Here is a 57265-nt window from a genome sequence, read left to right on the forward strand (position 1 = left end):
CACGACGTTTTCGTTCATCCAGCAGCAGTTCGATTTCCTGTGCTCGGATCTGTCCACCTATCCGGTGGCCAACGCGGTGATGGCGTCGGCCGCCGTACCGGGGCCGTTTGCGCCGATCGCCCTGCGCAATTACCCCGATTGCCCGCAACGCCACCAGTCATGGGTGGCCCAGTCACTGGCGCATGACGACATGCTGGACCGCCGCTACGCCGTAGCCCGCGCGCTTTCGCGCTACGACGATCCGCAGCAGATGCCGATCCTGCGCCTCGTCGATGGCGGCGTGACCGACAACCTCGGCGTGCGTGGTTCGATGATGAGCCCCGTCGCGCAATATGGCGATGTGCCGAACATGGCAGGTGCGTTCACGCCGGAACAGCTGCGCCGCGTGCGGCACGTCCTGGTCATCGTCGCCAACGCGCAGGTCTATGCGCCCTATGCATGGTCGATGGAAGGCCACACACCGGGCCTGGCCGATACGCTGCGCGCCTCATTCGATGCGTCACTGGGCATTCTCAACACCGAAACCGTCTCCCTCGCCAAGAATGGCTTCCTGATGTGGGCCCGGCACGTCAGTGCCATGCGCCCACCGGGCGAGCCCGGGGTCAAGGTCGATTTCGCCGTACTGACGTTCAACCAGATCGCCGACCCCGCCGAGCGGCAGCGCTTCAATGCAATGCCGACCGCCTTTCATCTGCGCTCCGCCCAGGTGGATGCCCTGCGCGTCCTGGCGGGGCAGTTGCTCGGAGAGTCACCGGAATTCCAGTCGTTCCTGCGGGATATGCGGCGCGATGAGCATTGACGTTCGTTCGAGGTTTGAATCTTTTCGTCGCAAGGCTGCCTCTCTCCTTCGAGACCAAAAAGTCTCTGCCTTGTTCCGACACCTCAACCTGGAGATTCCAATGAAAAATTCCTTGAAGCTGGCTTCGCTGGTCGCCCTGACCGCCGCCATCGTCGCCCTTCCTGTTGCGGCGACCAGCATGGGCGGCGCCCAGGAAACCTGCCATCCCGCGTCTGGCATGGCCGCTTGCGGCGCGAAGTGCGCAGGCAAGTGTGTTCCGAACAAGCGCCACGCCATGAAGAAGCATGCCTCCATGCACGCGAAGTGCGGTGCCCAAAAATGTGCGCCGAAGTGCGGTGCCCAAAAGTGTGCGCCAAAGTGCGCGGCCCAGCACTGATGGCCTCCGCGCCTGGCCGGCGATCGCCGAACCCGGCCGCGCGCCGGACGGGGTTCGCCGGCCAGCGCTTGCTCGACACGTACGCGGTACTCGCGACGCGCGGCGAACACCTGCTGCACGATCTGCTCGGGGGCCAGGCGCCTCGCCAGTGGCAGCATTATCCCGAGGATGATTCGATCGACCCGGACGGCGGCTACCAGTGGTTCTACCACTCGCATTCGCCGGAGGATCGGCCGGAGGCTGCCGAGCACGGCCATTTCCACCTGTTCGCCCGCCGCCCACTCTGGTCCCGGCGCATGCAGTCAAAGGCGGAGCGGGCCTTTGCGGCCTTGACAGGCAACCCCGGCAGGCAGGTGACCACGCGGCACTTGCTGGCCATCGGGATGGATGCCAAGGGGCTTCCGGTCAGCCTGTTCACGGTCAATAGCTGGGTCACCGGCGACCTGATGCTCAGCGCATCCGGCACCGCGCGGATCCTCGCCGACATGCGCCTGCGCACCGGCCATGATGCGATCGACACCGTGCTGGAGTGCGTCGTCGCGCTCTGCATGGACGAGATCCGCATGATCCTCGGAGCGCGTGACACGATGCTGTCCGCCTGGAAAGGGCGCGCGGTACTCGAGGACACCCGGCTGGAAATCCTCTCTCACCAGGCCATCGCGCTTGACGCGAAGCTCAACGCGTAGCGCCGTCGGACCAGGGCGACGAGGGCGGGTCGCCGCGGGCGGCGGAATCGCTTCGATCGTTTGCGGCGTCCGCGGAGACCGTCGCGATGGACCCCCATGGGTCGACTTGCGGCTCCCGCAAAGTGCGCGGCATTCGGACCGATGCACCCGATTCGCGAATGCGTGGCGAACCGGGTTCCGGGCGAATGAATCCTTTCGCCTGATCAGGTGCTCTATGGGTTGCCGGAAAGATCCGGTTCACTCTACGGAGATGCGCATCATGAACAGCCAGAACCTGCTGAAAACGGCCCTGGTCGGCGCCCTGACGCTCGGCGTCGCCGCGATGGCCACTGCTGCGCCGGCACCTGCCGGTGCCGGCGGCGCGAAAGCCGGCGACATGGGCATGACCAAGTGCTACGGCATCAATGCGGCCCACAAGAACGACTGCAAGTCGCCGGGGCATTCCTGCGCCGGCCAGGATAGCAAGGCGCGCGACCCGAACGCGTTCGTCGCGGTACCGGCCGGTCTGTGCGAGAAGATCGACGGCGGCTCGACCAGTCCGGCCGACAAGGGCTGAGCAACGCGATGAACCCTTTGCTGTCCTTCGTGCAGCGACCGATCCCGGCGGCTGCCGGGATCGGGTTGCGCGCCCCGCACATTGAACGCGTGCTGGCCGAGCGACCGCCCGTACCCTGGTTCGAGGTGCACAGCGAGAACTATTTCGGCGCAGGTGGCGCCATGCACGCCGCGTTGGAGCGCATTCGTGCCGACTATCCGCTGAGCCTGCACGGCGTCGGCTTGTCATTGGGCTCGGCCGATGCCCTCGACCAGGCGCATCTCGCCACCTTGCGCAGACTGGTTGATCGCTACGAACCGGCGCTGGTTTCCGACCATATTTGCTGGGGGGCGTTTGGCGGCGCGCACATGAACGAATTGCTGCCATTGCCCTTCACCGAGGAAGCGCTGGCGCTGATGGTTTCGCGGGTGTCGCAGGTACAGGAGGCGCTGGGGCGCGAGTTCCTGGTAGAGAACGTGTCGAGCTATCTGGGCTTTCGCGACGCGGACATGCCGGAGTCCGCGTTTGTGGCGGAATTGGTTCGTCGCAGCGGTTGCGGGCTGCTGCTGGACGTGAACAACATCTACGTCAACAGTATCAACCACGGGTTCGACCCGCACGACTACCTGCGTGCCATGCCGCATGCATCAGTGCGTGAAATGCACCTGGCCGGTTTCATCCGGAAGGGACATCTGCCCGTTCCCTTGCTGATCGACAGCCATAGCCGGCCGGTGGCCGACGAAGTCTGGGCCCTCTATGGCGAGGCGCTGGAGCTGTGCGGTGCGCAGCCTACGTTGATCGAATGGGATCAGGACATTCCCGAGCTGGAAGTTCTGCTGGCCGAAGCCGGCCGAGCCGAGGAGAGGCTGCATGCCTGCCGCACCGCGATTGCATGAGCTGCAGCGAGGTTTCGTCGACGCCCTGCTGGGGCGAGGCGACGCCGCGGCAACGTGGGTCGATGGTGCCGGACTCGAGCCTTCGGCGCGATTGCGTATCTACCGGCACGCGGTGGCCGGAACCCTGACGGCGGCCTTGCGCGACAGCTATCCCACCGTGCAGGCCCTGGTCGGCGAGGCGTTTTTCGAGGTCATGGCAGAGCGCTATCGACTGCAGCACCCTTCGACCTGCGGCAACCTGCAGCACTTCGGCGGCTCGCTGGCCGGGTTCATCGCCACCATGCCGGAGGTGCGGGCGCTGGGCTATCTGGCGGATGTGGCGCGCCTGGACTGGTTGCGCCAGGTCGCTGCCCTGGCACCCGATGCCGTGCCCGTCAGTCCCGCCATGGGTGCCGACGCGGCCGCGGTGGCGCCGGGCCGGCTGCGCGTCCGCCTGCATCCGAGCCTGCAGAGGCTGTGCAGCGATCACGCCGTACTGACGATCTGGCACTGGTGCCGGATGCCGGATGGACCAGCACTGAAACTCGAGGGCGACCGCGAACATGTGCTGCTATGGCGCGACGGCGGCGACGTGGCGATGACGACCGTCGATCCGGCCACCTTCCGCTGCATCGAGGCGCTGGCCGATGGGCGTGATATGGCGTCGGCTTGTCGGGTGGCATCCGAGGTGGACGACGGCTTCGATCCGGAATCCTGCCTGCGGGATCTGCTTGCGCAGGGGTTGATCGTGGCATTTATCGGCGAGGAGAGCGGGACATGAACAAGTTTCTTGCCTGGACAGGGGATCGCTATGAGCGACTCGTCCGCGTGTTTTCGGGGCTGGGGCCGCTCGCCCTGCTGCTGTTCCGGGTCTGGGTGGCGTTGGCGTTCTGGCGGGCCGGTGTGGCGAAGTTCGAAGATCCCTCCGGAACGTCCTACCTGTTCAACAACGAGTATCACGTGCCGCTGCTGTCCGGCGACGCTGCGGCGTTCCTCGGCACCTGGATCGAGTTGATCCTGCCCTGGTTCCTCCTGTTGGGGCTGGGCGGGCGGCTCACCGCCGCGTTTTTGTTCATCTACAACATCATGGCGGTGACTTCCTATCCCGATCTGTGGCCGCACGGTTTCTGGACCGGGCTGATAGGTAGCGATTTCAACGACCACAAGATATGGGCCCTGATGCTGCTAGCCCTCGTGGCATGGGGGCCGGGCACCCTGTCGCTCGACCGGTGGCTGGTGAGGTTCTGGCCCATCGATCGCCGCCCGGCCCTTTAGGCCAGGCCCGGATGCGTTTCACCGCGGCGTGGTGCCCCGACGTCGATTTTGAATCCTTTCGGGCGTTGGTTCCCTCTATTAGGGTGAATGTGGTAGGACCATTCCCGCACCACATCATCGAGCTGCCATCGCGAGGTGCCCCATGCAACATGACCCCATACTGCTGGAATCCGCACGTCAGGGCGACCTCGCTGCCGTGGAGAAGCTGTTGATTTTGTGCCGTCCCGGCCTGCGCCGTATCGCCCAGTCGCAATGCGCGAGCAGCGTGGATCCGGACGATGCGGTGCAGGAATCACTGCTGTTGATCTACCGACGCATTGGCGCGTTGCGCACGATCGCTGCGTTCCCCGCGTGGACGTTTTCGATCGTACGACGGGAATGCCAACGGTTGCTGCGTTCAATGCGCGGGCAGGTCGAGCTGCCGGAGTCGGATCACCCCATTTTCACTTACACCGACCACTTCGATCTGCGCCGCGATCTGGCGGCCGCCATCCAGTCGCTGCCGGACAAGTATCGCGAGGCGATCATCCTGCGCGATTTCGAGGAATTTTCGATTACCGAGATCGCCGACCGGCTGCTGCTGACGCGCCAGGCAGTGAAGAGCCGCATTCACCGCGGTCGCCAGATGGTCCAGGAGTATCTGAAGGATTGAGTTGCCCTGCGCCGCCCCAGCGCATGGCGGAGAACTCCATGAGCGCCGGTCGGTCGTGTTGATGCCATTCGGTTTCCCTCGGTCACTCGACGCATGAAAAACAAGACCACGCTCATCCGGTCACTGATTCTCGTCGGGCTGCTTGGCGTGGTAGTCGCCTTCTTCGCGCTGGGCCTGCAGCATCAGTTCAGTCTGGAGGCGCTGAAGGGCCTGCAGCACGCGCTGGACGGCTATCGCCAGGCCCATCCGGTGTCCCTCGCGGCGGCCTTCTTTCTTGTGTATGTGGCGTTTGCGGCCTTTTCGCTCCCCGCTGCGACGTTGCTGACGCTCGCGGGCGGCGCCTTGTTCGGGCTGCTGGAGGGCACGTTGCTCGTATCTTTTGCCTCCAGCATCGGGGCGACACTGGCGTTTCTGGCCAGCCGCCTCGTATTCCGCGATGCCGTGCAGCAGCACTTCGGCAAACGCCTGCATGCGATCAACGAAGGCATCCGGCGCGAAGGCGTGTTGTACCTGTTCGCGCTGCGGCTGGTTCCGGTGATTCCTTTCTTCGCGGTCAACCTGCTGATGGGGCTGACCATGCTGCCAACGCGCACGTTCTACCTGGCCAGTCAGGTCGGCATGCTGGCGGCGACGGTGGTCTTCGTCAATGCAGGTACGCAGTTGGCCGCGCTGCAATCCATATCGGGTGTCCTGTCGCCCCGGATGCTCGGATCGCTTGCGCTGCTTGGCGTATTTCCGCTGCTGTCACGATGGATCGTCGCCCGCATGAAAGCCTGCCGGGCCTATGGGCGCTGGCCGAAACCGAAGCGGTTCGACCGCAACCTGGTAGTGATCGGCGCGGGTTCGGCGGGGCTGGTCAGTGCCTACATTGCCGCGACGGTGCGCGCGAAGGTCACGCTGGTCGAAGAGCAGGCGATGGGGGGCGATTGCCTCAACACCGGCTGCGTGCCGTCCAAAGCGTTGATCCATGCCGCCCGGATGGCGGCGCAGGCACGTGATGCCGCGCGGGCCGGTGTGGAGACGGGCCAGGTGCGGATCGATTTCCCGGCGGTCATGGAGCGCGTGCGGAAGGCGGTGGCCACGGTGGCGCCGCACGATTCGATCGAGCGGTACCGTGCACTGGGTGTCGACGTGCGGCGCGGCCACGCGCGCATCGTGTCGCCCTGGGTGGTGGAAATCGACGGCGAGCCGATCAGCACGCGCGCCATCGTGATCGCTTCCGGTGCCGAGCCGCTGGTGCCTCCGATTCCAGGCCTGGCCACTTCGGGCTATCTGACCTCGGAGACGCTGTGGCAGTTGCGCGAGCTGCCCCGGCATCTGCTGGTACTCGGTGGCGGGCCCATCGGTTGCGAGCTGGCACAGGCCTTTGCGCGGCTGGGTTCGGCCGTGATCCAGGTCGAGGCCTTCGACCGTCTGCTGCTGCGCGAGGACGACGAAGTCTCCGCCTTCGTGCAGGCCCGACTGAACGCTGATGGGGTGGACGTGCGCATCGGCCACAAGGCCGTAGCCGTCGAGCCCCTCGGCGATGGGCATGTGCTGGTGTGTGAGGCCGGAGACCAGCGCGCACAACTGTATTTCGACACGTTGCTGGTGGCGGTGGGTCGCAAACCACGCACGGCTGGCCTCGGCCTGGAGGCACTGGGCATCGCTGCCGCGCCCACGGTGCCGACTGACGCGTACCTGGCCACGCTGTATCCCAACATCTATGCCTGCGGCGATGTCGCCGGCCCGTACCAGTTCACGCACACCGCCGCGCATCAGGCCTGGTATGCCACCGTCAACGCGCTATTTGGCCAGTTTCGCCGCTTCCGCGCCGACTACTCGGTCATTCCGGCCGTCACCTTCGTCGATCCCGAGGTGGCGCGCGTCGGCATCAACGAGCGCGAGGCGCGGGAACAGGCGACCGCTTACGAAGTCACCCGCTACGAACTGGACGAGCTGGATCGCGCCATTACCGAGGATCAGGCGCACGGCTTCGTGAAAATCCTGACCCCGCCCGGCAAGGACCGCATCCTCGGCGCGACCATCGTCGGCCAGCATGCCGGCGAGATGCTGGCCGAGTTCGTGCTGGCCATGCGCCACGGGCTCGGCCTGAACAAGATCCTGGGCACCATCCACGCCTATCCGACCTGGGCGGAGGCGAACAAGTACGCCGCCGGCAACTGGAAGAAGGCGCATGCGCCCGAGCGGGTACTGGGCTGGCTGGCGCGCTATCACGCCTGGCGGCTGAAGTGAGCCTGCCGTGATGTGTCGAAGGGTCCACCTCCACATGTTCGCCGTTCCGATGCTGCCCGGCGTAGTGGCGGTGACTGAGCCGATGCCGTCGAGCGCGTCGACATCGTTGCTCCAGCGTCTTGTGGCGGCGTCGACGCGACTCGTGCAGGACACCATCGACCCGGATCGTTGGCGAATGGCCCAAGCATACTCAGTGAGGCATATCTAACGTGAACGCTGTTCTTGCTTTGTCACTGCCATCGTTTGCCCGCACCCTGCGGGAGCATGGGCTGGCGTTGCCGCGCCTGTCGCTGGAAATCCTGCAGGTCAACGTCGGCAAGCTGTGCGACCTGGCCTGCCAGCACTGCCACGTCGAGGCAGGCCCCAAACGCACTGAAATCATGCAGGCGGCAACCGTTGATCGCATCCTCGAACTGCTGGCTCATGCGCCCGCGGTGCACACGCTGGATCTGACTGGCGGCGCACCCGAGCTCAACCCGCATTTCCGCACCCTGGTGCGCGAGGCGCGCGCGCTGAGCAGGGCCGTGATCGACCGCTGCAACCTGACCGTGCTGTTCCGGCCGGGACAGGAGGGCACCGCGGAATTCCTGGCCGCGCAGGGCGTCAAGGTGGTCGCTTCGCTGCCGTGCTACAGCAAGGCCAACGTTGAAAAGCAGCGCGGTCAGCATGTGTTCGATCCCAGCCTGCGCGCCCTGCGCCAGCTCAATGCGCTCGGCTACGGCCACGCCGGCTCCGGGCTGGAACTGGATCTGGTCTACAACCCGTTGGGCGCCACCCTGCCCCCGGCGCAGGCGGCACTGGAGACAACCTACCGGCGCGAGCTGGCCGAGCACTTCGGCATCGTGTTCAACCGCCTGTTCACCATCACCAATATGCCGATCAAGCGTTTCCTGCATCTGCTGGAACGCGAGGGTCGTTACGAAACCTACATGCACACCCTGCTCGATGCGTTCAACCCGCAGGCCGCGCCGGGCGTGATGTGCCGCAACCTGCTGTCGGTGAGCTGGGACGGCCAGTTGTACGACTGCGATTTCAACCAGGCGCTGGACCTGCCGCAGGGTGGCCGGCGGCGCAGCATCTGGGACATCGCGGGGCTGACGGACATAGAACGCGAGCCGATCGCTTTTGCCAATCACTGTTATGGCTGCACCGCAGGTGCGGGCAGCTCCTGTGGAGGATCGTTGACATGAACATGGACCTGGAACACGAAATCGGCGGCGCTGCCGAAGAGCAGCAATCGGCGGTGCGCCGCTATTACGGCGAAACCCTGCAGTCCAGCAACGACTTGCGCACCACGGCGTGCTGCAGCATCGATGCGATACCCGTACACCTGCGCGCGATCCTGGCCCAGTTGCACCCGGAAGTGCGCGACCGTTTCTACGGTTGCGGCTCGCCACTGCCGCCGGCGCTGGACGGCATGGCGGTGCTGGATCTGGGCTGCGGCAGTGGCCGCGATGCTTACCTGATGTCGAAGCTGGTCGGCGAGCGGGGTCATGTCATCGGCGTCGACATGACGGCGCAGCAGCTGGCCGTCGCCGAACGGCATCGCGACTTTCACGCGCAGGCCTTTGGACATGCCCGTTCCAATGTCACGTTTCGTCTGGGCGATCTGGCCGACCTCGCGGCAATCGGCGTTGCTGACGCGTCGGTCGATGTGGTGGTATCCAATTGCGTGCTGAACCTGGTGCCGGACAAGCGCCGCGCATTTGCCGAGATCCTGCGTGTGCTCAAACCCGGCGGCGAGCTATATTTCTCCGACGTCTACAGCGACCGCCGGCTGCCGCGCGAGCTGCTGGCCGATCCGGTATTGCTCGGTGAATGCCTGGCCGGCGCGCTGTACGTGGAGGATTTTCGCCGCCTGCTGGGCGAACTCGGCGTGGCCGACGCACGGGTGTGCGTGCGCAGCCCGATCACACTGACCGACGAGGCGATCGAGCAAAAGATCGGTTTTGCCCATTTCGAGTCGGTCACCTGGCGGGCTTTCAAGCTGCCGCTGGAGGATCGCTGCGAGGACTACGGCCAGTCTGCGACCTACCTCGGCACAATACCGGCGCATCCGCACCGGTTCGCGCTGGACGACCATCACCTGTTCGAAAGCGGCAAGCCGTTGCGGGTCTGCGGCAACAGTGCCGACATGCTGGCCGGCAGTCGTTACGCGGCCCATTTCCGCATGGACGGCAACAAGCGCCGGCACTTCGGCCTGTTCGACTGCGCACCGGCCGCGTCAGCGCGCACATCGACCTGCTGCTGACGCGATGCCGATGAACACTCGTCATCGGGGTGATCGACGCTCGCTGTCGGTGGTGGTGCCGTTGGCCCCCGGGGAGACCGAGTGGCAGGGCCTGCAGCAGCAGCTGGTGGCCTTGCCGGCCGGCAGCGAAGTGATCGTGGTGTGCGCCGACGACGAATCCCGGCCGCCGCCGAAAAGTTGGCCTGCACGGCTACGCTATCGCGAGTGTCGTACCGCACCGGGCCGCGCGCGGCAGCAGAATCTGGGCGCGTGCCTGGCCAGTGGCTACTGGTTATGGTTCCTGCATGCCGATTCTCGCCTGCGCCCCGACACGCTATGCGAACTGCAACGGTTCATGGCCGAGGATGCCGACGCGCTGGGCTGGTTCAAGTTGGCCTTTCGCCGCGATGGCCCACGGTGGACCGTATTGAACGCCATCGGCGCGAATTGTCGTGCCCGCTGGCTCGGACTCCCGTTCGGCGACCAGGGGCTGGTATTGCCCCGGCATCGGTTTCAGGCCCTGCATGGGTTCGATGAGCTGGCCCGCTATGGCGAAGATCACCTGCTGGTATGGGCAGCACGCCATGCTGCCATCCCGTTGCGCCGGATTCCCGCCTCACTGGAAACCAGCGCGCGCAAATACGCCCGGCAAGGTTGGCTGTCCACCACCCTCAGGCACTGGCGGCTGACTGCGGCCCAGGCATGGCCGGCATGGCGCGAGCTGCGCAGAAGGCGGGCATGACACCGGCGCTGGCCATTTTCGTCAAGACGCCTGGGTTCTCGCCGGTGAAGACGCGCCTGGCCGCCACGATCGGCGCGGCGCAAGCCACGCGTTTTCATCGGCTGGCTGCTGCAGCCACGGCTGCCGTGGCGCGCAGTTGCCGGCCGGCGCTGGTTCCGTATTGGGCGGTTGCCGAAATCGAACCGGCGGCGCACCGGATGTGGTCGGGTTTTGCGCATGTCTGGCAGGGAGAGGGCGGCCTTGGCGAACGCCTGCACCATGTCTATAGCGAGCTCCAGGCTCGCCACGGGCGCGTACTGCTGATTGGCGCCGATGCGCCGCAGCTGACGCCGGCCTTGCTCGGGCGTGCGCTGGCCGTACTGAATGCCGGGGACAGTCCGTTCGTGCTGGGCGATGCCGCTGACGGCGGTTTCTGGCTATTCGGCGGCCGCGAACCAGTCGACCGCAACGCCTGGCTCAGCGTGCTCTATTCACGGCCGGATACCGCCATGCAGTTGCGCGATGCATTGGCGGCGCGCGGCCATCCCGGCACTTTGCCCATGCTCGCGGATACCGACGACGCAGCGGATTTGCCCGTACTGATCCAGGCACTGGCGGCGCTGCCCGACCTGCTGCCGGCACAGCGCACGCTGCACGCCTGGCTGCTCACCATCACAGATGAAACTTCGTTGGCGGGAGTCCATGCATGACCGTTGCCCTGTTCATTACCGTACTGCTGCTGGCTGCGACCAACGGCGCCAACGACAACTTCAAGGGCGTAGCCACCTTGTATGGCAGCCGCACCGTGGGTTACTGGGCCAGTCTTGGTTGGGCCAGTATCACCACGCTGGCTGGCTCGTTGGGTTCGCTCTATCTCGCCCAGACGCTGCTCAAGACATTTACGGGTGTCGGCTTGGTATCCCCCGACATCGCCGCGCAAACCGGCTTCGCCTTCGCGGTGGCAGGCGGTGCCGGCCTGACCATCACACTGGCATCCTGGCGCGGACTGCCCATCTCGACCACGCATGCGTTGATCGGTGCGATGAGCGGTGCCGGCCTGGTCGCCGCCGGGATGGACGTGCATTTCGCCTCGTTGGGCAAGAGTTTCCTGCTCCCGTTGCTGGCCAGTCCGCTGATCGCGATCGTTCCCGCGTTCCTCATCGCTCCGCTGACGCGCTGGCTGGCGGCACACGCGGCGAAGAAACGTGTCGATTGCCTGTGCGTCGAGCAGGGCGCGATCACCACACCCGAAGGCGTGATGGTGCGGGACACAGTCGTTCTGCGTGCCGGAAGCACGACGGAATGCGTCAACGACGGCGCGCGCGTCTTCGTGCGCTTCGATGCCACCGGGGTGGTCAACGCGCTGCATTTCCTTCTCGCGGGCGCCGTAGGCTTTGCTCGCGGGCTCAACGACACACCGAAGATTGCCGCCCTGTTGCTGCCCATCGCATTGCTCGACAGCCACACGGCAGTGTTTGCCGTGGCGATCGCGATGCTGTTCGGGGGCCTGCTCGGCGCACGCAGGGTGGCTCGTACCATGAGCGACAAGATCACCCATCTGGACCTTGGCGCTTCGCTCGCGGCGAGCATGACGACCAGCCTGCTGGTCAGCACGGCGAGCTTCAATGGCCTGCCGGTATCAACCACGCATGTCGCCGTTGGTGCATTGGCCGGCGCGGGGGCCAGCGGGCCGAGCGGGGTGAATCGCAAGGTGGTTGCCGGTATCGCGCTCGCATGGGTGGTCACCTTGCCGAGTGGAGCCCTGTTCGGCGCGCTCCTCTATATGTGGGTGCGATAAACGCACTCGGCGCGTCGGTCGCGGGAGACGCTTTCAGCGTTGCCATGAAGCGGCTGTCGCTCGGCTCCGACTGCGCGTGGGGACACACAGCCGGAACCGGGACATGCGCCCTACTTCATATCTTGGCCTTGAGGCCGATGAAGTACGTGCGTCCCACGACATCGTAGGTCGCTGCATCCGTCAGCAGTGGTGCGCCCGCGATCCGCGGCGGGGCCTTGTCGGTCAGGTTTGTAACGCCCGCTGTGAGCATGATGTTGTGCGTCGCCTGCCAGTGAGCATCCAGGTCGAAGTAGTTGTAGGCCGGCACGCCCGGATAGCCGCTACCTGCACCGCCCATCAGGTCGGCCATCCCAGAGATGTAGCGCCAGTGCAGCGCCGCCGATACCGGCCCAATGGAGTAACCGAACGTCGTGTTCGCCTTCCACCTCGGATGCGACAGATCGGAGATGCTCGAGCCATCGGCGGCCAACGCCGTACTGGTATCGGCGATCGAGCCCGCGTAGTTGCTGGCCGCAACGCCGGGCACGCCGGAGATCGTCAGCGAGTGCACGTACGAGAGGAACGTCTGCAGCTTCACCCGGCCACCGAGGGGTAGCCCCAGATCATGCAGCGGGAATCCCCAGTGAGCCTCCATGTCCACGCCTGTCGTGACATACGAACCGATGTTCTCCGAGGACTCCCGGCCAAGCGTGATAGCTCCGGTGTTCGGATCACGCGTGATCCGCTGGCAGAAGGCGTTGCTCTCCGAGTAGTTCGGATTGGAGTTGTTTGCGTTGTAGCAGTTCTGCAGGACCGTATCGAGGGTCACGCCCGCGATCGCGCCCTTGATCGAGGTGTGGTAGTAGTCAAGGGACATGCCGATGTCACGCGCCATCGGCGCCTCGAAGTGCGGCGTCAGCACCCAGCCCAACGTGTAGGTATCGGACTTCTCCGGCTGCAGGCCCGTGTTGCCGGTGATGATGCCGTTCGCCGAATTGAGACCGTAGGTGAACGACGGATACACCGACGCGGGCACGCCCTGCGCCTGGCACAGTGCCGCCACCCGGCTGGCGTTCGGACCGCTGCGCTGCAGACTGCCGACTTCGCATGGATCGCCATTGATGCTGTCTTGCGCCTGCACGGTCGGGTTGTACAGCTCCTGCAGGCTCGGCGCGCGAATCGCGCGGTTGAACCCTCCACGAAACATCAACGCATCGTCAACCTGCCAGCGCAGACTCGCCTTCCAGGTGTTCTCGCCGCCGAACAGATCGTAATGCGAATAACGTTCGCCGAGGTCGAGCGAAAGGTTCTTCACGAACGGCTTTTCGCTCAGCAGCGGCACACTCAGCTCGCCGAACACCTCGCCCACATTCATCGAGCCACTCGTCGAACCGATCAGGTCGTATGACGGGGAAATGATGTCCGGAGGGATCGGCGAAGGCATCACGTTGAACGCCGGATTCAGAGCCGAATCGGCCTGGTAGTTGAACCGGTCAGCGCGGTAATCGACGCCGAATGCGGCCTCAACAGTCCCTGCCCACAGGTCCCCGAGGTCCCCGCTGACGGTGCCCTGGAAGTAATCCTGCGTGAGCACCATGTTGTTATGCGCGGTGCCCGTGACGTACGCCAGACAGCCGGGACTCAGCTGGTGGTTACCGAGTGGATTCCAGGCGTAACCGACGCAGTTGTTGCCATTGGAACCAACGTAGTTCGCCGTGCCGTACAAGACATTCTCGAGCGCCGGCAGATTGACGTTGTTCTGCTGATCGTTGTTGAAGTTGGTCTGGCCGTACGACGCGAATGCGTTCCACTTCCAGCTCGACCAGCCGAACCAGCCATTAAGTCCGGCGGTCAGCTGGTAGTTGTTGTAACGGAAGCTCTCGATGCGCGGCCCGAGCCCGGTCAACCAGGCTTCCATCTCGAGCGGCCCGGTGCTCGGGGAGCTGCCAGCGGTCGTCGCAGTGCGGGCATTGAGCAGGGACATCAGCGCCGCATTGCCCGTCACGAATGGATTGTTCTGCGGCACGTAGACGAACTTGCCAGGACCGGCGAACGCGGGGCCGTTGTTATCCGTGGCAGTCGATCTCATGAAGTTTATCTGCGCATAGGCCTCAAGGCCTTCGTTGATTTTGTAGGTGACCTTCGAGAACAGATTGAGGCGATGCGACGGGACCTGCACGAAGAAGTATTTCCCGAGGTAGTTCTTGATCGTCGTGCAGTTCGGGGAAATCGCGAGCCCCGGGATCTTGCCCACCGGCCCTTGGTAGTTCTGCACGCAGTTGCCCGGGGCGCGCGTGGTGAACAGGGTGCCGTTACTATTCAGACCGATGTAGCCACCGTAGTTGCCGGTGCCGGCGATCGGCGTCGTGCCCGGGTAGCCGGCCAGGATGGCGTTGACCGCGGAAACCGGAATATTTCCACCAAGCTCGCCGGCGCTGAAGATACCTTCCGGCGCGCGCGGCACGGCACGATTGAAATTCAAGGGGTCGGAAAAGAAGGTGCGGTCCGCACCGGTGATCGCATCGCGCTGGTTGTACTCGAGGTCGATGACCGCGTTGCCCTTGTTGTCCGCGAACTTGCTGCCCATGAGGACGCTGGCGCTGTTTTCCTGGCCACCGCCTTTGGTGCTCCCCCCAGTCTGGGCGGAGAGCTGGATGCCCTGGAAGTCCTGACGCAGGCGGAAGTTGACGACACCTGCTACGGCGTCCGAGCCGTACGTGGCCGAGGCGCCGCCGGTGATCACGTCGACGTTCTCGAGCAGCGCCATCGGAATCAAGTTCAGGTCGACGGCGCCGTTCGGGTTGGTCGGCACCAGGCGCTGCCCGTCGAGCAGTACCAAGGTGCGCTCGGCGCCGAGGCCGCGCAGGTCGGCGTAGGACTGGCCGCCCTGAAAGCCGGTGGCACCCTGTACGTCGCCGACCTCGCTCTGGCCCTGTGCGGCTGCGAACTGCGGCATCCGGCCGATCGCCGAATCGAGCGAGACCTGGCCGGCGGCGGCGATCTGGTCGATGCCGATCGTCGCCAGCGGGCTGGAAGATTCTTCGCTGCGGCTGTGGACCTGGATCAGGCTACCGGTGACCGTGACGGCTTCTAGCCGCTTGACTTTTGGCTGCTCGACGGGCGGCGCGACCGAGCCCGCCGCAGCGGGCGGCTGCGCGGCATCGGCAGCCTGAGGGACCGTCCCGCCCGCGGCCGCGGCGGCCAGGGAATCGCTGGTGAGGTCCGCGGCGTGCGCAGCGGCGGCGGTGGCCATGAGCCCCGCCACGATCATGAATATGGCGCGCGCGAGCGGCCGTTGTAGGAATGGTCGGGTGTGGGTACCCATACCCGATAGCGACTCTGGATCATCCACGAACTTAGGCACCGAGACAGACCGTGACGAAAATGCCGTCACAACCGGCAGCATCGCAGATGCGACGGTATGCTTGCTTTTCATGATTTAACCCCTTCCACGGTATGTCCGAATGGTTCCAGACGGGACACTACGATCAAAGATTCCGGTCGCCCGACAACGACAATCCGCTCCCCCGGTAACTTCGACTACACGAAACCAGTCGCCACCTAATAGCCGCTCGACCTAAAAGCAACCTGAAAATAAAATGAATTTTCGTTAAGGGAATTCGCCGGCATCCCATTTCGGGGCGTCTTGATTTTTGTGCAATTTGTAGCGACCTAGGAGCCTGGGCTTAGACGCCATGTGAGCGTTTTCGCAGAAATCTCGGCCATCCCTCTAGAAGCGCTCGTTGCCGACGAGGTTGGCGAACTGGCTCCTGGTCAAGGGGCCCCCGCGGCACGTCCAGAGAAAGGCATCCACCGCATCGGGTCTGATCGCAGAGCCACTATTTTGCCGCCCTACACGGGAAAATGGGCCCCCAAGCAGACTCTCGCGACCAGCTGAAAAGGGTCGGTTTGCGACGGTTGCGGACGGCCGAGGGAGCTTGGCCGGTCCAATTGGCAGCTGCTAGGTGCGGCTTGCGGCGGAATGCTGATCCCGGCGCCCATCATCAGGTTAGGACGGCCCTGAGGTAACTCGGTCCTGGCCCAAACTCCATAGTTTGTAGGCAGCTCGTTCTCCATAGTTTGTGTTCGGCCTACAAACTATAGAGTTCTGTCCACGGCATGTTCTGAACCCCAAAGTCTGTACTGATTTGTGAGCCATGGTTTGTGCGCCTGCGTATCCATGGGCACACACTTTGGCTCGGATACGTGCTGCTACGAGGACGCGCGTTGGCAACCGTCCCAGGGGTCAACTCGGGCGTTGCCGGATCCGGCGTCCTGCAAAGGCTTTATCAAAGCTATATCGCACAGCTAATTGCTTAGACGCTATCCAGATCGACCAGGCTTATCGCCTTGAGGCAGCCGCGATGGCCAAAGCGCCAAAATTTGGCCGCTCCAATCTGCTAGACGTCTATGCCGCCCATCACCAGCTGTTGCAGAAAACCGCCGCGGCCGAGGAAGCGGTCAGGTATCACGAAGCAACCACCTGGCACGACGTGGACGCGTAACACCAAAGTTCGTACTTCATGTACAGACATTGGTGTTGTGAACGCGAATGTCGTTTGCTCCTGCCGGATTTACCGTCTATTTGCACCAAGAAGAAACATTGTCCATTATGGTGCAATGAACGACCTGGCGTGGCGGACGTGGGCGGAGCAGATGGCGACCGGGCTGGCCCTGGTCGACGCGGATCTGCGCCTGCGCTGGCTCAACCCCGCCCTGGTCGAGTGTCTGGAGCTGGGCTTCCGCAACGCGGTGGGGCAGCCGCTCGGCTTGCTGCTGGACGATGCCGACGAGGGCATGGCGCAGGCAGCGAAGGTGCTGGCGGAGCAGCGGCCCGCGCAATGGCGCGGGGTGGCGCTGGCCGCGGCCGATGATCGAGAGATCAGCGCGGACATCGCGCTGCAGCCGTTCGGCGACGGCCTGCTGCTGGAAGTGCACGTGCTGGCCGAACCGCCGTCGACCGCCTCGCCGCTGTCGGCCACCCTGCGCGGCTTCGCGCACGAGGTGAAGAATCCGCTGGCCGGCCTGCGCGGCGCGGCGCAGCTGCTGCAGCGGCGGGTCGACCACGAGGACCTGCGAGCGCTGGCCGGCATGATCATCGACGAGGCGGACCGGCTCGGCACGCTGGCGAACCGCCTGCTGCGCCACGACGCCGCGGCGCAGCTCGGCCCGGTGAACATCCATCGCCTGCTGGAGCGGCTGTGCGACCTGCTGCTGGCCGAACCTGCGCCGCCGCAGCTTCGCCACGACTACGACCCCAGCGCGCCGGACCTCCACGGCGACGCGGACCGCTTGCAGCAGATCCTGCTGAACCTCGCGCGCAACGCGCTGGAAGCCGGCGCGCACACGCTTGCCTTGCGCACGCGGGTCGAACACGGCGTGCGCGTGGGCGAGCGGATGCTGCGCATGGCGCTGCGGGTGGACGTGATCGACGACGGCGCCGGCGTGTCCGCCGCGCTGCGCGACACGCTGTTCCAGCCGCTGGTCTCCGGCCGCGCCGACGGCACCGGCCTGGGCCTGGCGCTGTCGCGCGAGATCGCCCACGAACACGGCGGCGAGCTGCGCTACACCAGCCGGCCCGGCCACACGGTGTTCTCGCTGTACCTGCCCCTGGAGCGCGCGCATGACTGATTCCAATCCGCATGATGTGCTCCCTCCCCTGCGCAGCAGGGGAGGGTTGGGGAGGGGTCAGCTCTTGAGCTTCCTCGCCATCCGGGGCAACCCCCTCCCAACCTCCCCCTGCGTGCAGGGGGAGGAGCAAAGCGGCGGAGCAAAGCCATGACGGAAGAAATCTGGATCGTCGACGACGATCGCGGCGTGCGCTTCGTGCTGGCCGAGGCGCTGCGTGACGCCGGGCTCGCGGTGCGCGAATTCGGCGAGGTCGCCGAAGTGCGTGCCGCGCTGCGCGAAACGCGGCCCGCGTTGCTGCTCACCGACGTGCGCATGCCGGGCGAGGGCGGGCTGGGCCTGCTCGGCGAGCTGCAGGCGCAGGGCATCGGCCCGGTGATCGTGATGAGCGCGTACACCGACGTGGCCACCACGGCGGCGGCGTATCGCTTTGGTGCGGTCGACTACCTGGCCAAGCCGTTCGACCTCGACCAGGCGGTGGCCGCGGTGCAGCGCGCGCTGGCCAGCGTGGCCGCGCCGACGCTGGCCGCTGGTCACGTGGTCGCGTCGAACCATGCGCTGCTCGGCGAGAGCGCTCCGATGCGCGAGGTGTTCCGGCTGATCGGCCGCGTCGCCGCCAGCGACCTCAACGTGCTGGTCACCGGCGAAACCGGCACCGGCAAGGAGCTGGTGGCGCGCGCGCTGCACGAGGAAAGCACGCGCCGCGACAGGCCCTTCGTGGCGCTGAACACCGCGGCGATCCCCAGCGAGCTGCTGGAGAGCGAGCTGTTCGGCCACGAGGCCGGCGCGTTCACCGGCGCCACCCGCCGCGTCGCCGGCCGCTTCGAGCAGGCCGAGGGAGGCACGCTGTTCCTCGACGAGATCGGCGACATGCCGCTGGTGTTGCAGACACGGCTGCTGCGCGTGCTGGCCGGTGGCGAGTTCTACCGCGTGGGCGGGCGCGAGCTGGTCCGTTGCGATGTGCGCATCGTCGCCGCCACCCACCAGGACCTGGCCGCGCGCGTCGCCGCCGGCCAGTTCCGCGCCGACCTGATGCACCGGCTCGACGTGGTGCGCATCGAACTGCCGCCGCTGCGCACGCGCCGCAGCGACATCCCGCTGCTGGCCCGGCACTTCCTCGCCGCCACCGCGCAGGAGCTGAAGCTGCCGCCGAAGCGCTTCTCCAAGGCCGCGCTGAAACTGGTCGCGCAGCGCGACTACCCCGGCAACGTGCGCGAGCTGGAAAACCTGTGCCGCCGGCTGGCGGTGATCGCGCCCGGCAGCGAGATCCTGCCGGGCGACCTCGGCAGCAGCGCGGACAGCGTGCGTGGCGGCGAGTGGACCGATGCCTTGCGCGACTGGGCCACGCAGGCGCTGGCCGACGGCGAGGCGGACATCCACGCGCGCGCCCGCGAGGCGCTCGACCAGACCTTGCTCAACGTGGCGCTGCAGGCGAGCGACGGCCATCGCCAGAACGCCGCGCAGGCGCTGGGCGTGGGCCGCAACACGCTGACCCGCAAGCTCGGCGCCTCGCGCACGCGGCGGCGCTGAAGCGGCGTCGGCCGGCGCGGTGCAGCGTCAACCTTCGCTTCACCGGGCCGCGGAGTAGGATGGCCGGGCCGTCGATCCGCCGATCGACCGCTGCGGGGCGACCGGCACGTTCCGGCACGCCGCCCGCGCAGACCACGACGAGATCCATGCGCTCCCACCCCCCCAGCCATTTGCCCTCACCCGACACCCAGCTGCAGCACCTGCAGAGCAAGGCGTTCGCCTACTTCCAGTACGAGACGAACCCAGGAAACGGCCTGGTCGCGGACAAGACCGCGCCGGACTGGCCGGCCAGCATCGCCGCCACCGGGCTGGCACTGAGCTGCTATCCGGTGGCGGTCGAGCGTGGCCTGATGAGCCGCGCCGCCGCGATCAAGCGCACGCTGGCCACGCTGCGCTTCTTCCGCGACAGCGTGCAAGGCACCGCGCCGGACGCCACCGGCCATCGCGGTTTCTACTATCACTTCCTCGACATGCAGACCGGCAGGCGTGCGTGGCAGTGCGAGCTGTCCACCGTGGACAGCGCCCTGCTGTTCGCCGGCATGCTGACCGCCGCCGCGTATTTCAATGACGACACCACCGAGCAAAAGGAAATCCGCGACACCGCGAACTTCCTCTACCAGCGCGCGGAGTGGCCGTGGGCGCAGGCCGCCGACGGCACCATCGGCCACGGCTGGCACCCAGAGAGCGGCTTCATCCCGCATCGCTGGCAGGGCTACGACGAGGGCCTGCTGCTGTACGTGCTGGCGCTCGGCTCGCCCACCCATGCGCTGCCGCCCGCGGCCTATGCGGCCTGGTCGTCCACCTACGAGTGGAAGCATTGCTACGACATCGACTACCTGTATTGCGGCCCGCTGTTCACCCACCAGCTGTCGCAGGCATGGATCGACTTCCGCGGCATCCGCGACGCGTTCATGCGCGACAAGGGCATCGACTACTTCGAGAACAGCCGGCGCGCCACCCGTGTCCAGCAGCGCTACGCCAGCGACAACCCGCTCGGCTTCAAGGGCTACGGCGACCATTGCTGGGGCATCACCGCCTGCGACGGCCCCGGCCCGGCGACGCTGAAGATCGACGGCATCGAGCGTCGGTTCGAGGACTATGTGGGCCGCGGCGTGCCGTACGGCATCGACGACGGCACGCTGTCGCCGTGGGCGGTGGTGGCCTCGCTGCCGTTCGCGCCGGAGATCGTGCTGCCGACCGTGCACCATTTCATCCACACGCTGCAGCTGCACGATGCGCATCCCTACGGCTTCAAGGCCAGCTTCAACCAGACCTGGGTCGGCCAGCCCGGCCAGCCGCCGGGCGGCTGGGTATCGCCGTACTTCTTCGGCCTCAACCTCGGCCCGATCGTGCTGATGGTGGAGAACCACCGCAGCGGCATGCCGTGGCGGCTGATGCGCGGCTGCCGCTGGGTCGTCGACGGCCTGCGCCGCGCCGGCTTCGACGGCGGCTGGCTCGACGCGGAGCACGGACGACACGCAAGCCGTTCGTCCTGAGCGTAGCGCAGCGAAGTCGAAGGACACGCGCGAGAAGGGTTTGCAGGCCGATCCATGGTATCGACACAGCACGACCGACAAATTTTGTTTCCCTGAATGGAGCAGACGATGGAACTTGGCATGGTGGGTCTGGGGCGCATGGGCGCGAACATGGCGGAACGTCTGGTGAAGGGTGGCCACAAGGTCGCGGGTTTCGACCCCAGCGCCGAGGCGCGCCAGGCCGCGGCGGCGAACGGCATCGCCCCGGCGACCTCGCTGGCGGCACTGGTCGAGGCGCTGCCGGCACCGCGCGCGGTATGGCTGATGGTGCCCGCCGGCAAGATCACCGACGACACCGTCGAGGCGCTGCTGCCGCTGCTGGCGAAAGGCGACACCGTAATCGACGGCGGCAACTCCAACTACAAGGACAGCCTGCGCCGCGCGCAGCTGTATGCCGAGCGCGGCCTGGGTTACGTCGACTGCGGCACCAGCGGCGGCGTGTGGGGCCTCAAGGAGGGCTACAGCATGATGATCGGTGGCGACGAAAAAACCGTCGAGGCGCTGCGGCCGATCTTCGAGACGCTGGCGCCGGCGAAGGACCAGGGCTGGGGCCGGGTCGGCCCGGCCGGTTCCGGCCACTACACCAAGATGGTCCACAACGGCATCGAGTACGGCATGATGCAGGCCTACGCCGAAGGCTTCTCGATCCTCAAGCACAAGGAGGAGTTCGGCCTCGACCTGCACCAGGTGGGCGAGATCTGGCGCACCGGCAGCGTGGTGCGCTCGTGGCTGCTCGACCTGGCCACCGACGCGCTCGGCAAGAACCCGAACCTGGACGGCATCGCGCCCTACGTGGTCGATTCCGGCGAAGGCCGCTGGACCGTGAACGCCGCGCTGGAACTCAACGTCTCCGCTCCGGTGATCACGCTGTCGCTGATGGAACGCTTCCGCTCGCGCGACAGCGACTCGTTCGCCGACAAGCTGCTGGCGTCGTTGCGGAATGAGTTTGGTGGGCATGCGGTCAAGAAGGAATAACTGGCGCTGCGCGCGTATGCCTCGATGCTCTTGTAGGAGCCCGCTTGCGGGCGATGCTTCTGTCGCGTTGTTGCGGCCTCAGAGCAAAGAGCTTTCGCCCTCCTTCGGAGGCCGAGTTACTTCTCTTTTGCTTGTCCAAAAGAGAAGTAACCAAGAGAAAACGACACCCCGCTTGGCGCTTGCCGGGCATCCTGCCCGGCAAGTCCGTGAGCCGAGGCCGGGCTTTTCGACCGGACTCCTGTCCGGGCGAAAAGGCATCGGCATCCCTGCCGATGCCCGCTACGCGGCCTGTCGACCCCGACTCACCGCCGCGCAAGGGACCCCGGGTAGAGCCGCGGGCCATCCCGGCCCGCACTCGGTGCGCAACCGCTGCGCGGTTGCGAGAGCGGAAGAGCCGAGATGCCAGACGCCCAATCGAGAGTTTGGTCTCGCGCTGCTACGACGGTCTGCTAACGGCCAAAGCCCGACAGCCCCCTAGTAGATCCAGGGGATCAGCCGCTTGGTATGCCTGCAGTATTCGCTATAGGAGTCTCCCAGGGCCTCAGTCAGCGCGCACTCTTCCTCGCGGATGCGATGCATATAGATCGCCGGGATAACTATCATGATCGACAGCAGGCTCAGCCAGTTTCCCAAGGCGAGGCCGAAGCCGGCAAAGGCGATTAGCGCCCCGAGGTAACTCGGGTGCCGCACAACCCGGTACAACCCGGTGCCCTTCACCTGATGGTCCGTGAGTACCGCAACGTTAGGCGTGTGGAAGCGACCCAGCTGCGCAATTGCGGTCGAGCGCACCACGATGCCAATTGCCATGACCAGTAGGCCGACCATCTGTAACGCAGGATCCTGCAATGGGCCGATCGAGGTGAAGGCCAGACCAATGCTGACCGCCCATACCAAGGGGCTAGCGATCATCAGCAGCCTCAGCGACGAACGATCACGGTTCTCCGTCTGCCGGGTTTTGCGCCGAAAGACCACGAAGCCATCAATGAAAGTCCATGTGAACAGAAGGGCGATGGCAATGTCGCGCACGATCGGCATGGGGGCTCCCGACTTATCGAGGTTGAATTACCAGACCTTTGCAGCTTGCTCAGCAATCATCGCGACTGCAAGAGCAGTCATCGGCCAGGAGCTGCCGTTCAAAGCTGGAGCTAACCAGTGGCGAGGCCGTCAGCCTTTAATCAACAGCCAACATCTCCGCCGGCCCTGTCTATTGCATTTAGCAGCATTCTGTAATATTTTGTATTTCATTCACTCACGGCTGGATGATGGCGATGGCAACGAAAGCAGAGACACTGCGAGAGATGCGGTTGCAGAAGCGGCTGACTCAGGCAGAGGTGGCCGAAAGACTGAAGGTAAGCCAAGGGTATTACTCTGCTGTAGAGCAGGGAAAGAAGCCGAGTGAACTTTCAGAGGCGATGAAGTTGGTTAACAAAATGCGCCTGCGCGGTGATAGGACTGAGGGAGGCGAACAGAAGGCCGGTAGGCAGAAGCGGTAATGCTGATTGCTTAGCAGCATGAACTGCCTAGCCTCGGACATCTGGTCACCTAACAATGAGGCTGTCGTATGCCATGGGTGCTTCTCGACCCAGCCCCCCGGAAGAAAACCACGGAGATTAACCGTGAGATATCGGGGGTTGCGCACTTTCTTGTCGACGAAAACGTCGGCCCAGAACTTGCGGACTGGATCAATCAGTCTGGTATCTGGAAGGCTGACCACGTGCGGGACGTGGGCCTAGCGGGTAAGGATGACAAAGCCGTCTTCGCTTGGGCTTGGAAGCATAAACGGTGGATCCTTACCCATGACGATGACTTCTTAAACGATCGCCGGTTCCCTTTTCACCGCACTCACGGAGTGATCGTACTTCCCGGAGGGCAAGGCGAGTTGCCGGCTCTGCGTGAGGCAATTTGGGACGTTCTCGGCATCCTTGGGTATTCTGCGAATCTATTCGCTGGCGCGAAGATCGCGGTGACACAGGGTCACGTCTGGTCCGTACGCGAGCACCTCAAGGCTGAGGGAACGCATACGAAGAGGCGTATTCGATGGGAAAGGAATGGTCGCGTCTCTGAATGGATAGACTCCACAGAGTCGTAGATTTCTAAGGTCCGCTTCGGGTCGACGTGCGACGCCGAGGTACGCTCCGGGGCGCTACAACAACTCCCCCTGCGGCGCCACATAACTCAACCTCCCATCCACAATCCGTGCCGCCGACGTGTACGGATGCACCGTCGTGTGCGTCGCATCGATGATGTGGATGACTTCGATGCCGCGCAGCTTCAGCACGTCGGAAATGATCGAGCGGTGGCAACGCCACCAGACCGCTTCCGCGCACATCAGCGCGGTGCGCTTGCTGGCGGCCAGCTTCAACAGCTCGGCGAGGCCTTCGGCGAATTCGGCGCTCGCGGTGTAATCGGCGTAGCCCTGGAACGCAGCGTTGCGCCACGCGGTGTTCGGCGAGTCGGGCTGCACCTTGCGTCGGCCGCCGAGCCTGGGGATCCACTGGTAGGCGATGCCGTGCGCGGGCAGCGTGGCGGCCAGCGCGTCGCTGGCGAAATGCGGATGGCGGCGCGAGCCGGGGAAGCGGCGTACGTCGGCGATCGCCTCGATCCGGTACTCGGCGAGCAGGTCGAGGAACTCCTGCAGCGTGTGGGTGGAGTGGCCTATCGTCCAGATCGTGGCTGGGTCGGTGGACATCGCTCAGTCGATCTTGTGCAGCGCCGCGCCCTTGTGCATGGCGATGTGGTCGGTCTTGTCGCTCTGGATCTCGTACTGCGGATCGGCTTCGCTGCAGCGGTGCATGTGGCCCTTGTACTCGGTGTCGTGCGTGTGCACCTTGATGATCCGGCCGGTCACTTGGCCGGCTTCCGAATTCCAGCGCACATGGTCGCCGACTTTGAAGGGGTGGTGCATGGTGGCTCCTCGGTTCGTGTCTGCCGGCCATTGACGCATGTGCCGTGTCCACGCCGGGTGGAGAGGCTCCGCTATCGCTCACCCCAGCCGCAGCAGCTTGCGCACCGCCGGCAGGTTGCGCCGGCTAATCTCGGGGTTGAGTTCGGTGCCGTCCAGCCGTGCCAATACGCGGCCGTCGGCGAGGGTCTTGAGGCCGAGCAGGCGCGGCGGCGGGACGAGGCAGTTGCGGTGCAGGCGGATCAGCTGGTCGGGGTAGGCTTCTTCCAGCTGGCGCAGCGAGTCCTCGATCAGCAGTTCGCCGCGGCGGTGCTGAACGACCACGTATTTCTCGTCGGCGAGCAGGCAGATCACCTCGTCAAGCGCGATGCGCACCTGTTCGCCGCGCAGGCGGCCGCGCAGGTACGCAGCCGGTTCGCGCGGGGCGTCGGCGAGACGGCGCTGCGCGCGCTGCAGCGCGTCGCGCAGGCGGTCGAGCCGCACCGGCTTGAGCAGGTAGTCGACCGCGCCCAGCTCGAACGCCTTCAGCGCGTGCGCTTCGTAGGCGGTGCAGAAGATCACCTGCGGCCGCGCACGGCCGGCCAGGCGTTGCGCCAGCGCCACGCCGTCGGTGCCGGGCATGTTGATGTCGAGCAGCAGCGCGTCCGGCTGCAGTTCGTCCAGCGCGGCCAGCGCGGACTCGCCGTCGCCGACGCTGCCGACGACCTCCACGCCGGCGCATTCGCCGAGCAGGGCGGCCATGCGCGCGCGCGCCAGCGGTTCGTCGTCGACCACCAGCACGCGCATCAGGCCGACCCTGCCGGCAGCTGCAGCAGCACCACGAAGCGCTCGCCCTGCGCGCCGGCCTGCACCTTCGCCAGCGGTCCGTAGCGATAGGCCACGCGTTGGCGCACGCTGTCCAGGCCATGGCCATGGCCGTTGCCGGCGGCGGGCGGAGTGGCGGGCAGCGGGTTGCCGATCTCGATGCGGATGCCCTTGCCGGCGCGCTCGCCGCGCAGGGTCACCTCGCCGCCCTCGCGCAGCGGCTGGATGCCGTGGCGCACCGCGTTCTCCACCAGCGGCTGCAGCAGCAGGCGCGGCAGCGGGAAGTCCCCGGGCAGGTCGTCCAGCTCGCGCCGCACGCGCAGGCGCGCGCCCAGGCGCAGCTGCTCGATCGCCAGGTAGCGTTCGACCAGGGCCAGCTCCTCGCCCAGCGTGCCGTCGGCGCTGTCGTGCTGGCCCAGCGCGGCGCGGAACAGTTCGGAGAGGTCTTCCACCGTGCGCTCGGCGGCGTCGGGATCGACCCGGACCAGCGCGGCCACGGTATTCATGCTGTTGAACAGGAAGTGCGGGCGGATGCGCGCCTGCAGCGCCTCGACCTGCGCGCGGCTCACCGCGGCCAGCCGCGCCTGCCACTGCGCCAGCACGTAGAAGTAGCGCAGCATCGCGGCGCCGAGCAGGGCGGCGATCGCCACGTTGTCGCGCACGAACACGGGCAGGCTGCCGCGCACCAGGTGCATCTGCAGCGCGCCGTCGAACCAGTGCGCCACGATGCTGGCGAGCAGCACCAGCAGCAGGATCAGCAGCCATGCGCCCACATACGGCAGGTGCCCCGGCAGGCGCTGCAGCCACGGCCGCAGCGTGCACAGCGTCACCGCCACCACCATGCCCAGCAGGGTCGCGAACAGCATGCCGACGCTGTAGGCGGACCAGTCGCGCGGATCGTCGCGCGCCAGCCACATCACGGTCACCGTCAGCGCGCCCACCACCAGCAGCGCGAACAGCGCGGGCAGCCGGCAGAAGTCCGGCAGCGGGCTTTGCTCGGCGTGGCCGCGCGGGCCGGGAGAGGGCGTGGATTCGCGCATGCGGGCAAGTATGCCGCAGCGTGGCCGCGCTTACGCCAGCCGCCGGCCCAGCCAGGCACGCAGGTCGCCGATTTCCTCGGCGCAGACCGCGTGGGCCATCGGGTAGGTGTGCCAGTCCACGCTGTAGCCCAGCGCCTGCAGCGCGTTGCGCGAGTCGATGCCACGCTGCAGCACCACCACCGGGTCGGCCGTGCCGTGGCCCTGGAAGATCGGCGTGGCCGCGTTCGCGATGCTGCGTTCGGCGGCGAGCGTGGCGGAGATCGGCAGGTAGGTGGACAGCGCGATGATGCCGGCCAGTGGCTGCGCATGGCCCAGGCCCGCGGCCAGCGCGATCGCGCCGCCCTGCGAGAAGCCGGCCAGGAAGATCCGCCCGCTCGGTATGCCGCGCGCGTTCTCGCGGGCGATCAGCGCCTCGACCGCGGCGATCGAGGCGCGGATGCCGGCCTCGTCCTGGCGCGCGCGCGCATCGAAACCGATGATGTCGTACCACGCGCGCATCGACATGCCGTTGTTGATCGTCACCGGCCGCACCGGTGCATGCGGGAACACGAAGCGCAGCGCCGGCCACGCCGGATCCACCAGCTCCGGCACGATCGGCGCGAAGTCGTGGCCGTCCGCGCCGAGGCCGTGCAGCCAGAGGATGCTGTAGCGCGGATCGACGGCGGTTTCGTGTTCGACGGTGGGCAGGGTCATGAGATGGATCGAAGGCGGGGGAAGGATGCCATCGTAACAGTCCCGATCCTCGCCTCGATGCGTAGGAGCCCGCTGGCGGGCGATGCTCTTGTTTCGATGTACGTCCGTGGCATCAGAGCAAAAGCATCGCCCGCCAGCGGGCTCCTACCAGGCGCGGGGGATCAGGCGGACAGGAGTTTGATGCTGGCGCGTGATGTGTCTTGCCGATATCCGCGGCAGTCTGCACGCATGCCTGCTTTCCCAGCCATTGGCCGTCGCGCCTTGCGCCAGGGCCGCGTGTCCATTCCCGGCCAGATGTATCTGCTGACGACGGTGACCCGCCATCGTGCATGCGTCTTTGCGGATCCGGCCTGTGCGCGGGTGGCCAGCCGGGTCATCCACGCGGCATCGACCTGGGCGGATTCCCACCTGCTCGCTTGGGTGTTGATGCCCGATCACTGGCATGGCCTGTTGCAGCTCGGCAATGAGCCACTGGGCAGGATCATGAATCGATTCAAGGCCCGCGCGTCGCGTGCCTTGCATGAGTCATGCGGGCTGGACGGGTCGCCGTGGGATCGCAGTTTTCATGACCATGCGCTGCGGGTCGATGAGGACATCATGGCGGTGGCGCGATATATCGTCGCCAACCCGATGCGTGCTGGCCTGGTCGACAGCGTGCTTGCCTATCCCTATTGGGATGCCGTATGGCTCGATCGCGACGTATCGCTGATCTCGTAGGAGCCCGCTGGCGGGCGATGCTTTTGCTCTGATGTCATGGGTACATCGAAACAAGAGCATCGCCGCGCCAGCGGGCTCCTACAACGAGGTGGGCGATTTATTTTTCGACGTCCAGCCCCAGCTCATGCGCGAAGAAGGCCAGCCCGATCGCGGTGTCGCCGACGCGCTGGCTGAACGGGGCGCCGACGCCGTGGCCGGCGTTCATGCGGGTCAGCAGCAGGATCGGCTGCTGCGAGTTGCTGGCGTCCTGCAGCGCGGCGGCGAACTTGCGCGATTGCCACGGCGCCACGCGCGGGTCGTTGGCGCCGGTGGTGAGCAGCACCGCCGGGTAGGCCGTGTTCGCCTGCACGTGCTGCAGCGGCGAGTAGGCCAGGGTGGCCTTGAACTGCGCCGGATCCTTGATGCTGCCGTATTCGGGGATGTTGTACGGGCCGTTGGCGAACACGGTCTCGTGGCGCAGCATGTCGTAGATGCCCACCCGCGCCACCACGGCGCGGTAGTCGGCCGGATGCTGCACGACCTGCGCGCCCATCAGCAGGCCGCCGTTGCTGCCGCCCAGGATGCCCAGGTGCGCGCGGTCGGTCCAGCGTGCGTCGACCAGCGCCAGCGCGGCGGCGTGGAAGTCGTCGAACACGTTCTGCTTGTCGAGCCGCTGCCCCTGCGCATGCCAGGCCTGGCCGTTCTCGTTGCCGCCGCGGATGTTGGCGTAGGCGAGTACGCCGCCGTGTTCCAGCCAGGCCAGGTTGGGGCCGATGAAGCCGGGCTTTACCGGCAGGTCGAAGCCGCCGTAGCTGTACAGGATGGTGGGGCGCGCGCCGTTCGGGGTGACGCCCGGCAGCGACAGCACGGTCACCGGAATCGTCGTGCCGTCTTTCGAGGTGCCGTCGATGCGCTGCACGACGACGCGGGAATAGTCCGCCGCCGGCTTCACCTCGAACACGGTCTTCAGCGTGCCGTTCTTGCCGTCGTACTCGGCCCAGCGCGCGGGCACGGTCCAGCCGCTGTAGCCGATCAGCGCCTTGTCCTGGCCGGATTCGGAGGCGATCTCGCCGATGCCGGTGCCGTGCGCGGGCAGCGGCACGCGGCGCACGAAGGCTGCATCGGCGCGGTACTGCTCGATCCACCAGTCCGGCCCCCAGCTGCGCACCACCAGGAAGCCGTCGCCGAGCGGGGCGATGCGCTGGATCGCGCCCTCGCGCTCGGCCAGCACCGGCACGGCCTTGCCGTCCTTGCCGATGGCCACGATCCGGCCGCGCGGGGCGCCCCGGAACGAGGCCGCGTAGAGGCGTCCGGACACCCAGGCGGCCGCACGCACGTTCGCGCTGCGGTCGAGCACGCGCTGGAAGGTGTCGCCGTGCTGCAGATACACCTCGGCCGGGCCGCCGTCGCCGTCGTAGGCGAGTACCGCGGCCTGTGCCTTGCCCGGCGCGTTCACCAGCACGTACTCGGCGGTCGGCGAGTAGCCCCGGCCGAACACCACGCGGTCCGCCGCGGTCGGCTGGCCCAGCGCGTGGTGCACGAGGGTGGCGTGGAACTGTTCCACTTCCTGCCCCGCCGCCGGCGGCGCGAAGCGCACGTAGCTGAAGCCGCGCTCGTCGGCGTCCCAGGCCAGGCCCTGCGGCGTGGTGCCGCCGCCGGCCCAGGGCAGGGTGTCGGGCAGGGTCTTGCCGCTGTGCACGTCGAGCACGTGGATGGTGGTCAGCTCGCTGCCGCCCTCGGCGGTGCCGTAGGCGAGATAGCGCCCGCGCGGCGAGGGCCAGTAGGCGGTGATCGCGGTGCTGCCGTGGCCGGCGTTCGGATCCACCAGGGTTTTCGCCGCACCGCCCGGCCACGCCTGCGCGATCAGCACCGGCTGCGGCTGCGGCGGGGTCTGCTGCAGGTAGAACAGGGTGCCGCCGGCCAGCATCGGGCCGGAGCGCGTGGTCGAGGTGATCGCCAGCTGCTGCACCCGCGCGGTGAGCGCCTTGCCCTGCGGCATCGCCGCCAGCACGGCCTCGGCGTACGCGTTCTGCGCGGCGATCCACTGCCGCACCGCCGGGTCGTCCGGGTTTTCCAGCCAGCGGTAGGGGTCGTTCACCGTGACGCCGTGGAACGTGCTGGCGGCGGCATGCTGCGGTGTGGGCGGCGGCAACGGCTGCGGCGTACCGATCAGCGCGACGTTGCGCGGCGGCTTTTCCGGTGCCGTGGGCGGCAACTGGGCGGCGCGGGTGGCGCCGGCGGCGAGCAACGTGGCGGCGAAAACGAAGGCGAGACGCATGGCAGGGGTTCCATGGACAGGAGCGAGGCTTGGCAGAGTAGCGCCCCGGTGCGGCGATCGCAGCCCGCCGGGGGCTGACTTTCGGCACGGTTGACCCGGTGGCGCCGTCGCGCTCGGCTATGCTCTCCCTTTTGACGGGGGAACATCCATGCGTCGATTGCTGCTTGCCGGCCTTGTCGGCCTCACCGTGTTGCCGGCGGTTGCCGCCGTGCCGGCCGTGGCGCCGCTGGACCTGAAAACCGTGATGGCCGATCCCGACTGGATCGGCCAGGCGGTGGAGACGCCGTACTGGAGCGTGGACGGGCGCAGCCTGTACTACGCGTTGAAGCGCGACGGCAGCCCGGTGCGCGACCTGTACCGGGTCGACCCGGCCAGCGGGCAGGGCGTGAAGCTGGACCCGGCCGCGATGGCCCAGGCCGACGGCCCGGCGGTGTTCGATCGCGCGCACCGGCACGCCGCGTTCATCCTGCACGGTGACGTGTTCGTGGTCGACCTGGCCAGCGGCCGCCGCCAGCAGGTGACGCGCACGCCGCAGATGGAGTCCGCGCCGCGGTTCTCCGCCGATGGCCGCGCGCTGCAGTACCGCGACGGCAACGACTGGTACAGCTACGACCTGGCCAGCGGCGTCGCGGCGCCCGCGGCGATACTGAAATTCGCCGACGATCCGCAGGCGAAGCAGCCCGACGCGTTCGGCCGGCGGCAGCTGGAGCTGTTCAGGACGCTGCGCGAGGTCAAGGCCGACAAGCAGGCCGTGCGCGACGAGGACAAGGCGCTGGACGCGGCCGACCCGGGCCGTGCGCCGCAGCCGTTCTGGCTGGGCGACAAGTCCCGCGCGGTGGATACCGAACTGTCGCCGGACGGCCGCTGGATGCTGGTGGTCACCGTCCCGAAGGACCATGCCAAGGGCGAGGCGCCCAAGGTCAACCACTACGTCACCGAGGGCGGCTATACCGAGCCGAAGGACGCGCGCACCTACGTCGGGCGCAACGATCCCGCGCCGCAGTCGCTGCTGCTGCTGGACCTGCGCGGGCACCAGCAGTACCCGCTGAAGACCGACGGCCTGCCGGGCATCAAGGACGATCCGCTCAAGGCGCTGCGCGCGCGGGCCGTGGCCGCGCTGGAAAAGGCTGGCAAGCAGGACGAGGCGAAGGCGCTGAAGGCGCCCGACGTGCGCCCGGTGCGCATCATCGCCGGCACCGAGGACGGTGGTGGCGGCGGCATCGCGTGGAGCGACGACGGCAGCCAGCTCGCGATCCAGCTGCGCGCGATCGACAACAAGGACCGCTGGATCGCCAGCGTCGATTTCGGCCGCCACGTGCTGGTCGGCCAGCATCGCCTCACCGACGAGGCGTGGATCAACTGGAACTTCAACGATTTCGGCTGGCTCAGGGACAACCGCACGCTGTGGTACCTGAGCGAGCAGAGCGGCTGGTCGCAGCTCTACGTCAAGCCGCTCGACGGCAAGGCGAGGGCGCTGACCTCCGGCCGGTTCGAGGTCAGCCACCCGCTGCTCAGTGACGACGGCCGCTGGTTCTACCTGCGCGCGAACCAGGTGGCGCCATACAGCTACGACGTCTACCGGCTGCCCGTCGGCGGCGGTGCGCTGAGCCGCGTCACCAGCTACCAGGGCATGGACGATTTCAGGTTGTCGCCGGACGGCAGCCAGCTGGCCGTGCTGCACTCCTCGCCGTACGTGCGGGCGCAACTGGCCGTGCAGAGCGCCGACGGCGGTACGCCGCGCGAGCTCACCAGCACCATGAAACCCGCGTTCACCGCGCACGACTGGATCGCGCCGAAGATCGTCGAGGTACCGTCCTCGCACGGTGCCGGCAGCATCTACGCGAAGTACTACGGGCCCGCCGGCGAGACCGATGCGCCGGCCTTGCGCCCGGCGGCGATCTTCGTGCACGGCGCCGGCTACCTGCAGAACGTCACGCTGTCGTGGTCGAACTACTTCCGCGAGCAGATGTTCCACAACCTGCTGGTGCAGCAAGGCTACGTGGTGCTGGATATGGACTACCGCGCCTCGGAAGGCTACGGCCGCGCCTGGCGCACCGCGATCTACCGCCAGATGGGGCATCCGGAACTGGAGGACCTGCTCGACGGCAAGGCGTGGCTGGTGAAAAACCACGGCGTCGATCCGAAGCGCGTGGGCATCTATGGCGGCAGCTACGGCGGCTTCATGACCGAGATGGCGCTGCTGCGCGCACCGGGCGAATTCGCCGCCGGCTCCGCGCAGCGCCCGGTTAGCGACTGGACGCTGTACAGCCACGAATACACCTCGAACATCCTCAACGACCCGCAGCTCGACCCCGAGGCGTACAAGGCCAGTTCGCCGATCGAGTACGCCGACCAGCTGCGCGACCCGCTGCTGATCCAGCACGGCCTGATCGACGACAACGTGCTGGCCGAGGATTCGATCCGCCTCTACCAGCGCTTCATCGAGCTGCACAAGAAGAACTTCTGGATGTCGCTGTACCCGCTGGAGCGGCACGGCTTCGTGCACGCCGATTCGTGGTACGACGAGTACCGCCGCATCGACGAGCTGTTCGACACGTACGTGAAGCCGGTGAGGGATGCATCGCCCGGCCACTGACGGCATCGTCGTGGCGTGACGCACGGAAACCACGGGCATTTCGGTGCCCGTGGTTTTTTCATGGTCGCCGCGGGTCGCCGTGGAGGCCGTCGTCGTCGGACAAGATCACGGGATGGTCCGCGTGTTGCCCATGCCATCCAGCCATCCCCGCGGCAGGCCTTGCCCTTGCCGGGAAGGAGTCGCGAGCCGGCCTCCGCCGCTCCACGGCCAGCGTCGCGGCGCCGCATGCGGGGCGCGGCGCCGCAACCTCCGAAGCGGGCTTCGGAGTCCTTGCCGGGTTACTTGACCACCACGCTGCCGGTCATGGTGGGGTGGAACTTGCAGAAGAACGCGAGCGTGCCGGCGGTGGCGGTGATGCGCGCGCTGGCGCCCGGCTTCAGGTCGACGTCGAAACGGCCGTCGCGGGCGGTGGCGCTGTGTTCGAGGATGTCGTGATTGGCCCACTCGATGATGTCGCCGGCGCGCACGCCGGTCGGCATCGGGCCGTACGCCATCTTGTCGACCAGGATCACGTGCACGCGCCGGCCTGGTGCCGTCGCCGCGGTGTCGGCGGCGACGGCCGGCATGAAGCCGCCGACGAATGCCAGCACGGCGACGAGCAGGATCATCGTGCGAAGCATGGCGCCCTCCTTACTTCAGGCTCTGGGCGAGATGCTCGGCGTGCATTTCGTGCGAATGGAACAGCTTGGAGCCGGTCTCGAGCAGCGACTTCAGTTCCGCGTTCTGCGTGGACGGGATCAGCGTGCCGTCGAGTGCGGTCAGCACGGCCTTGTGGAACGCCACTTCGTTGTCGGCGTAGGCCTTGTCGTAGGCGGCACCGCTCAGCGCAGCGAGCTTCTTCTGTTCAGCGGCGGCGCCCTTGGCCAGCGACTGGCTGGTGGCGTTGTCGGCCGGGGTGACGCCCAGTTTCTTGGCCAGCGCCAAAGCCTGGTCGTTCACGGCCGCGTGGTCGCGCGCCATTTCCTCGGCGAACGCGCGCACGTCGGCGCTGTGGGATTTCTGCAGCGCCTGCTTGGCCGCGGTGACGTCGATCACGCCGGCGGTGTAGGCGATGTGCGCGATCTGCGCATCGTTGATGGCCGGCGCCGGGGTGGCGGCATGCACGCCGGCGAGCGAGCCGAGGCCGAGCGTGAGGGCGAGGGCGAGCAGGGACTTGTTCATGAGCGGTGTCTCCTTGGGATGGATGAGGGCCGGACGATGCCCGCCGGTGCCCATGAGATGCAGCAGCGGCGCACAGGTTCCGGCTGATGCGCGGGAACCTCATTCGCCGCGTGCGCATCCGATCGGCTGTCACCCCCACGAAGGCACCCGCATGCTCGTTACCGACCAGGCCCTCGCCCCGATGGCGTCGTCGCCGTCGCCTGCCGAAACACCGCAGCCCACGCGCGCCGAGGCGGAAGCCGCCGTGCGCACGCTGATCCGCTGGGCCGGCGACGACCCCATGCGCGAAGGCCTGCTGGCCACGCCGGCGCGGGTGGTGCGCGCCTACGAGGAATGGTTCGCCGGCTACCGGCAGGACCCGGCCGGCCTGCTCAGCCGCACCTTCGGGGAGGTCGGCGGTTACGACGAGCCGGTGCTGCTGCGCGACATCCCGTTGCAGTCCACCTGCGAGCACCACATGGCGGCGATCCGTGGCGTGGTGCACATCGCCTACCTGCCGCGGCGGCGGGTGGTGGGCATTTCCAAGTTGGCGCGGCTGGTCGAGGCACTCGGCCGGCGCCTGCAGATCCAGGAGCGGCTGACCGCGGAGATCGCCGACACGCTGGCCCGCGCGCTGCAGCCGCGCGGCGTGGCGGTGATCGTGCAGGCCAGCCACGAATGCCTGTCCTCGCGCGGGGTGCGCCTGCACGGCGTGTCGATGCGGACCCGGCGCCTGCTCGGCGAGTTCGCCGAGGAACCGTGGCGGCGCGAGATCCTGGCCATGCTGGCCGGCTGAACGGGAACCTCGGGCCACCCCGGCGCATCGGATCGGGTGTACAAGGAGAAAGCCATGTCAGCCCATGCCCATGTTGCCTCCGTCGATTACGCCGCGCTGGACGACCACGCGCTGGTGGCGCAGGTCCGCGACGGCCACCGCGAGGCGTTCCGCCACATCATGCAGCGCTGCAACCAGCGGCTGTTCCGCGTCGCGCGCGCCGTGATCGGCGAGGATTCGGAAGCGGAAGACGTGCTGCAGGAATCGTATATGCGTGCCTATCACAAGCTGGATTCGTTCCGCGGCGACTCGACCCTGCTGACCTGGCTCACCAGCATCGTGCTGAACGAGGCGCGCGGCCGCCTGCGCAAGCGCCACACCATGGTCGGCCTGGAGCAGATCGACGCCGCGCCGGACGATAGCCACCAGATCATCCAGTTCCCCTCGAAATTCGGCAGCGAGGACCCGGCGGTGTCGGCGGCGCGCACGCAGATCCGCCACCTGCTCGAACATGCCATCGACGAGCTGCCGGAATCGTTCCGCACCGTCTACATGATGCGCGAGGTGGAGGAGTGCTCGGTGGAGGAGACCGCCAGCCTGCTGGCGATCAAGCCGGAAACCGTGAAGACCCGCCTGTACCGCGCGCGCCGGCTGCTGCGCGCGTCGTTGCAGGGCACCCTGGCCGGGACCATGGGCGAGGCGTTCCCGTTCATGGGCCAGCGCTGCGCCCGCGTCGCCGACGCGGTGATGGCAAGGCTGGAGGCCGAGTCCGCGTAGCCGGCGCCGGATTCAGGCGGCCCGGCGCAGCGCCGCCGCCTCGCGCGCCAGCCGCTCGATGCCGGCCCAGTCGCCGGCGGCGAGCTTGTCGGCGGGAGTGAGCCAGGAGCCGCCCACGCACAGCACGTTGGGCAGGGCGAGGAAATCCGGCGCGCTGGCCAGGCCGATGCCGCCGGTGGGGCAGAAGCGGATCTGCGGCAGCGGGCTGGCCCAGGCGCCGAGCAGCTTGTGGCCGCCGGCCGGCACCGCCGGGAAGAACTTCAGGTGGCGGTAGCCGCGCTCGAGCAGGGCCATCGCCTCGCTGGCGGTGGCCACGCCGGGCAGCAGCGGCAGTTCGCTGTCGTCGGCGGCGTCGAGCAGGCGCGGCGAGGTGCCGGGCGATACCGCGAAGCGGGCGCCGGCCTGCCGCGCGGCCTCGAGGTCGCGCGCGCCAAGCGCGGTGCCGCAGCCGACCACCGCGCCTTCCACCTCGGCGGCGATCGCGCGGATCGCCTCCAGTGCCGCCGGCGTGCGCAGGGTGACCTCGATCGTCGGGATGCCGCCGGCGACCAGCGCACGCGCCATCGGCACCGCGGCCTTCGCGTCATCGATGATCACCACCGGGATCACCGGCGCCAGCCGCATGAGGGTTTCGACTTGCTGCTGCTTTTGTTCGATGGGGCTCACGTCTGGCTCCTGGGGTTTGGCCCCTCCCCCTGCAGCGCAGGGGGAGGTTGGGAGGGGGTTGCTCAGGCTGGCGTGGAGGTGAAGATCAAGAGCGACCCCACCCCGACCCTCCCCTGCGGAGCAGGGGAGGGGGAAAAGCTACAGCACGCCCGCACCGAGGTCGGCGTTGGCGGCGGCCTGGCGGAACAGGCCGAACAGTTCGCGGCCCATGCCGCTGTGCTCGCCGGACAGGTCGGCGACGTGCGGCAGGCGGGCATCCAGTTCGTGCGCTTCCATCAGGACGTCCAGACGTCCGTTCGCCGCGTCCAGGCGAATCATGTCGCCGTCGCGGATCTTGGCGATGTTGCCGCCGGCCACCGCTTCGGGGGTGACGTGGATCGCCGCCGGCACGCGGCCGGAGGCGCCGGACATGCGGCCGTCGGTGAGCAGGGCGATGCGGTGGCCGCGATCCTGCAGCAGCGCCAGCGTGGGGGTGAGCTTGTGCAGCTCGGGCATGCCGTTCGCGCGCGGGCCCTGGAAGCGCACCACCGCCACGAAATCGCGGTTCAGTTCGCCGCGCTTGAACGCGCCGGCCACCTCGTCCTGGTCGTTGAACACGATCGCCGGCGCCTCGATCAGCAGGCGGTCGTCCGGCACCGAGGAGACCTTGATCACCGCGCGGCCGAGGTTGCCCTCGAGCATGCGCAGGCCGCCGTCGGCGCGGAACGGTTCGTCGACGCCGCGCAGCACGCCGCGGTTGCCGCTCTGCTTGCCCACCGGCACCCATTGGATCGCGCCGGCCTCGTCCAGCTGCGGCACGCGCGCATAGCCGTCCAGGCCGGTGCCGAAGATGGTTTTCACGTCGGCATGCAGCAGGCCGGCGCCGAGCAGCTGGTCGATCAGGAACGCCATGCCGCCGGCCTCGTGGAACTGGTTCACGTCGGCATAGCCGTTCGGATAGACCCGCGCCAGCAGCGGGATCACGCCGGACAGCGCATCGAAATCGTCCCAGCGCAGCTGGATGCCGGCGGCGTGCGCGATCGCCACCAGGTGCAGCAGGTGGTTGGTGGAGCCGCCGGTGGCATGCAGGCCGATCACGCCGTTGATGATCGCGCGCTCGTCGATGATGTGGCCCAGCGGCAGGTAATGGCTGCCCAGCGCACTGAGCCCGGCGACCCGGTGCACCACCTCGGCGGTGAGCGCGTCGCGCAGCGGCGTGTCCGGCGCAGTGAAGCTGGCGCCGGGCAGGTGCAGGCCCATGATCTCCATCAGCATCTGGTTGGAGTTGGCGGTGCCGTAGAAGGTGCAGGTGCCGGGCGCGTGGTACGAGGCCGCCTCCGCTTCCAGCAGCTCGGCCTTGCTCGCCTTGCCGTCGGCGAAGGCCTGGCGCACCTTCGACTTCTGTTCGTTCGGGATGCCGCTGGGCATCGGCCCCGACGGCACGAACGCGCCGGCCAGGTGGCCGAAGCTCAGCGCGCCGATCAACAGGCCCGGCACGATCTTGTCGCAGATGCCGAGGAACAGCGCGCCGTCGAACATGTCGTGCGACAGCGCGACCGCGGTGGCCAGCGCCACCACGTCGCGCGAGAACAGCGACAGCTGCATGCCGGCGCGGCCCTGGGTGATGCCGTCGCACATCGCCGGCACGCCGCCGGCGACCTGGGCGGTGACGCCGGCGTCGCGGGCGATCTGGCGGATCAGCGCGGGATAGCGCTCGTACGGCTGGTGCGCCGAGAGCATGTCGTTGTAGGCGGTGACGATGGCGAGGTTGGCGCGGTGGCCGTTGCGCAGCGCGGCCTTGTCCTCCGTGCCGCAGGCGGCGAAACCGTGCGCGAGGTTGCCGCAGGACAGGTGCCCGCGCTGCGGCCCGCTGCGGCCCACCGCGTCGATCCGCTGGAGGTAGGCCGCGCGCGTCTCGCGGCTGCGCTCGCGCAGGCGTTCGGTGACTTCGGCGACGATCGGATGCAACGTGCTCATGATTCATTCCGGGTGTGTAGGAGCGCACCTTGTGCGCGATCAGAGTTGCGGCGCCGCTGCTTCGCTGGCTTTTCGCGCACAGGGTGCGCTCCTACAGCGACGCTGGTTGTGGTGGTCAAGGACACCAGTACACCGCTACCGGCACGCGTTGCTGGGTCAGTACCGCGCGCACCGGGTAGTGCTGCGCCGCGCCCAGGCCGAGGCGCGCGTCGGCGAGCAGGTCGCGTTTCTTCTCGCCGGCCACCAGCAGGTACAGCGCGCGCGTTTCCAGCAGGGTCGGCAGGGTCAATGTGATGCGCGGCTCGCCCGCGCCGGGCGCATGCATCGGCAGCACGCGGGCCTGGCCGTCCGGGTCCAGCGCCTCGGCGAGGCGGTCGCCGCCGGGGAAGAACGAGGCGGTGTGGCCGTCGTCGCCCATGCCCAGCACCACCGCGTCGAACGGCAGCGGCAGCGCGTCGATGCGTGCGTCGGCGGTGGCCAGCCCGGCCTCGGGGGTGGCGTCGCCGGTGTACAGCGGCACGAAGGACGCCACGGCGGCGGCATGCTGCAGCAGCCGCGATTTCACCAGCCGCGCGTTCGAGCGCTCGTCGGTGTCCGCCACCCAGCGTTCGTCGACCAGGGTCACCTGCACCCGGGCCCAGTCGAGTTTCTCGTGCGAGAGGCGGTCGAAGAAATCCTTTGGCGTGCTGCCGCCGGAGACGGCCAGCACGGCGTGGCCGCGTTCGGCCAAGCCGCTGCGCAGACGTTCGGCGACGCGCTCGGCCAGCGCCGTGGCCTGCGTGCGACAATCGGTGAAGCTGTGCGTGGTGACGTTCAAGGGGGGATGCATGGTGGTGATGGCGCGCCGGTCGGTCGAGGGGCCGGCGCAGCTCTGGTGGCCAGGGGAAGTTCAGTCTGCCGCAGGCCGCTGCAGCGGCAGGTGAACCGGGTCATTCGCTGTCTTCGTTCCAGGTGCGGCCGTCGCGCTCGATCAGCGCCACGGCCGCGCTCGGCCCCCAGCTGCCGGCGGTGTACGGCCGCGGCGGTTCGCCGCTGTCGGCCCAGGCGGCGAGGATCGGGCCGGCCCAGCGCCACGCCGCCTCGACTTCGTCGCGGCGCATGAACAAGGTGGGGTTGCCGCGCACCACGTCGAGCAGCAGGCGTTCGTACGCATCGGGCTGCTGCACGCCGAATGCCTCGGCGAAGCTCATGTCCAGCGGCACGTGGCGCAGGCGCAGGCCGCCGGGGCCGGGGTGCTTGATGGTCAGCCACAGCTTCACGCCCTCGTCCGGCTGCAGCCGCAGCACCAGCCGGTTCTGCGACAAGGTGCCGGCGTCGGGGTTGAAGATCGAATGCGGCACCGGCTTGAAGGTCACCGCGATCTCCGACACCCGGCTCGGCAACCGCTTGCCGGTGCGCAGGTAGAACGGCACGCCGGCCCAGCGCCAGTTCGCGATCTCCGCCTTCAGCGCCACGAAGGTCTCGGTGTTGGACTTGCTGTTGCCCAGTTCTTCCGGGTAGCCGGGCACGCTGGCGCCCTCGGCCACGCCGGCGCGGTACTGGCCGCGCACGGTGAGCTGGGCGGCGTTGCCGTCGTCGATGGGCTTCAGCGAATGCAGCACCTTCAGCTTCTCGTCGCGCACCGCGTCGGGCGCCAGCGAGGACGGCGGCTCCATCGCCACCATGCACAGCAGCTGCAGCATGTGGTTCTGCACCATGTCGCGCAGCGCGCCGGCGCGGTCGTAGTAGGCGCCGCGATGGCCGACGCCCAGCGTCTCGGCCACGGTGATCTGCACGTGGTCGATGTGCGCGGAATTCCACAGCGGCTCGAACAAGGCGTTGCCGAAGCGCAGCACCAGCAGGTTCTGCACCGTCTCCTTGCCGAGGTAGTGGTCGATGCGGAAGGTCTGCGACTCGCTGAACACCTTGCCGACCGCGTCGTTGATCTGGTTCGCGCTGGCCAGGTCGCGGCCGATCGGCTTCTCCAGCACCACGCGCGAGGCGCCCTGGTTGAGCTTGTACTGGCCCAGCCGGGTGCAGATGTCGACGAACAGCTCCGGCGAGGTGGACAGGTAGAAAACCCGTATATGTCCGGGTTGTGCGCCGATGAGCGCGGCGAAGTCGTCCCAGCCCTCGTCCTTGCGCGCGTCCAGCGGGCGGTAGAACACCTGCTGCAGGAACACGTCCAGTTGCGCCGCCGCGCACACGCCGACCAGCGCCTCGCGCAGGTGCGCGCGGTAGCCGGCGTCGTCCAGCGCCTCGCGGGCGATGCCGACGATACGGCTGCTGGCCGGGATCTGGCCGTCGAGGAAGCGGTGGAACAGGGCCGGCAGCAGCTTGCGCACGGCGAGGTCGCCGGTGCCGCCGAAGATCACCAGGTCGAACGGTTCGACCGATTGGGGGGAAGCAGTCACGCAGTCACCTCGACACGATGCCGGATGGCGGGCAGTGGCGGATGGCCGGTCTTGCCCGGGGTCGCTATTGATCGTACCAGTGAAATACCAGACCGGCCACCGTTATGCATACGAATTCATCGAAAGCCTTCGCCCGGCCGTGCGAGTTGCCCCGATGATCGGCCGGTTTTACGTCATTACCGGGCGGCAGGCCGATGCCGGGGGCCGATATCCCCACGACCCGGCCCGGGTTCGGGCGCCGGAGCGCCGGTGGCAGACGATGGGGCTTGCGGTCACTGGTTCTGTATTGGTATGTTCGCCGGATGGAAACCGCCCTGGCCACCGAATACCGCCGCATCTGCCACGATCCGGCCGCGCACCAGCCGCTTGCCTACCTGCGCCTGCGGCAGGCGATCCGCAACATCGTCGAGCACCGCGACATCGAACCGGGCCACGCCCTGCCCAGCGAGCGCGACCTGTCGCAGGCGCTGAAGCTGTCGCGGGTGACCGTGCGCAAGGCGATCGCCGGCCTGGTCGAGGAGGGCCTGCTGACCCAGCGCCACGGCGCCGGCACCTTCATTGCCGAGCGCATCGTCAAGCCGATGTCGCGGCTGACCAGCTTCACCGAGGACCTGCGTGACCGCGGCCTGTCGCCGCGCTCGGAATTCTTCGAACGCGGCATCGGCGAGGTGACGCCGGAGGAGTCGATGGCGCTGAACCTGTCGCCCGGCTCGCTGGTGGTGCGGCTGCACCGCGTGCGCTACGGCCAGGACGAGCCGCTGGCGATCGAGCGCAGCGTGGTGCCGGCCAGCGTGCTGCCGGACCCGCACCTGGTGCGCGATTCCCTGTACGAGGCGCTGGAAAAACTCGACGCCCGCCCGCGCCGCGCGCTGCAGCGGCTGCGCGCGGTGTCGCTGAACGCGCAGCAGGCGCGGCTGCTCCACGTCGGGGTGGGCAGCGCCGGGCTGAACATCGAGCGGCGCAGCTTCCTCGACGACGGCCGCGTGGTCGAGTTCACCTGTTCCTGGTACCGCGGCGACATCTACGATTTCGTGGCCGAACTGCAGACCGACTGAAGGATCCCGATGGACGCCCGCGACACCCTGATGTACCAGGAAGCGCACGAATCGGCCGCGGTGGTCGCGCGCCAGTTCGCCGCCAACGAGGCGGTGGTGGGTGCGCTGGCGCGCGAGCTGCGCGCGCGGCCGCCGCGCTTCATCGTCACCTGCGCGCGCGGCAGCTCGGACCATGCCGCGGCGTACGCGAAGTACGTGTTCGAAACCCAGCTCGGCATCGTCACCGCGTCGGCCTCGCCGTCGGTCACCTCGGTGTACGCGGCCGAGCAGCAGTGGCAGGGCGCGCTGTTCATCGCGATCTCGCAGTCGGGCAAGAGCCCCGACCTGCTGCGCAATGCGCAGGCCGCGAAGATCGCCGGCGCGCGCGTGCTGGCGCTGGTGAACGTGGAGGATTCGCCGCTGGCGGCGCTGGCCGACACGGTGATCCCGCTGCACGCCGGGCCGGAGCGCAGCGTGGCGGCGACCAAGAGCTACATCGCCGCACTGGCCGCGGTGCTGCACCTGTGCGCCCGCTGGCGCGGCGACGGGGAACTGGGCGCGGCACTGCGCGCGTTGCCGGATGCGTTGCGTGCCGGTTGGGACGCCGACTGGTCGGCGCTGGTCGACGGCCTGGCTGCTGCGCACAACCTGTTCGTGGTCGGCCGCGGCTACGGCCTCGGCATCGCGCTGGAGGCGGCGCTGAAGTTCAAGGAAACCTGCGGCCTGCACGCCGAGGCGTTCAGCGCGGCCGAGGTGAAGCACGGCCCGATGGCGCTGGTCGGCCCGGATTTCCCGGTGCTGTGTTTCGCCCAGGACGACGACACCCTGGACGGCACGCTGGCGGTGGCGCGCGAATTCCGCGGCCGTGGCGCGCAGGTATTCGTGGCCGCGCCCGGGCTGCAGGGCGCCGGCACCTTGCCGGTGGCCGGCGGCCTGCCCGCGCTGTGCACGCCACTGCTGACCATCCAGAGCTTCTACCGCGCCGCCAGCGCCTTGTCGCTGCGCCGCGGCTTCAACCCCGACGTGCCGCCGCATCTCAACAAGGTCACTGAAACGGTCTGATCATGTAGGAGCGCACCCTGTGCGCGATGCTCTTTCGCCACGTGACGAAGAGCATCGCGCACAGGGTGCGCTCCTACAGTTCATCGCTTCCATGGGTCATCGCCATGCTTCACTCGCTCACCAACGCCCGCGTACTCACCCCTGATGGTTGGCGCAGTGACCTCGCCGTGCTGCTCGACGGCGGGTGCATCGCTGATCTGCTGCCGTTGTCCGACCCGCGCGTGCGCTCAGCGCCGCAGCACGATCTGCGTGGCGCCATGCTGCTGCCCGGCTTCATCGATGTGCAGGTCAACGGCGGCGGCGGCGTGCTGTTCAACGAGGCCCCCACGGTCGAGGCGCTGCGCCGGATCGGCGCGGCGCACCGGCGCTTCGGCACCACCGGCTTCCTGCCCACGCTGATCAGCGACCGCGTGGAGGTGATGCGTGCGGCGCTGGCCGCGGTGGAGCGGGCACTGGCCGAAGGCGTGCCCGGCGTGCTCGGCATCCACCTGGAGGGTCCGTACCTGGCGCCGGCGCGCAAGGGCGTGCACGACGCGAAATATTTCCACGCGCCGGGCCGCGACGAGCTGGCGCTGCTGTGCGCGCCGCACCGCGGCGTGCGGTTGATCACGCTGGCGCCGGACCAGGTGCCGCTGGCCGGCATCGGCGCGCTGGTGGACGCGGGGCTGATCGTCTGCGCCGGCCACACCGCGGCCGACTACGCCACCACCCGCGCCGCGCTCGATGCCGGCGTGCGCGGCTTCACTCACCTGTTCAACGCGATGACCCCGTTCGGCAGCCGCGAACCGGGCGTGGTCGGCGCCGCGCTGGAGGATGCCGGCAGCTGGTGCGGCATCATCGTCGACGGCCACCACGTGCATCCGGCCAGCCTGCGCGTGGCGATCGCCGCCAAGCCGCGCGGCAGGGTGCTGCTGGTCACCGACGCGATGCCGCCGGTCGGCGCGGCCGACCCGAGCTACGTGCTCAACGGCGAGACCATCACCGTGAAGGACGGCATCTGCCAGACCGCGCAAGGCGTGCTGGCCGGCTCCGCGCTGGACATGGCCACCGCGGTGCGCAACGCCGTGCAACTGCTCGGCCTGCCGCTGGACGAGGCGGCACGCATGGCCAGCACCTATCCCGCCGATTTCCTCGGCCTCGGCGAAAGCCGCGGCCGCATCGCCCCCGGCTATCGGGCCGACCTGGTGGCGCTGGACGACGAATACCGCGTGCAGCGCAGCTGGATCGGCGGCGTGGGCGATGCAGCGCCTTGAGCGCGGAAGCCGGTCGCGGTGTGGCGCGGCCGGCCAGCGCGTTTCGAGGTGGAGGGCCGCTGACCGGAAGCCGAATCGCGCTCCGCCATGGCGTGGAAGTCAGCGTGTTGGCGGCAGGGTGACTGCGGCGGCGTGTTGGAGCAGGACTGCGAACGCAGCGCCTGGAAACGGTTCCGGGCGGCGCACGGTATCCGGCGATCAAGATATCATCGGCAGATGAATTCCCAGGGTATTTCCACCGCAGCGGCCCGTCTTCGCCAGCAGGCGCGGGAATACATCAAGGCCGAACAGTTCGAGGCTGCGCAGACGGCCCTGGAGTCGCTTGTCCGGTTGGTGCCGCACGACACGGTCACCTGCATCGAGCTGTCCGACGTCATGTTCATGCAGGGGCAGGTGCGCGGCTCGACCGGTCCGCTGCTGCAGGCGTTGCAGCGGCTTCCCCGGGATGCCCCGCTGCTCATGGAACTGGCGCGGCGCCTGCTGGCACGGGGGGAAGTCCTGGGCGCGCGTGCCTGCCTCGATTTCCTTGCGCAGGCGCCCGAACCGCCGCCCGAGTTGCTGATCGCGCAGGCAAACCTGCGCTTTGCCCTCGGCGAAGTGCCGGTGGCGAAGAAGCTGGTGGACAGGGCCATGGCGGCCGGCGTCGATTCACCGGGTGAATATCACCTGCAGGCGATGCTGCTGCAGTTCAGCGGCGACATCGAGCAGGCCTGCAGGGTGCTGGAGAGCTGCCTGCAGCGCTGGCCGCACTTCGGCGATGCCGTGATGACGCTTGCCAACCTGCGCAAGCAGAAACCGGATGCGAATCTTCTCGGTTTCGTGCAGGAGCAGCTGCGGCGCCTGCCGGAAGACGGCAAGGATCTTCACGACAGGTTCGTGCGCGCCGAATTCGAATATGCGCGGTTCAAGGTGCTGGATGATCTGGGCCGGCATGAAGATGCGTGGCCGGCGCTGGCACGATGCAATGCGCTCATGCACCAGATCAATCCATACGATGCAGCGGCCGAGACGGCCGTCGTCGACGCGCTCATCGGTGCGTCCGGGGCGATCGGCAAGACGGACGCGGGGTCGTCCCCGATATACGAAGGACCGACGCCGATCTTCATCGTGGGGATGCCCCGTTCGGGCACCACCTTGCTCGACCGCATGCTGTCCAGTCATTCGGCCGTGGTTTCGGCCGGAGAGATCATCGACTTCTGGCGTCAGCTGCACTGGGTGGCGGACGTTCCCCCGGCGCGCGCACAAGGGTTGCTGAGGGCGATCCGGCGCAGCCCGGATATCGATTTCGGAGAGGTGGGCGCGCGCTACCTGAGGCAGACGCAATGGCGTGCGCAGGGACGCCGGTTCTATGTCGACAAGCTGCCGGCCAACATACAGATGGTCGCGTTCGTCCGTCGGGCCTTGCCGCATGCGCCGATCCTGCACATGGTCCGCGAGCCGATGGACACGTGCTTTTCCAATTTCAAGGCGATGTTCGGCAATATTTCCGCCTACAGCTACGACCTGCAGGCGCTTGCCCACTACTACGGGCAGTATGAGCGACTGGTGCGCCACTGGAGGGCCAGCCTGCCTGGCGCCATGCTCGATGTTTCGTATAACTCGCTGGTTCGCGATCCGGAAACCACGCTGCGCGAGGTGCTTCGGCATTGCGGCCTGGCGTTCGAGGCGGGCTGCCTGCAACCCGAACGCAATCCCGCGCCGGTGGCCACGCCGAGCAGCGCCCAGGTGCGCGAGTCCATCCATACGCGCGGCGTCGGCCAGTGGCGTCATTACGCGAAGCAGCTGGAGCCCCTGCGGCTGGCCATGGCGGCGAGCGCTTCCGCGGCATAGGGGTGTCGGTGTGGGCGTCCGCCCACTGCCCTTCGTTCGTGGTCACCGCGCGAATGCGCGGATGCACGTCGCAGCAGGTTTTCCCTGGTCCAAGAAAAAGCCACCGACCGCGAGGTCGGTGGCTTGAACTGGCCAATTTCAGCCGGTGTGGCTATCAGTAGTCGTACTGCACCGACAGACGCACCATGCGCGGCGGCTGCCAGAAGATCCCGTCGCCGTAGCTGTTGTTGATGTACACGGTGTTGACGCCATCGAAGGCAGCTTCGCCGGCCGGGTCGGTCTGCACCGCCTTATGCTGGTTCAACGCGTTGATGACGTCCAGGTTGAAGCCCAGCTTGTGGTCGGCGAACGCCGGCGCGTAATGCAGGCCGAGGTTGACCTGCTCGGTCCACGGGGTGTGGCCGGCCTTGCCCGGCGGGATGCGGACGCCGTGGCACCAGTGGTAGTTGCCGCTGCCGCCGCCGTTGTAGCCGGTCGGGTCGCCGGTACCGGTCGGGCCGTAGTAGCCCAGGCACTCCTTCGGCGTGCCCGACTGCGCCAGCAGCGTGCCGGACACCAGCCATTCCGGGGTGATCTGGTAGGCGCCGCGGAAGCGGATCTGGTGCTTGCGGATGTTGCTCAGCTCGCCGTCCTGGCCGTCCATCAGCTGCCAGGAATCCCAGTCTTCGGTCTTGGAGACGTCGGACTGGCCGAAGTCGGAACGCACCTGGCCCTCGGTGTTGCCGAAGCCGCGGCTGAAGGTGTAGTCCACGCGGCCCATCCACTTGCCGTCGAACGGATGCTCCAGGTACAGGTTCAGCGAACCGATCTTGCGCTTGACGCCGTTGATGTAGCCCCAGTCCTTCTGGTTCATCGACACCAGGACACTGCTGCCGCCGCCGTTCTTGTTGATCAGCATGGTGTTGGTCTGGCCCGGGTTGATCAGGCGGCAGTACGACGCACCGTAGAGCGAATCCGAGTAGTCGCCCGGATTCAGGCCCATGCTGGTCATCTTGGTGGCGATCTGGCCCGGCGAGCACTCGTCGTCGATCGCGGCCTTCAGATCGCGCCACGTCGCCTTGGCGCCGTAGGTCCAGCTGTCGTTGAACTTCTTGTCGAAGCCGAGGATGAACTCATCCACGTATTCCGGCTTCAGGTTGCGCGCGGTGACTTCCTGCGGGTTCTTGGGCAGGCCGAACTCGCCGTCGGGCGAAGACACTACCGGCTTGTAGTTCGGATCAAGAATCGGCGTGCCGTCCGGGTTGACACCGGTGTACTTGTACTTGGTGATGACATAGGTGGAGATGTTCGCCGCGCGCTCGGCCGCGTTGTCCGGCAGCGCGAGGTAGTAGCGGCCCACGTTGCCGTAAACCTTGAACGAGGAGTCGCCGTTCACGTCCCAGCTGGCGCCGATGCGCGGCTCCCACTGGTTCTTCTCGTCGACGAACGGCTTGCCCTGGTCGTTGTAGTTGGTGAAGTGGTCATTGCGCACGCCGATGTTCAGCAGCACGTTGGATGCCACCTGCCAGTCGTCCTGCAGGTAGTACGCCTTCTGGGTCATGCGCATGCTGGTGGCCCAGCCGATCTCGCGCTTGCGCACGATGTTGCCGGGGTAGTAGCGCCAGTAGTAGTTGATCGACGGGTTGAACGGGTTGGTCTGGTCCGGGCCCTGGTGGCTGGCCGCATAGGTCATGTTGTCGATGCCGACCGCCAGGTCGTGGTCACCCAGCTTGTAGTCGAAGTCGACGCGCAGGCCATGGGTGTTGTTGCTCGCCTTCGGTGAGGTCCAGCTGGTGTTGGTCTGGGCGTTGACGATGCCGTTTGGCCCCGTACCCGGCGGCAGGAAGGCCGGATTCTGGTTGTAGGGACGGGAAATGAAGGGCAGCGGGCTGGTGTTGGCGTAGACCACCGGATCCTGGAAGTTGGCCTTGCCGTACAGGATGCTCAGCGTGGCCGCATCGGTGATGTAGCTGGTGAAGTGGCCGAGATAGAACTGGGCGTTGTCCTTGGTGACGTCGTTCTTCGTCACGAAGGCGCCGGACTTCAGCGTGTTGTAGTCGAACTTGTAGGTCGACCCTGCGCCGGTGCGGGAATGGTTTTGCAGCGCCGTCAGCTCGAGGATGTTGCTGTCGGTGATGTTCCAGTCCAGCTTGCCGTAGAGCTTGGTGTTCTGATCCCGGTTGTACTGGACCTTCTGGGCGGCTGCGCTTTCCACGTTGTTGGACTGCGTCTTGTCAGTCTCTGCCGCCAGGAACATGAACAGCTTGTCCTGGATCAGCGGGCCACCGACATAGGCCGAGTAGATCGTCTCCCACTGCTTGTTGTCGGCGCGGTACTGGTTCAGCGTGCCCGGCTTCTTCGGGTCTTCCAGCTGGAAATGAGTCAACCCGTCAGGGCTGTTGGGGTTGGCGATCGACGCGGGAACGGTCGGATGGCCATAACGGTTGTTGACCGGGGTTCCCTCGAGGAAGCGCGGCTGCCAGACCACCTGGGCGCCGAAGTGCCATTCGTTGGTGCCGCGCTTGCCGATCTGGTTGATCACGCCGCCGTCGGAACGGCCGTACTTGGCGCTGTAGCCGCCGGTCAGGGTTTCCTGCTGGTCGATCGCGCCGTAGGGCAGCTGGAAGCCGCCGATGTTCTTGTACGGTTCGCCGGTGTTGTAGCCGTTCACGTAGTACGCGTTCTCGGACACGCTGGAGCCGCCGAAGGAGACCGCGTTGCCGAAGAAGCTGCTGCCCTTGACCGTGCCCGGCGCCAGCAGCGCGATGGACTCCGCGTTGCGGGTGACCGGCAGCTTGCGCAGGTCGGCGGCGGTGATGACGGTGCTGGAGTTGACGCTGCTGACGTCGATGGACGGCAGCGCGCTGGCGGTGACGCTCAGCGTGCCCAGCTGGGTGACGTTCTGCGAGGCCGCCTCGAAGGTCACCGAGGTGCCGCCGCCGGGAGAGATCGCTACCTTTTCGCGGGTGCCGACCACCGTGCCGCCCTTCTTCAGGGTGACGGTGTAGGTCCCTACCGGCAGGTTGTTCAGCGAGAAGCGGCCGGCGCTGTCCACCGCGACTTCACGCGACACGCCCGACGAGTTGCTGGCGGTCACGGTTTCGCCGGCCGCCACGGGCGCCTGGCCGAAGATCGAGCCCGAGGTGGACTGCGCCATGGCGACGCCGCCGAGGCTCATGCTGAGCGCCACGGCGAGCGCGGTGTGGCGCCAGTTCGGATTATGGATTTTGTTGGAACGGCTCATAAGCAACGTATCTCCCCAGATTGAAAGCCCGCAGGCCAAATGGCGTAACCCGAACAGTCCATCGGACAGCGATCCGATGCATGCTGGCAGCCGGTTACTGATGTCGTGCAGGCAACCTCACGTGCCGAAGCTTGTATTCGCGGTGTCCAGCGACCTGCTCGCCGAACATAAAGCGGCGTAAACGCCGGCGTCAATGAAATGTTTATAGGTTTTTTACTAATAGTAAATAATTACGATGGATGACCACATAATCAGCAATAAATTGCGATTTCAATTACAAGATCCTGCGCTTTGCTCGGCAATCGTGTAATAAAGACGATAATTTGAAGTTGCGGAATCAAGTCGGGGGACGAACCCTTAACGCAGCGCCCCGATTGCGCGAGTGGCATCCCGGCGCTAGAGTTGCGCGGTTCAGGTGTCCCGGCGGCGTTACGCTCACGGGATGAAACGGGAAGCCGGTGCGCCGTGCGCTACGCACTGCAAGGCCGGCGCTGCCCCCGCAACGGTAAGCGAGATCCACGAACGGCGAATGCCACTGTGCGATGCACGGGAAGGCGCCGCTCGCGGCCTGCGGATCGCCGCAGGCCACTCGCCAGCCCGGAGACCGGCCCGAACGATTCCTGGTGGCTCGCGGTGGGCGAGGCCGAACCACGTGTCGGTCGATCCTGCCAGCCCGTCGTTCCGTCTTCCCTCCGCATCCGCCGCCATCTCATCGAACACGTGAGCCGCGCGCGGGTGCGCGGTACAGAGAGGAACGGATATGAAGAAGACCCTGCTGGCAGCGGCCCTGCTCAGCTGCACGATGGCCGCCCAGGCGGCCGACCAGAACGAGGCGGCGCCGCTGGCCCCGGTGATCGTCACCGCCACGCGCACCGCGATCACCGCCGACGATGCGCTGTCCTCGGTGACCGTGCTCACCCGTGCCGACATCGAGCGGCTGCAGCCGGTTTCGGTGTCCGACCTGATGACCGGCCTGCCGGGGGTGACGTTCGCCCAGACCGGCGGCCTCGGCGAGCAGACCTCGCTGTTCCTGCGCGGCACCAACTCCACCCATACCTTGCTGCTGGTCGACGGCGTGCGGGTGGGCTCGGTCAGCGCCGGGCTGGCGGCGTTCGAGCAGATCCCGGTGGAGCAGATCGAGCGGATCGAGATCGTGCGCGGCCCGCGTTCGAGCCTGTACGGCGCCGACGCGATCGGCGGCGTGATCCAGATCTTCACCCGTCGCGGCTCGCACGATGGCGGCCTGCAACCCTCGTTCAGCGTCACCACCGGCAGCAACAAGCTGCTGAGCGGGCAGTTCGGCCTGTCCGGCGGCGACCAGCATGCCTGGTACAACCTCGGTGTGGGCGCGCTCCACACCCGCGGCATCAACGCCTGCCGCATCGGCGCCGCCGAGGCGTTCGCCGGCTGCTATACCGACGAGCCGGACCGGGACGGCTACCGCAACAAGAACCTCAGCGCGAACGCCGGCTACCGCTGGGACAACGGCGCAGAGCTGGGCGGCACCTGGCTGCGCAACCTGGGCGAGATCCATTACGACGGCAGCTACCAGAACCGCAGCCGCACCGTGCAGCAGGTCGCCGGCAGCCACCTCAGCTTCAACCCGCTGCAGGCCTGGAAGACCACGCTGAGCGTGGGCCAGAACCTGGACCGCTACGACAACTACGAGAACCAGGCCTTCGTCGGCTACATCTATTCGCGGCGCAACCAGGCGTCGTGGCAGAACGACATCAGCCTGGCCAGCAACCAGCTGCTCACGCTCGGCGTCGACTGGCAGGGCGAGCACATCGACAGCGACACCGGCTTCCTCGCCAGCCACCGCAGCGACACCGGCAGCTACGCGCAGTACCAGGGCACGTTCGGCCGCAACGAAGTGGCACTGTCGGCGCGGCGCGACCACAACAGCCAGTTCGGCAACCACAACACCGGCGCGGCGGCGTGGGGCTATCACTTCGATGACGGCCTGAAGCTGTCCGCCAGCTACGGCAGCGCGTTCCACGCACCGACCTTCAACGACCTGTACTACCCGTACGGCAGCGGCAACCCGAACCTGAAGCCGGAGAAGTCGCGCAGCGCCGAGCTGGGCCTGAGCCAGCAGCTGACCGGCTGGAACTGGGCGGTGAACGCCTACCAGACCCGCATCAGCCAGCTGATCGCGCTGGACGCCAACTACTACCCGTCCAACATCAGCAAGGCGCGCATCCGCGGCGTGGAAGGCCAGCTCGGCGCCAACCTCGCCGGCTGGCAGCTGCAGGGTTACCTGACCTGGCTGCAGCCGCGCAACGAGGACGGCGGCGCGAACGACGGCAAGGTGTTGCCGCGCCGGCGCGAGCGCACCGCACGGGTGGACCTGGACCGCCGCTTCGGCGCCTTCGGCGTCGGCGCCACCGTCTTCGCCGCCGCGCACGGCTTCGACGACGCGGCCAACCGGCACCGGCTCGGCGGCTATGCCACCACCGACCTGCGCGCCAGCTGGCATTTCGCGCCGGACTGGCAGGTGGAGGCGCGCCTGGCCAACGTGTTCGACCACCACTACGAGACCGTGTGGTACTTCAACCAGCCCGGTCGCAGCGCGTTCCTGACCCTGCGCTACAGCCCCGCCGCGCGCTGAGCTCCCGCCGTACCGCGATCACCCCGGGTCTTCGCCGGGGCGATCCCCCTGCCTTCCGGCACGGGTGGACTTCAGGCACATTCGCCGCTTGCCGGCGACTGGCATAAAGCCGGCATGATGAATGGAACTCTCGCCCCGGCCGCACCTTCGCCACGCGCGTACGCGTCGTGCGCATCCGGCGTGCGGCGCCTGCGGCTATGCTTGAGAGCCACGGAAGCGCCATGAACATTTTCGCCCCATTGATCCGCCGCCCGGTCGGCACCTCGCTGCTCGCGCTCGGCCTGATACTGGCCGGGCTGTGGGCGTACCTGTTGCTCGGCGTGGCCGCCTTGCCGTCGCTGGATTTCCCCGGCGTCTACGTGGCGGCCAACCAGCCCGGGGCCAGCGCGCAGACCATGGCGAACACCATCCTGGCGCCGCTGGAGCGGCACCTGGGCCGCATCCCCGGCGTCGACGAGATGTACGGCAACGCCAGCGAGGGCTCCGCCTCGGTGATGGTGCGCTTCACCATGAGCCGCACCGCCGACAGCGCCGCGCGCGACGTGCAGGCGGCGATCAACGCGGCCGCGGTCGACCTGCCCAGCGGCATGCCGACGCCGCCGCAGTACTTCAAGTTCGACACCTCGCAGATCCCGATCCTGTTCCTCACGCTGACCTCCACCGGGCTGCCGCAGGACCAGTTGTTCGACCTCGCCGACACCATGCTCAAGCCCGCCGTGGCGCAGATCGGCGGCGTGGCGCAGGTGCAGGTGTTCGGCGGCACGCCGCACTCGGTGCGGATCGAGCTGGACAACAACGCGCTGGCCGCCAAGGGGCTCACCACCAATGACGTGGCCAATGCGCTGCGCGCGGCCAACGTCACCTCGCCGCAGGGCACGCTGAGCAACGGCCGCACCCAGATGACGGTGAGCGCCAGCGACGGCCTGCAGACGCCGGCCGAGTTCGCCCGCCTGCTGATCTCGGTGAAGAACGGCACGCCGGTGCGCCTGTCCGACGTGGCGCGGGTGTACGGCGGCCAGCAGGACGAGTACCAGGCGGCATGGTTCAACGGTGCGCGCACAGTGGGCCTGCAGATCAGCAAGCGGCCGGAGGCGAATGCGGTGGCCACGGTGGAGGCGATCCGCGCCAGGCTGCCGCAGCTGGGCGCGTCGCTGCCGTCGAACGTGACGATGTCGGCGGTGTTCGACCTCACCCAGACCACCAAGTCCGCGCTGCACGAGGTGCAGGTGGCGCTGCTGATCTCGATCGCGATGGTGGTGCTGGTGATGCTGGTGTTCCTGCGCCGGCTGCGCCCGACCCTGATCGCCACCTTGAGCGTGCCGCTGTCGCTGGCCGGCGCGTTCGTGGTGATGTGGGCGCTGGGCTACACGCTCAACACCCTGTCACTGGTGGCGCTGGTGCTGTGCATCGGCTTCGTGGTGGATGACGCGATCGTGGTGATCGAGAACATCGTGCGCCACATGGAGCGCGGCGAGCCGCCGATGCAGGCGGCGCTCACCGGCGTGCGCGAGATCGGCTTCACGGTGATCTCGATCACCCTGTCGCTGGTGGCGGTGTTCGCGCCGCTGCTGTTCGGCAACAACATGCTGGTGATGCTGCTGCGCGAGTTCTCGGTGACGCTGGCCGCCGCGGTGGTGATCTCGGCGCTGGTCTCGCTCACGCTCACCCCGGCGCTGTGCGCCTACCTGCTGGAGCACGAGCCGGCGATCCGCAGGCCGCCGGGCCGGCTCGAGCGCGCGGTGGAGAACTTCGACCGCCGCCTGCTGCGCATCTACGAGCGGGCGCTGGACTGGGCAATGCACCACCGCCGGATCATGCGCTGGCAGCCGCTGACCCTGCTGCTGCTCACCTTCGCGCTCGGCTTCGCGGTGGCGAAGACCGCCGGCGGCACCTTCATGCCGCAGGAGGACACCGGCCAGCTGCAGGTCGACATCCGCGCCGACGCCAACATCTCGCCAGACCGGCTGGCCGAGCGGGTGCAGCACGTGGCGGCGCTGATGCAGGCCGACCCGACCGTGCTGGACCTGCTCACCATGCTCGGCCGCAACGGCGGCGGCGACGGCGCGGTGGGCAACGCGGCGCAGATGTTCGTCGACCTGAAGCCGCGCGGCAGCGGGCCGGAGCAGCGCCACGAGAACATCAAGCAGGTGATCGAGCGGCTGTCGAAGCAGTTCGACCGCCTGCCCGACGTGAAGGTGTCGGTCAGCCCGGTGCAGTTCCTCGGCGGCGGCGGCAGCGGCGACGGCGGCGGCCAGTACGAATTCCAGCTGGTCAGCAGCAATGGCGGCGACCTGCAGCCGTGGACGCTGAAGATGGTGCGGCAGATGCGCACGATCAAGCAGTTCCGCGACGTCAGCAGCGGCTTCGACCAGGTCGGCAAGCAGCAGCTGCTGAAGATCGACCGCGAGGCCGCCGGGCGCCTGCACGTGGGCATCGGCACGATCGACTCGGCGCTGTACAACGCGTTCGGCCAGCGCCAGGTGTCGCAGATCTATTCCGACATCAACCAGTACGCGGTGGTGCTCAGCACCGGCGCGGCGCAGAGCGTGAGCGCCGAGTCGCTGCTGAACGTGCGGGTGCGCAACGAGCAGGGCCGGATGATCCCGCTGTCCGCGCTGGCGAAGATCGAGCCGAACATCAGCCCGCTGCGGGTGCGCCACCACAACCAGCTCGAAGCGGCCACGATCAGCTACAACCTGGCCAAGGACGTGCCGCAGGACCTCGGCGTGAAGCTGGTCGAGCAGGCCGCGTACGCGGTGGGGCTGCCGGCCGGCATGCGGGTGGATTTCACCGGCGCCAACCAGCGCCTCAAGCAGGCCCAGTCCAACGGCATGGTGCTGCTGCTCGGCTCGATCCTGGCGATGTACATCGTGCTGGGCATCCTGTACGAAAGCCTCGGCCATCCGCTGACCATCCTCTCCACCCTGCCGGCCGCCGGCGCCGGCGCGTTCCTGGCGATGCTGGTGACCCAGACGCAGATCTCGATGATGGCGATCATCGCGATCCTGATGCTGATCGGCATCGTCAAGAAGAACGCGATCCTGATGGTCGACTTCGCCCTGGTCGCCGAGCGCGAACGCGGGTTGCCCGCGCCGGAGGCGATCCGCGAGGCGGCGCTGGTGCGCTTCCGCCCGATCACCATGACCACCCTGGTGGCGATGGGCGCCGCGCTGCCGCTGGCGATCGGCTTCGGCATCGGCTCGGAGATGCGCCAGCCGCTCGGCATCGCCATCGTCGGCGGCCTGCTGGTGTCGCAGCTGCTGACCCTGCTCAGCACGCCGGCGATCTACCTGTGGAACCACGACCGCAAGATCCGCAAGGCGGCGCGCAAGGAACGGCGCGCGGAGAAGAAACGGCTCAAGGCGTTGGGCAAGCCCCAGACGGCGTAAGCCTGCGGGCCGGGTTCATTGGGCAGACGCTTCGTAGGGCGGGCACCGCCCGCCGGCTCGGGATGTATGGCAATAGCGGAGCAGGAGCGGCGGGCGGTCTCCGCCCTGCGCCGCCTGAAGCGTTGAAGTCCAACGCCACCTGATCAACGAACTCATTCCCCCGGGAAGGCGTGAGGCGTGTCGTGGCCGAGGTTTTTGCAATTCCCTTTAGCCCGCCCCGGCCGCCGCCGGCCGCGCCGCGCCGATGCTCCGCAGTGCCGGACTGGTCATGCAGGCGAGGGCGATCGCGCTCAGCGTCAGTCCCGCCGCGGTGAACAGGGTCGCCAGCGAAACCACCTTCAGCAGGCTGCCGGCGATGGCGGCCGCCATCGGGCCCAACCCCATGAAGGTGAACATCAGCACGCTCATGGTGCGGCCCATCATCTCCGGCTCCACGCGGCGCTGGATCCAGCTGACGATGGCGATCTGCGCGATGCCGGCGAGCACGCCGGTGCAGGCCAGCAGCACGGCACCGGCGAAGGTCGAGTGCACCAGCGCCATCGTGGCCAGCGCCAGCCCGGCGAGGCTGTCGATGCCCAGCACCATCAGGCCGAGCCGGCCGCGCACCAGTCGGGTGGCGATGCCGGAGAGGGCGCTGCCCAGCAGCATGCCGCCGCCGTTCGCGGTCATCAGGATACCCAGCGACGCGGCGCCCAGGTCCAGCCGGGTATCGGCCAGCACCGGCAGGCCGACCTGGATCGGGCCGCCCACGAACACCGATACCACGGCGGCGTAGAGGATGAACGCGCGCAGCGGCAGGTCGGCCCAGATGTTGCGGATGCCGCTGGCGACATTCGCCAGCACGCTGCCGACCGGTGCCTTCGGGTGATGGTCGCTGTGGATGCGGATCAGCATCAGCGAGCCGAGCGAAAACAGGAAGCTCACCGCATCGATGCCGAAGGCGAGCCCGAGCCCGGCGGCATCGGCCACGCCGTTGCCATGGCCCCCATGCGCGCCGACGCTGATCAGCAGGCCGGCGATCGCCGGGCCGACGATCATGCTCAGCTGGCGCGTGCCCATGAACAGCGCGTTGGCCGGCTGCAGCTGCTGCGGCGGGATCAGTTGCGGCAGGATCGCCGAGCCCGCCGGATAGGCGAACGCGGTGGACAGGCCGATGCCCAGCGCGAGTGCGTAAACCATGCCCATCCCGATCGCCCCGGCCAGCACCAGCACGGCGAGCAGGCTGACCAGCAGCGCGTTGACCGCGCGCGCGCCGAGCAGCACCCGCCGCGGCGACATGCGGTCCACCACCGCGCCGCCGATCAGCATGAACGCGGCACGCGGCAGCGCCATCGCCGCCAGCACCAGGCCGAGCGCGGCCGGGTCGCCGGTGAGTTTCAGCACCAGCCATGGCAACGCCACCAGGGTGAACTGGTCGCCGATCGCCGAGATCGTGCTGCCGCCGAACAGCAGGCGGAAGTTGTGGTTGGCAAACAATGAACCGGGCGGGATGGACGGCATCGGGTGATCCTCGGGCGCAGCGCGCGGGCTGGGTTGCAGGGGAAAATCGTGTCGGGACAGGGTCGGTTGCCGTGGGCAGGATCAGTCGGCTTCCGCCTGCGCGTCCCAGGCCAGCGCGGCGAGTCGGCGCAGATGGTCGCGTACGTCCGCCGGCCAATGATCGGTCAGGCGGATGAAGCCCGCACGCTCGCCACGCCAGAATGCGCGCGCGGCCTCCTCGTAACCTGCCAGGTCGCCGGCCAGCACGCGCATGCTGCGGTCGGCCGCTTCCGCCGCCTGACGGGCGCGTCCCTTGGCGTCGCCGCCGCGCGCGGCCTGTTCCACCAGCCGCCGCAGCACCGCCGAGGCGCCATCCGGCTGCTGCGCCAGCCAGTCCCAGTGACGCGGCAGCAGGGTGACTTCGCGCGACACCACGCCCAGCTTCGGCCGGCCGGGACCGCGCGGGATGGTCTCCAACGAAGCGCCCTGCAGCCGCGCCAGCATCTCGTCCGGTGTGCCGCGAAAATCGATTTCCACCGGCAGGCCGCTGGCGTCGTCGAGGACCAGCAGTGACCCGGCAGCGCCCGCGTCCAGCGCCCGTCTGGCCGCCAGCGCTACCTCGGCGAGCGGGCCGGAAGCGAGCAGGCGGTGATGATCGAACGCGGTGCAAGGGCGGTTGGCATCGGGCCGCATGATTTATCCGGGCAAAAATCTGGAGTGGATATTACCCGGGTTAAACAACGTGTCAATAATACCCGGGTGAAATGGCGTCCCTGTCTCCCGTCATGGCTCTCTCCGCCGCCCCGGCTTGCTATGGTGGCCCCTTTCCGCCGAAGAAC

47 protein-coding genes and 1 riboswitch (1 of these 48 cut by a window edge) are annotated in these 57265 nt (G+C 67.5%); of the genes, 30 read left to right on the forward strand and 17 right to left on the reverse strand.

Going from position 1 to position 57265, the window contains the following annotated elements; genetic code table 11:
- From AC3WRN_RS06700 to AC3WRN_RS06765, 14 genes are all read left to right on the forward strand, one after another.
- Positions 1-799, forward strand: the 3' portion of a protein-coding gene (locus tag AC3WRN_RS06700) for a patatin-like phospholipase family protein (protein ID WP_492622383.1). The gene continues 626 nt to the left of window position 1, outside the view; only the last 799 of its 1425 coding nucleotides appear in the window; its start codon lies off the left edge, out of view; the stop codon is at positions 797-799.
- The gene (locus AC3WRN_RS06705; protein WP_492622384.1) at positions 789-1175 is read left to right on the forward strand and encodes a hypothetical protein; all 387 of its coding nucleotides are present in this window, start codon (positions 789-791) and stop codon (positions 1173-1175) included. Before AC3WRN_RS06700 ends, AC3WRN_RS06705 begins: the two co-directional genes overlap by 11 nt.
- 68 nt (positions 1176-1243) lie before the next feature.
- Positions 1244-1861, forward strand: coding sequence for a DUF6969 family protein (locus tag AC3WRN_RS06710; RefSeq protein ID WP_492622385.1), 618 nt, complete (start codon positions 1244-1246; stop codon positions 1859-1861).
- A gap of 259 nt (positions 1862-2120) precedes the next feature.
- Positions 2121-2417: a BufA1 family periplasmic bufferin-type metallophore gene (locus AC3WRN_RS06715; protein WP_015449103.1), complete on the forward strand. Its 297-nt coding sequence runs from the start codon at positions 2121-2123 to the stop codon at positions 2415-2417.
- Between the two features lie 8 nt (positions 2418-2425).
- Positions 2426-3292: an MNIO family bufferin maturase gene (gene bufB / locus AC3WRN_RS06720; RefSeq protein WP_492622386.1), complete on the forward strand. Its 867-nt coding sequence runs from the start codon at positions 2426-2428 to the stop codon at positions 3290-3292.
- Positions 3267-4052, forward strand: a complete 786-nt coding sequence (locus tag AC3WRN_RS06725) for an HvfC/BufC N-terminal domain-containing protein (protein WP_492622387.1) — start codon at positions 3267-3269, stop codon at positions 4050-4052. Before bufB ends, AC3WRN_RS06725 begins: the two co-directional genes overlap by 26 nt.
- A complete protein-coding gene (locus AC3WRN_RS06730) occupies positions 4049-4546 on the forward strand; it encodes a DoxX family protein (protein WP_492622388.1) in 498 nt (165 codons plus the stop codon). Before AC3WRN_RS06725 ends, AC3WRN_RS06730 begins: the two co-directional genes overlap by 4 nt.
- Before the next feature lie 142 nt (positions 4547-4688).
- Positions 4689-5198 carry an RNA polymerase sigma factor gene (locus AC3WRN_RS06735; RefSeq protein ID WP_492622389.1) on the forward strand — a complete coding sequence of 170 codons (510 nt, stop codon included), beginning with the start codon at positions 4689-4691 and terminating at the stop codon, positions 5196-5198.
- A 93-nt stretch (positions 5199-5291) separates the two neighbouring features.
- Positions 5292-7433, forward strand: a complete 2142-nt coding sequence (locus AC3WRN_RS06740; RefSeq protein ID WP_492622390.1) for a dihydrolipoyl dehydrogenase family protein — start codon at positions 5292-5294, stop codon at positions 7431-7433.
- Positions 7434-7642: 209 nt separating this feature from the next.
- Positions 7643-8623: an arsenosugar biosynthesis radical SAM (seleno)protein ArsS gene (gene arsS, locus AC3WRN_RS06745; RefSeq protein WP_492622391.1), complete on the forward strand. Its 981-nt coding sequence runs from the start codon at positions 7643-7645 to the stop codon at positions 8621-8623.
- Positions 8620-9684, forward strand: a complete 1065-nt coding sequence (locus AC3WRN_RS06750) for a methyltransferase domain-containing protein (RefSeq protein ID WP_492622392.1) — start codon at positions 8620-8622, stop codon at positions 9682-9684. The genes arsS and AC3WRN_RS06750 overlap by 4 nt, the downstream gene beginning before the upstream one ends.
- A 10-nt stretch (positions 9685-9694) precedes the next feature.
- Complete coding sequence (locus tag AC3WRN_RS06755) at positions 9695-10405, forward strand: TIGR04283 family arsenosugar biosynthesis glycosyltransferase (protein WP_492622393.1); 711 nt, start codon at positions 9695-9697, stop codon at positions 10403-10405.
- Positions 10402-11094, forward strand: coding sequence for a TIGR04282 family arsenosugar biosynthesis glycosyltransferase (locus tag AC3WRN_RS06760; RefSeq protein ID WP_492622394.1), 693 nt, complete (start codon positions 10402-10404; stop codon positions 11092-11094). Before AC3WRN_RS06755 ends, AC3WRN_RS06760 begins: the two co-directional genes overlap by 4 nt.
- On the forward strand, positions 11091-12182 hold the full coding sequence (locus tag AC3WRN_RS06765; RefSeq protein WP_492622395.1) for an inorganic phosphate transporter: 1092 nt from the start codon (positions 11091-11093) through the stop codon (positions 12180-12182). The genes AC3WRN_RS06760 and AC3WRN_RS06765 overlap by 4 nt, the downstream gene beginning before the upstream one ends.
- A gap of 115 nt (positions 12183-12297) precedes the next feature.
- Here the strand turns inward: AC3WRN_RS06765 and AC3WRN_RS06770 are convergent, their stop codons facing one another.
- Complete coding sequence (locus tag AC3WRN_RS06770) at positions 12298-15597, reverse strand: TonB-dependent receptor domain-containing protein (protein WP_492622396.1); 3300 nt, start codon at positions 15595-15597, stop codon at positions 12298-12300.
- Positions 15598-16781: 1184 nt separating this feature from the next.
- Between AC3WRN_RS06770 and AC3WRN_RS06775 the strand changes: the two genes are divergently transcribed.
- The 4 genes from AC3WRN_RS06775 to gnd all read left to right on the forward strand — a co-directional run bounded on the left by AC3WRN_RS06775 (position 16782) and on the right by gnd (position 21829).
- The gene (locus tag AC3WRN_RS06775) at positions 16782-17792 is read left to right on the forward strand and encodes a two-component system sensor histidine kinase NtrB (protein WP_492622397.1); all 1011 of its coding nucleotides are present in this window, start codon (positions 16782-16784) and stop codon (positions 17790-17792) included.
- A 147-nt stretch (positions 17793-17939) separates the two neighbouring features.
- On the forward strand, positions 17940-19319 hold the full coding sequence (ntrC, locus tag AC3WRN_RS06780) for a nitrogen regulation protein NR(I) (RefSeq protein WP_492622398.1): 1380 nt from the start codon (positions 17940-17942) through the stop codon (positions 19317-19319).
- A 146-nt stretch (positions 19320-19465) separates the two neighbouring features.
- Positions 19466-20815, forward strand: coding sequence for a glucoamylase family protein (locus tag AC3WRN_RS06785; RefSeq protein WP_492622399.1), 1350 nt, complete (start codon positions 19466-19468; stop codon positions 20813-20815).
- A gap of 108 nt (positions 20816-20923) precedes the next feature.
- Positions 20924-21829, forward strand: coding sequence for a phosphogluconate dehydrogenase (NAD(+)-dependent, decarboxylating) (gene gnd, locus AC3WRN_RS06790; RefSeq protein WP_068094798.1), 906 nt, complete (start codon positions 20924-20926; stop codon positions 21827-21829).
- A 474-nt stretch (positions 21830-22303) separates the two neighbouring features.
- Here the strand turns inward: gnd and AC3WRN_RS06795 are convergent, their stop codons facing one another.
- Positions 22304-22864 (reverse strand): methyltransferase family protein, encoded by a 561-nt coding sequence (locus AC3WRN_RS06795; protein WP_492622400.1) that lies wholly within the window; start codon positions 22862-22864, stop codon positions 22304-22306.
- Positions 22865-23097: 233 nt separating this feature from the next.
- Here AC3WRN_RS06795 and AC3WRN_RS06800 point away from each other — a divergent pair, with 233 nt between their 5' ends.
- Together AC3WRN_RS06800 and AC3WRN_RS06805 are read left to right on the forward strand one after the other, a co-directional pair.
- Positions 23098-23322, forward strand: a complete 225-nt coding sequence (locus tag AC3WRN_RS06800) for a helix-turn-helix transcriptional regulator (RefSeq protein ID WP_492622401.1) — start codon at positions 23098-23100, stop codon at positions 23320-23322.
- Positions 23323-23390: 68 nt separating this feature from the next.
- Positions 23391-23918: a DUF5615 family PIN-like protein gene (locus AC3WRN_RS06805; protein ID WP_492622402.1), complete on the forward strand. Its 528-nt coding sequence runs from the start codon at positions 23391-23393 to the stop codon at positions 23916-23918.
- A gap of 54 nt (positions 23919-23972) precedes the next feature.
- Here the strand turns inward: AC3WRN_RS06805 and AC3WRN_RS06810 are convergent, their stop codons facing one another.
- The 5 genes from AC3WRN_RS06810 to AC3WRN_RS06830 form a co-directional block, all read right to left on the reverse strand.
- On the reverse strand, positions 23973-24518 hold the full coding sequence (locus AC3WRN_RS06810) for a DUF488 domain-containing protein (RefSeq protein WP_492622403.1): 546 nt from the start codon (positions 24516-24518) through the stop codon (positions 23973-23975).
- Between the two features lie 3 nt (positions 24519-24521).
- A complete protein-coding gene (locus tag AC3WRN_RS06815; RefSeq protein WP_492622404.1) occupies positions 24522-24734 on the reverse strand; it encodes a hypervirulence associated TUDOR domain-containing protein in 213 nt (70 codons plus the stop codon).
- 78 nt (positions 24735-24812) lie between these two features.
- Entirely contained in the window at positions 24813-25517 is a 705-nt protein-coding gene (locus AC3WRN_RS06820; protein WP_492622405.1) for a LytR/AlgR family response regulator transcription factor, read from the reverse strand.
- Positions 25517-26575, reverse strand: a complete 1059-nt coding sequence (locus AC3WRN_RS06825; RefSeq protein WP_369487234.1) for a sensor histidine kinase — start codon at positions 26573-26575, stop codon at positions 25517-25519. Before AC3WRN_RS06825 ends, AC3WRN_RS06820 begins: the two co-directional genes overlap by 1 nt.
- 30 nt (positions 26576-26605) lie before the next feature.
- The gene (locus AC3WRN_RS06830) at positions 26606-27268 is read right to left on the reverse strand and encodes an alpha/beta hydrolase (RefSeq protein WP_492622406.1); all 663 of its coding nucleotides are present in this window, start codon (positions 27266-27268) and stop codon (positions 26606-26608) included.
- 228 nt (positions 27269-27496) lie between these two features.
- Here AC3WRN_RS06830 and AC3WRN_RS06835 point away from each other — a divergent pair, with 228 nt between their 5' ends.
- Entirely contained in the window at positions 27497-27985 is a 489-nt protein-coding gene (locus AC3WRN_RS06835; RefSeq protein WP_492622473.1) for an REP-associated tyrosine transposase, read from the forward strand.
- 97 nt (positions 27986-28082) lie between these two features.
- Here AC3WRN_RS06835 and AC3WRN_RS06840 read toward each other — a convergent pair whose 3' ends face one another.
- The gene (locus tag AC3WRN_RS06840) at positions 28083-30242 is read right to left on the reverse strand and encodes a prolyl oligopeptidase family serine peptidase (protein ID WP_492622407.1); all 2160 of its coding nucleotides are present in this window, start codon (positions 30240-30242) and stop codon (positions 28083-28085) included.
- Positions 30243-30390: 148 nt separating this feature from the next.
- Between AC3WRN_RS06840 and AC3WRN_RS06845 the strand changes: the two genes are divergently transcribed.
- On the forward strand, positions 30391-32838 hold the full coding sequence (locus tag AC3WRN_RS06845) for a S9 family peptidase (protein WP_492622408.1): 2448 nt from the start codon (positions 30391-30393) through the stop codon (positions 32836-32838).
- 278 nt (positions 32839-33116) lie between these two features.
- On the opposite strand, the gene AC3WRN_RS06850 is transcribed toward AC3WRN_RS06845, so the two are convergent.
- Complete coding sequence (locus tag AC3WRN_RS06850) at positions 33117-33458, reverse strand: cupredoxin domain-containing protein (RefSeq protein ID WP_492622409.1); 342 nt, start codon at positions 33456-33458, stop codon at positions 33117-33119.
- Positions 33459-33468: 10 nt separating this feature from the next.
- On the reverse strand, positions 33469-33999 hold the full coding sequence (locus tag AC3WRN_RS06855; RefSeq protein WP_068094093.1) for a DUF4142 domain-containing protein: 531 nt from the start codon (positions 33997-33999) through the stop codon (positions 33469-33471).
- 151 nt (positions 34000-34150) lie between these two features.
- On the opposite strand from AC3WRN_RS06855, the gene folE reads away from it, so the two are divergent.
- Together folE and AC3WRN_RS06865 are read left to right on the forward strand one after the other, a co-directional pair.
- A complete protein-coding gene (gene folE / locus AC3WRN_RS06860) occupies positions 34151-34774 on the forward strand; it encodes a GTP cyclohydrolase I (RefSeq protein ID WP_492622410.1) in 624 nt (207 codons plus the stop codon).
- Between the two features lie 54 nt (positions 34775-34828).
- Entirely contained in the window at positions 34829-35530 is a 702-nt protein-coding gene (locus AC3WRN_RS06865) for an RNA polymerase sigma factor (protein ID WP_492622411.1), read from the forward strand.
- Between the two features lie 12 nt (positions 35531-35542).
- Here AC3WRN_RS06865 and eda read toward each other — a convergent pair whose 3' ends face one another.
- The 4 genes from eda to zwf all read right to left on the reverse strand — a co-directional run bounded on the left by eda (position 35543) and on the right by zwf (position 40545).
- Positions 35543-36196, reverse strand: a complete 654-nt coding sequence (gene eda / locus AC3WRN_RS06870) for a bifunctional 4-hydroxy-2-oxoglutarate aldolase/2-dehydro-3-deoxy-phosphogluconate aldolase (protein ID WP_068094101.1) — start codon at positions 36194-36196, stop codon at positions 35543-35545.
- 138 nt (positions 36197-36334) lie between these two features.
- Positions 36335-38152 carry a phosphogluconate dehydratase gene (gene edd / locus AC3WRN_RS06875; protein WP_492622412.1) on the reverse strand — a complete coding sequence of 606 codons (1818 nt, stop codon included), beginning with the start codon at positions 38150-38152 and terminating at the stop codon, positions 36335-36337.
- Positions 38153-38267: 115 nt separating this feature from the next.
- Positions 38268-38981, reverse strand: a complete 714-nt coding sequence (gene pgl, locus AC3WRN_RS06880; protein ID WP_492622413.1) for a 6-phosphogluconolactonase — start codon at positions 38979-38981, stop codon at positions 38268-38270.
- A 100-nt stretch (positions 38982-39081) separates the two neighbouring features.
- Positions 39082-40545 (reverse strand): glucose-6-phosphate dehydrogenase, encoded by a 1464-nt coding sequence (gene zwf, locus AC3WRN_RS06885; RefSeq protein ID WP_068094110.1) that lies wholly within the window; start codon positions 40543-40545, stop codon positions 39082-39084.
- A 302-nt stretch (positions 40546-40847) separates the two neighbouring features.
- Here zwf and AC3WRN_RS06890 point away from each other — a divergent pair, with 302 nt between their 5' ends.
- The 4 genes from AC3WRN_RS06890 to AC3WRN_RS06905 all read left to right on the forward strand — a co-directional run bounded on the left by AC3WRN_RS06890 (position 40848) and on the right by AC3WRN_RS06905 (position 45724).
- The gene (locus tag AC3WRN_RS06890; protein WP_492622414.1) at positions 40848-41600 is read left to right on the forward strand and encodes a GntR family transcriptional regulator; all 753 of its coding nucleotides are present in this window, start codon (positions 40848-40850) and stop codon (positions 41598-41600) included.
- Between the two features lie 9 nt (positions 41601-41609).
- Positions 41610-42641: an SIS domain-containing protein gene (locus tag AC3WRN_RS06895; protein WP_492622415.1), complete on the forward strand. Its 1032-nt coding sequence runs from the start codon at positions 41610-41612 to the stop codon at positions 42639-42641.
- Positions 42642-42745: 104 nt separating this feature from the next.
- A complete protein-coding gene (gene nagA, locus AC3WRN_RS06900) occupies positions 42746-43894 on the forward strand; it encodes an N-acetylglucosamine-6-phosphate deacetylase (protein ID WP_492622416.1) in 1149 nt (382 codons plus the stop codon).
- A gap of 216 nt (positions 43895-44110) precedes the next feature.
- Complete coding sequence (locus tag AC3WRN_RS06905; protein ID WP_492622417.1) at positions 44111-45724, forward strand: tetratricopeptide repeat-containing sulfotransferase family protein; 1614 nt, start codon at positions 44111-44113, stop codon at positions 45722-45724.
- Between the two features lie 154 nt (positions 45725-45878).
- On the opposite strand, the gene AC3WRN_RS06910 is transcribed toward AC3WRN_RS06905, so the two are convergent.
- Positions 45879-48947, reverse strand: a complete 3069-nt coding sequence (locus AC3WRN_RS06910) for a TonB-dependent receptor (protein ID WP_492622418.1) — start codon at positions 48945-48947, stop codon at positions 45879-45881.
- Between the two features lie 396 nt (positions 48948-49343).
- Positions 49344-49574: riboswitch (cobalamin riboswitch) on the forward strand.
- 133 nt (positions 49575-49707) lie between these two features.
- Between AC3WRN_RS06910 and btuB the strand changes: the two genes are divergently transcribed.
- Together btuB and AC3WRN_RS06920 are read left to right on the forward strand one after the other, a co-directional pair.
- Positions 49708-51558, forward strand: coding sequence for a TonB-dependent vitamin B12 receptor (gene btuB, locus AC3WRN_RS06915; RefSeq protein WP_492622419.1), 1851 nt, complete (start codon positions 49708-49710; stop codon positions 51556-51558).
- A 221-nt stretch (positions 51559-51779) separates the two neighbouring features.
- Positions 51780-54947: an efflux RND transporter permease subunit gene (locus AC3WRN_RS06920; protein WP_492622420.1), complete on the forward strand. Its 3168-nt coding sequence runs from the start codon at positions 51780-51782 to the stop codon at positions 54945-54947.
- Between the two features lie 207 nt (positions 54948-55154).
- Here the strand turns inward: AC3WRN_RS06920 and AC3WRN_RS06925 are convergent, their stop codons facing one another.
- Positions 55155-56447: an MFS transporter gene (locus AC3WRN_RS06925; RefSeq protein WP_492622421.1), complete on the reverse strand. Its 1293-nt coding sequence runs from the start codon at positions 56445-56447 to the stop codon at positions 55155-55157.
- 81 nt (positions 56448-56528) lie between these two features.
- Positions 56529-57119 carry a DUF2239 family protein gene (locus AC3WRN_RS06930; RefSeq protein WP_068094126.1) on the reverse strand — a complete coding sequence of 197 codons (591 nt, stop codon included), beginning with the start codon at positions 57117-57119 and terminating at the stop codon, positions 56529-56531.
- Positions 57120-57265 lie beyond the last annotated feature (146 nt).

The organism is Rhodanobacter sp. FW101-FHT13A11 (assembly GCF_058790335.1).

Excerpts from the sequence above, each read along its gene's own strand:
- AC3WRN_RS06705 (WP_492622384.1), top strand. The coding sequence starts at position 789 with ATGAGCATTGACGTTCGTTCGAGGTTTGAATCTTTTCGTCGCAAGGCT.
- AC3WRN_RS06715 (WP_015449103.1), top strand. The coding sequence starts at position 2,121 with ATGAACAGCCAGAACCTGCTGAAAACGGCCCTGGTCGGCGCCCTGACG.
- bufB (WP_492622386.1), top strand. The coding sequence starts at position 2,426 with ATGAACCCTTTGCTGTCCTTCGTGCAGCGACCGATCCCGGCGGCTGCC.
- AC3WRN_RS06725 (WP_492622387.1), top strand. The coding sequence starts at position 3,267 with ATGCCTGCCGCACCGCGATTGCATGAGCTGCAGCGAGGTTTCGTCGAC.
- AC3WRN_RS06730 (WP_492622388.1), top strand. The coding sequence starts at position 4,049 with ATGAACAAGTTTCTTGCCTGGACAGGGGATCGCTATGAGCGACTCGTC.
- AC3WRN_RS06735 (WP_492622389.1), top strand. The coding sequence starts at position 4,689 with ATGCAACATGACCCCATACTGCTGGAATCCGCACGTCAGGGCGACCTC.
- AC3WRN_RS06740 (WP_492622390.1), top strand. The coding sequence starts at position 5,292 with ATGAAAAACAAGACCACGCTCATCCGGTCACTGATTCTCGTCGGGCTG.
- AC3WRN_RS06750 (WP_492622392.1), top strand. The coding sequence starts at position 8,620 with ATGAACATGGACCTGGAACACGAAATCGGCGGCGCTGCCGAAGAGCAG.
- AC3WRN_RS06755 (WP_492622393.1), top strand. The coding sequence starts at position 9,695 with ATGAACACTCGTCATCGGGGTGATCGACGCTCGCTGTCGGTGGTGGTG.
- AC3WRN_RS06760 (WP_492622394.1), top strand. The coding sequence starts at position 10,402 with ATGACACCGGCGCTGGCCATTTTCGTCAAGACGCCTGGGTTCTCGCCG.
- AC3WRN_RS06765 (WP_492622395.1), top strand. The coding sequence starts at position 11,091 with ATGACCGTTGCCCTGTTCATTACCGTACTGCTGCTGGCTGCGACCAAC.
- AC3WRN_RS06770 (WP_492622396.1), bottom strand. The coding sequence starts at position 15,597 with ATGAAAAGCAAGCATACCGTCGCATCTGCGATGCTGCCGGTTGTGACG.
- AC3WRN_RS06775 (WP_492622397.1), top strand. The coding sequence starts at position 16,782 with ATGAACGACCTGGCGTGGCGGACGTGGGCGGAGCAGATGGCGACCGGG.
- ntrC (WP_492622398.1), top strand. The coding sequence starts at position 17,940 with ATGACGGAAGAAATCTGGATCGTCGACGACGATCGCGGCGTGCGCTTC.
- AC3WRN_RS06785 (WP_492622399.1), top strand. The coding sequence starts at position 19,466 with ATGCGCTCCCACCCCCCCAGCCATTTGCCCTCACCCGACACCCAGCTG.
- gnd (WP_068094798.1), top strand. The coding sequence starts at position 20,924 with ATGGAACTTGGCATGGTGGGTCTGGGGCGCATGGGCGCGAACATGGCG.
- AC3WRN_RS06795 (WP_492622400.1), bottom strand. The coding sequence starts at position 22,864 with ATGCCGATCGTGCGCGACATTGCCATCGCCCTTCTGTTCACATGGACT.
- AC3WRN_RS06800 (WP_492622401.1), top strand. The coding sequence starts at position 23,098 with ATGGCAACGAAAGCAGAGACACTGCGAGAGATGCGGTTGCAGAAGCGG.
- AC3WRN_RS06805 (WP_492622402.1), top strand. The coding sequence starts at position 23,391 with ATGCCATGGGTGCTTCTCGACCCAGCCCCCCGGAAGAAAACCACGGAG.
- AC3WRN_RS06810 (WP_492622403.1), bottom strand. The coding sequence starts at position 24,518 with ATGTCCACCGACCCAGCCACGATCTGGACGATAGGCCACTCCACCCAC.
- AC3WRN_RS06815 (WP_492622404.1), bottom strand. The coding sequence starts at position 24,734 with ATGCACCACCCCTTCAAAGTCGGCGACCATGTGCGCTGGAATTCGGAA.
- AC3WRN_RS06820 (WP_492622405.1), bottom strand. The coding sequence starts at position 25,517 with ATGCGCGTGCTGGTGGTCGACGACGAACCGCTGGCGCGCGCGCGCATG.
- AC3WRN_RS06825 (WP_369487234.1), bottom strand. The coding sequence starts at position 26,575 with ATGCGCGAATCCACGCCCTCTCCCGGCCCGCGCGGCCACGCCGAGCAA.
- AC3WRN_RS06830 (WP_492622406.1), bottom strand. The coding sequence starts at position 27,268 with ATGACCCTGCCCACCGTCGAACACGAAACCGCCGTCGATCCGCGCTAC.
- AC3WRN_RS06835 (WP_492622473.1), top strand. The coding sequence starts at position 27,497 with ATGCCTGCTTTCCCAGCCATTGGCCGTCGCGCCTTGCGCCAGGGCCGC.
- AC3WRN_RS06840 (WP_492622407.1), bottom strand. The coding sequence starts at position 30,242 with ATGCGTCTCGCCTTCGTTTTCGCCGCCACGTTGCTCGCCGCCGGCGCC.
- AC3WRN_RS06845 (WP_492622408.1), top strand. The coding sequence starts at position 30,391 with ATGCGTCGATTGCTGCTTGCCGGCCTTGTCGGCCTCACCGTGTTGCCG.
- AC3WRN_RS06850 (WP_492622409.1), bottom strand. The coding sequence starts at position 33,458 with ATGCTTCGCACGATGATCCTGCTCGTCGCCGTGCTGGCATTCGTCGGC.
- AC3WRN_RS06855 (WP_068094093.1), bottom strand. The coding sequence starts at position 33,999 with ATGAACAAGTCCCTGCTCGCCCTCGCCCTCACGCTCGGCCTCGGCTCG.
- folE (WP_492622410.1), top strand. The coding sequence starts at position 34,151 with ATGCTCGTTACCGACCAGGCCCTCGCCCCGATGGCGTCGTCGCCGTCG.
- AC3WRN_RS06865 (WP_492622411.1), top strand. The coding sequence starts at position 34,829 with ATGTCAGCCCATGCCCATGTTGCCTCCGTCGATTACGCCGCGCTGGAC.
- edd (WP_492622412.1), bottom strand. The coding sequence starts at position 38,152 with ATGAGCACGTTGCATCCGATCGTCGCCGAAGTCACCGAACGCCTGCGC.
- pgl (WP_492622413.1), bottom strand. The coding sequence starts at position 38,981 with ATGCATCCCCCCTTGAACGTCACCACGCACAGCTTCACCGATTGTCGC.
- AC3WRN_RS06890 (WP_492622414.1), top strand. The coding sequence starts at position 40,848 with ATGGAAACCGCCCTGGCCACCGAATACCGCCGCATCTGCCACGATCCG.
- AC3WRN_RS06895 (WP_492622415.1), top strand. The coding sequence starts at position 41,610 with ATGGACGCCCGCGACACCCTGATGTACCAGGAAGCGCACGAATCGGCC.
- nagA (WP_492622416.1), top strand. The coding sequence starts at position 42,746 with ATGCTTCACTCGCTCACCAACGCCCGCGTACTCACCCCTGATGGTTGG.
- AC3WRN_RS06905 (WP_492622417.1), top strand. The coding sequence starts at position 44,111 with ATGAATTCCCAGGGTATTTCCACCGCAGCGGCCCGTCTTCGCCAGCAG.
- AC3WRN_RS06910 (WP_492622418.1), bottom strand. The coding sequence starts at position 48,947 with ATGAGCCGTTCCAACAAAATCCATAATCCGAACTGGCGCCACACCGCG.
- btuB (WP_492622419.1), top strand. The coding sequence starts at position 49,708 with ATGAAGAAGACCCTGCTGGCAGCGGCCCTGCTCAGCTGCACGATGGCC.
- AC3WRN_RS06920 (WP_492622420.1), top strand. The coding sequence starts at position 51,780 with ATGAACATTTTCGCCCCATTGATCCGCCGCCCGGTCGGCACCTCGCTG.
- AC3WRN_RS06925 (WP_492622421.1), bottom strand. The coding sequence starts at position 56,447 with ATGCCGTCCATCCCGCCCGGTTCATTGTTTGCCAACCACAACTTCCGC.
- AC3WRN_RS06930 (WP_068094126.1), bottom strand. The coding sequence starts at position 57,119 with ATGCGGCCCGATGCCAACCGCCCTTGCACCGCGTTCGATCATCACCGC.